Here is a 57,147-nt window from a genome sequence, read left to right as displayed (position 1 = left end):
CCAAGACTGAATCGACAAAACCACAAAAGGAGTTTTCTCAATGTATATCAGCGAAATTTACACCCTACTAGATAGCCTAAGCCCCTTCAGCCTGCAAGCAAGCTGGGATAACTCTGGGCTAAATATCGGCACAATGGGGCAAAAGGTGGATTCTATCGCGCTGGCTTTAGAGCTAGACTCTACTATGGCGCAACATTTAGAGCCAAACACCTTGCTAATCACCCACCACCCGCTCATATTCTCCCCTCTAAAGTCCCTAGACACCGCCACCTACCCTGCCAATCTCATCGCCACACTTATGCAGAAAAACTGCGCCCTCATCGCTATGCATACAAACTTTGACCTCACGCATTTAAACGCGCATTTTGCTAGAGAGATCCTAGGCTTTGCCACCACAGAGCAAGGCATAGCCCAGCACTGCCAGATCGCGCCCACACCGCTGCTAGAGCTTGCTAAATCGTGCAAAAAGGCTCTATCCCTAGAGCATATCCGCTTCGTGCAAGCAGAGCAGAATATAGAGCATATTTATATCGTGTGTGGCTCTGGGGCAAGCTACGCTAGGGAGATCACCACGCCACATAGCTGCCTAATCTGCGGCGATGTGAAATACCACGATGCGATGATTGGCAAAAGCAATGGACTAAGCTTCATCGATGTGGGGCATTATGAGAGCGAGAGAGAATTTACAAAAATCCTGCAAAGCCTTTTGAAAATTAAGAATCTCAGTGCTACAATACTGCCTAACTTTTCCCCATTTTCTTACCTATAAGGACTTTTATGAATAAACATTTGCAACAGCTCATACAAATCGCGCAGATTGATACAGAATCTGATGCACTTGTGCCTGTAATGCAGGAGAAACGCGCCAATCTCGACAAGCTCCTAGCCCAGAAGCTAGAGCTTATCGCTAGCCAATCTCGCTCCAGTGAAGAAAAGGAAGCCCTAGCCATAGCCATAGAGCGCAACGAAGCCAATATCACAGACAACAACGCCAAGCTAGAAGCTATCTCCCAGCGCATTAAAGATGGCTGCTCTGACAGAGAAGCACGCGGACTTGCCATTGAAGAAGACCTAGCAAAAGAGCAGCTAAAGCACGCAAACAACGAAATAGCGCGTCTAAATAAAGAGCTAGAATCCTACGCGCCAAAAGAGCAAGAGATCGCCCAGCAATTAGTCGAGCTAGAATCACAAATCGCCCAAGAGCAGCAAAAAGTCGATGGAGAGATAGAAGAGATCAAGCAATCCCAGCAAGCTATTTTTGCCAAGAAAGAAAAGTGCATAACTGCTATGGATCAAAATATCATCGCCTTTTATGAAAAGATCCGCAAATGGGCGAAAAACTCTAGTGTCGTGCCTATCAAACGCCACGCCTGTGGCGGCTGCTTCATCAAGCTAAATGACAAGCTTTTAAGCGATATTTCTCATAGTGCTGATATTATCACCTGCCCACATTGTGGCAGGATCCTCTACCTAGAATCCTAAATCGTGCAGACAGCCAAGCCTAAGTGTGCGTATATGGCTATTTGGCTATATCGCGTGCTTTGTGGTGCGGCGTGGATCCTACTTGCTCTGCCGCTACTCTACCTTAGCACCAAGCCCAAATACCGCCGCTCTATCCCTGCGCGATTTTTCCCATTTGTGCGCGTTTTTACCCCAAGATCTAGCGGATTTTGCAAGGATTTTTGTCCGCATATTTGGCTGCACGCCTGCTCCTTTGGCGAGATCAAATCCCTAGAGCCAATCATACAAGCCCTAGCAACCCCCACGCGCAATATCTTGCTCACCACCACCACGCAGACAGGCTTTGACCTAGCCCAAAGTAGCTATACGAGTGAGCCTACAATCCGCGTGGAGTTCCTGCCTTTTGAGATATTCCTGCCCTTTTATGCCCGCCGCCTAAAACAGCTGCAAGCCCTTGTGGTTACCGAAGCGGAGCTATGGCTAGAGCTTTTTCACACTGCTAAGGCACTAGGCGCGCAGACTTTACTCATAAACGCGAGAATCTCCACGCGCTCCTATCCTAAATACCGCCGTTTCCGTGCGTTTTATCGCGTGCTTTTTAGCTATATTGATAGAGTCTTTGCCCAAACTCAAGCTGACACAGATCGCCTAAGCACCTTGGGAGCGCGCAATATCCACATCTTTGGGAATCTCAAGCTGCTAAGCCCCATTCACATAAGCCACACTTACCCTAAGCCCAAAAATCGCCTAGTGATTGTCGCTGCCTCTACGCATAGGGGGGAGGAAGAGCTGGTGCTGCAAGCCTTTAGCGCGTTAAAAAAAGTGGATTCTAGCAAAATGGATTCGGCTTGTGGGCTAGAATCGCCCAAAACGCAAAAAATGGATTCTAGCCTACTAATCCTAGCCCCTCGCCACCCCGAACGCTTTGATGAAGTAAGCACATTGCTAGAATCTAGCGATTTTAGCTTCACGCGATTCTCCCAGAGCGATCTCACACACTGCCCACCAAGCGATATACAAGTCATCTTGCTTGACACCCTAGGCGAGCTAAACAACTGCTATGTCATAGCAGATATAGTGATTTTAGGCGGTGCATTTGTCCCAGCAGGCGGGCATAATCCCCTTGAGCCGGCATTTTTTGGCACTAAGCTTATCAGCGGCGAAGCGATATTTAATCAAGAAGCCCTTTTTGCCTGCATTGATGGCTACACCTTATGCAAGCCAAGCGAGCTGGAATCCACCCTCCTAGCCCACCAAAGCCTACCGCACAGCTCCTACAAGCACGCACAAGCAAGCCTCTCCACGCTTATCCAAGCAATCACCACGCACAAGGACTAGCCAAATGGAAAAAGCCTACAAACTCCTAAGCCTGCAAAAACACATCTCCCACAAAAAAGCAAAATCCCTCATTGATGATGGGCTTGTAAGTGCCAATGGCAGAAAGCTCACCCTAGCACGCGCCCTGCTAGATCCTAAGACAAACTTCCAGATCCAAGACATCGCGCCAATTAGCATAATCGCGCAAAGGGGGGATTTGCTTGTGGTAAATAAGCCAGCATTTTTAGAAAGCTATGCGATACAAGCGCGATTTCAAGGCTATGAGCTACTCCACAGACTCGATAAAGAAACAAGCGGTGTGCTACTGCTAGCTAAGAGCCAGAGTCAAACAGCCCTAGAGATTATCAACGCCTTTAAAGCACGCAAGGTGGAGAAGATCTACTACGCGCTTGTGAGTGGCATTGTCCCAGAGAGTGCGACTATCAACGCCCCAATCCTTACCAAAAAGGGCAAGAGTGCTAAAAGCAAAGTGCATAAAGATGGGCTAGAAGCCCTAACCCACATCGCCCCAGAATCCATTATAGGCAAAAAGACCTTGCTACGCGTGCAGATAGAAACAGGCAGGACACATCAAATCCGCGTGCATTTAGCCCATATAGGACACCCGATCATCGGCGATACACTCTATGGCGGTGCAAATGCTCCTAGGCTTATGCTGCATTCAAGCCGCATTTGTGTGCTTGGAGAGAGCTTTGAAGCCCCGCTGCCCTTTAGCCTTTGCTAGCTTAGAGTCCGCGCTAGAATCCACTATCTCACCCATCGCACCAAAGTGGCGAGATAGCGTGTATCTCCTGCTTTTTGAGCTAGGCACAAATATCCTAAAATACGGGCTATGCGATCTTTATGCCCCCACACTGCATATACACAAAACACCCCCAGCCCCACCGCCACACACCCTGCTAATCACCACGCATATTTGCGATCGCCAGAGATTGCATCTAAGCTTTTGCTACTCCGTTACTATCAAGGCATTTTGCTACCCCAAGGGCAAGCCATCTGCCTACACACGCCCTCTTATATGCCTGCATACATCTAAGCAGCCTAGCCCCCTAGGATCCACCCACCACCACAATCTAGGACACAAGCTCATTAAACGATATGCGGAAATTTTCTGCTACAATGCACCACGATTTACGATCATCTCCGCACAATATCGCACTATATCAATGGTAATCAAAGGACAATATCTTGCAATTTAGCACCGCAAAAAGAAATGATATTTTATATCTGTGCTCTCAAGGGCGCGTGAAGACTTATGAAGATTATCTGGAGTTTGCCAACAAGCTTGATAAGCTTATCGCCACGCATATAAAAGTGGATTCTAGGGATTTTAGCCAATGGCGCATTATGCTGCTTGATGCCTTTCCTTTCAATACCTATGCCCTAGGGCATTTGCTACGCCTAAAGCTCTATAATAACTATGACTTTAGCCTTGGCACAAACAACTACCACTTGCTTGAGCTACTAGAATCTGTGGAGTTTGACAAGATATTTGCCATTAGTGTCGAGCACGATCCGCGCAACTACAAAAACTCATAAGGACTACAATGGAGATGCAATATAGCCTGTGGAATACAATCTATGCGCATTTTGATCCTGTGGCATTTAGCATATTTGGCGCAAGCGTGCATTGGTATGGGATCGCGTATGTATGTGCGCTTATTTTCGCGCTTTTTGTCGCGCACTTTTTTATCCGCATAAATCCCACGCGCTTCCCCATATCAAAGCAGCTTTTAGATAGCTATTTTATCTGGGCAGAAATTGGCGTGATTTTGGGGGCTAGGCTTGGCTATGTGCTTATCTACGATCCCGATAGATTCTGGTATTTAGCCCACCCGATAGAGATTTTTAACCCCTTTGATCCGTATGGGAATTTTATCGGTATCCGCGGTATGAGCTTCCACGGCGGGGTGGTGGGATTCTTGCTAGCATCATATATCTTTGCCAAAATCAAGCATATATCCCTACTACCCTTGCTAGATCTAGTCGCTATAAGTGTGCCACTAGCATATGTGTTTGGGCGTGTGGGGAATTTCTTAAACCAAGAGCTTTTTGGGCGAGTGGTGGGAGAAAATGACATCTTTGGGCAAAAAATTGGGATTATAGTCAATGGTGTGCTACGCTACCCTAGCCAGCTACTAGAAGCTATCCTTGAAGGGTTTGTGGTGTTTATAATCATCGTGCTATGCTCTACATACAAGCCTCTTACTAATGCGCTTATTGGCGTCTATGGGGTGAGCTATGGGCTTATGCGCTTTATCGCGGAGTATTGGAGGGAGCCTGATGCGCAGCTAGGGCTTTTTGGCTCTTTGAGTATGGGGCAGATTCTATGCTTGATAATGATTGCCCTAGGGGCGTTAATCATCTTCTACGCGCTAAAAAACAACTCACTAAAAACCAAAGGAGCGTGCAATGCTAGCAACAATCAATCCTAAACTTCTAGCGTGGCTATGGCTGGTGCTGGCTATCATCACAGAGGTGCTAGGCTCTAGCTTTTTGAAACTCGCCCAAAGTATGAGCTATGGCTTTTTGGTTACAGCATTTTTCATCTGTGTGTCTTACTACTTCATTGGGCTTGCCATTAAGCAAATCAGCGTAAGCGTGGCGTATGCGATGTGGGAAGTGCTGGGGGTTATATGTATTGTTTTGATTGGGATTTGGTATTTTGATGAGAATCTAGCTTTGGTGCAGTATGCGGGGATTGTGTGTGCGGTGGTAGGGATCTTGCTCATCAACTTCGGCGAGGTTAGCGATGAGGATTCGGCTTTGCGCGATAAATCGGGGATTTCTTCGCCGCGCTGCGTCGATAGACAGCCAAGTCTTATCTCCTTGCGCGGCTCGAAAAGCCCCGATTTCTCATCGCAAATCCTAGAATCCCACAGCGGCTTTACAAAACAGGCTGAAAACCTAGAATCCACTTTTGATAAAAACGCAGAATTACAAAAAGTGGATTCTAAGAAAAACGCCCAAAGTTTAAACACGCCGCAGAACAAAAAAGCTGAAGTTGTGTTTGATAATCACGCCGCAGGCGGCAGGATTTTTCTAAAGAAACATCGGCTAACGCCGAGCGGTATCCCTTGTTTTGATGAAAAAGCCAACGCCCAAAACCTAGAATCCACTTTTTGCACCTCACATACAAGCAAGCCCTCCGCCCTATCCTTCGCGCTGCTTAGTGCAGGGCTTATCGGCGTAGTGGCTCTCTCACTTCTAGGCTATGTGTGGCATAGCACGCCTGCTATGCTTGGCTTTGCGTTTGTGTGTATCGCAGCGGTGCTTGATGTGGTGGCAAATCTGCTGCTTAAAGCCTCAAATGGCTTCTCTAAGCTAGGCTATGGGCTAGGCGCGGTGGCAGTGGTGATTGGGGCATTTTATCTGCTTATGCTAGCCCTAGATTCTATGGAGCTTGCAGTGGCGTATTCTAGCTGGGGGGCGATAGGGATTATCGGCACGATCGCTGGGGGGAGAATCTTATTTGGCGAGCGGCTTAATGCCATAGGCTATGTGGGGGTCGTGCTAGTCATCGCAGCCGTTGGACTACTGCACGAGATTATTTAGCGATATGGAAGCCTATATAATCCTAACCACCACAAGCAGCAAAAAGGAGGCAAAGTCTATTGCCAAAGCCCTTTTAGAGCACAACCTCATCGCCTGTGCGCAGTGGAGCAAAATTAAAAGTCTCTATCGCTTCAAAGGACAAATCCACTGCGACAAAGAATATCTCCTACGGCTTAAAACCACCAAGAGTGCGCTAGAAAAAGCGCGATCTATGCTACTCTCACTCCATAGCTATGAGACTCCGCAATTCTTAGCCCTAGCCATTGATGAGATAAGCCACGAGTATGCGGCGTTTATCTATGCAAACACGCGCCAAACACACATAGTTTAAGCCCGCTTGTATTACAATGCCTCCTGTGCAACTAGAATCCACTTTGTAAGGAAAAACAATGTTTGATACTCTAAGTAGCTCTCTGCGCTCCATTGCTTCTAAAATCCGCTTTAATGATGATGAAAAGGCTCTTAACCGCGCCCTAGATGAGCTGAAAAAAACCCTACTCAAAAATGATGTCCATCATAAGGTTACCAAATCCCTGCTAGATCACATCGCCCAGCACACGAAAGAAAAGGGCATAGGCAAGCAAAATTTCTTAGACGCGCTGCAAGCTGCATTGCTAGAGATTCTCACCACAAGCGGGCATTATGGCTTTGTATATGCGCCAAAGCCCCCTACAATCGTGCTTATGTGCGGTCTGCAAGGAAGCGGGAAAACAACCACTTCCGCCAAGCTTGCCAACTATCTCAAAACGCGCAATAAAAAGGTGCTGCTTGTGGCGTGCGATTTAGCGCGTCTTGCGGCAGTAAAGCAGCTCCAAGTGCTAGGAGAGCAAATCGAGGTAGAAGTCTTTAGCCCAGATTCTATGCCACAAGCAGAATCTAGCCCCCTAGCAGTAGCACAAGCTGCCAAAAAACGCGCAGAGCAAGGGGGCTTTGATGTGATGATTGTGGATTCTGCGGGGCGGCTGGCGATTGATGATGCGCTAATGAGCGAGCTACAAAGCTTGCGCGATTATTTAAAGCCTAATGAGATCTTTTATGTCGCTGACTCTCTTAGCGGGCAAGATGGCATTAGAAGTGCGCAGGGCTTCCACGATCGCATAGGGCTTAGCGGCGTGATACTTACAAAATTTGATAGCGATACAAAAGGCGGTATCGCGCTTAATATCGCTTATCAGCTGCAAATCCCGCTGCGCTTCATCGGTAATGGCGAGAAAATCCCTGATCTTGATATTTTTATCCCAGATCGCATTGTCTCAAGGCTTATGGGAGCTGGGGACATCATCTCCCTTGCAGAAAAGACAGCTACAATCATCGATGAAAAAGAAGCAAAAAATATCAGCAAAAAGCTCAAAAAAGGGCAATTTGGCTTTGAAGACTTTCTAGCGCAAATCGAAAATGTCAAAAAGCTTGGCTCAATGAGCTCGCTTGTATCGATGATACCCGGACTCTCCCAAGTGGCTGGACAGCTAAAAAATGTAGATTTAGATAATTCCAAGGAGCTAAAAAATATCCGCGCGATGGTCAATTCTATGACAAAAAAAGAGCGCGAGAATCCAGATTTACTCAATGGCTCAAGGCGCAAGCGAATCGCACAGGGCGCAGGGCTTGAAGTCGCTGATATTAACCGCATTGTGAAGCAATTTGATATGGCATCTAAAATGGCAAAAAAATTTAGCCAAAAGGGCAGTATGCAGGATTTGATGGGGCTAATGGGACAGATGAAAGGCAAAGGTGGCATAAGATAAGTCATCTCCCTAGTCTTTAAGGGTAAAAATATATTTTTATGTGTATAATCCGCGTTCTACTAATAATTAAGCAATTAAGGAGCAAGTATGGCAACTGTTATCCGCCTAACTCGTATGGGTCGAAAGAAAAAGCCATTTTATCGCGTGGTAGTTACAGACTCTCGTAAGAGACGCGATGGCGGCTGGATAGAATCTATCGGCTACTACAATCCGCTAACCCAGCCTGCAACAATCAAAATCGATACTGATAGGCTTGCATATTGGAAAGGCGTGGGAGCTAAGATGAGTGAGCGTGTCGAAAAGCTCGCAGCCGGAAAATAAACCCAATAAACTCTGCTAAGGTTTTGGCTCAATGGTTGAGAAGTTTTTAGAAACCTATGTGAAAAAAATAGTCGCTTCCCCAGACAAAGTCTCCATACGCTCAAGTCAAGGAGATGGCGTGCGACTTTTAGATGTGTTTGTCTCAGTCGATGATATGGGACGCGTCATAGGCAAAGATGGCAGGATGATTGTCTCTTTAAAAACTTTTGTCTCTGGCTGCAAGGCAAAAGATGGAATGACCTACAAAATCACTGTTCATCCTTGTGAATAATTCTCCACAAACAGCCGCAAATCACGGCTCTAAACAATCCCCAAACACACAAGATACCACCCCAAGTGAAAAAGTGGATTCTAGGCTAGAATCCACTTTTTTGGATTATGCTGATTATGTCATAGAAGTAGGTAAAATCGGCAGAGCTGTGGGGCTTAAAGGCGCGCTAGTCTTTCACCTAACAAGCGATTTTGAAGAATTTTTGCAAGCAGGCACAAGGCTTTTTGCCGATAGAATGCAACGCTTCCTTACCATACAATCCATCACAAAAAGGCGCAGCGATTTACTGCTGACATTCACACATATAGATTCTAGGGAGAAGGCACAAGAGCTTGTTAATATGCGCCTATTCACAAGCAAGCAAGAGACACGCGCAAAATGCCCGCTTACAAAAGATGAGTTTTTTTATTTTGATATTATTGGTTTAGAGGTCATAGAAAATGATGAAGTGCTAGGCAAGGTCATCGAGATAGAGCGCATAGGCAGCACAGACTATCTCCTAATCGCCCAAACCACCCCAGCAAGCCCCGATCAACCCCAGCCACAAAAATCCACCAAAGCCAAAAAGCCAAAGATCTTTTATCTCCCATATATTGATGCGTATGTGCTACATATCTCCCTTGCGACTCCTACGCAAAATGGCGGCATCTTCACGCAAAATGCCAAATCACTCTGCGAGTAGCGATATGACCTTTAGCTTTATCACGCTTTTTCCCACGCTTATTGAGAGCTACTTCCAAGAATCTATCCTAAAAATCGCTAGAGAAAAGGGCTTGATCGCCATTGACACAATCCAGCTACGCGATTTTGCGCGTGATTCTTACAAAAGTGTCGATGCCCCTCAAATTGGCGGCGGGGCAGGACAGGTGCTTTTGCCTTGTGTGCTAGAAAGGGCGATCCAACACACCATAGCCAAACCCTCACAGCCCCCAGAATCTAAAAAAGCTCATATTATCTTCCTTACACCTTGCGCCAAGCAATTTACCCAGCACGATGCAATGCGCCTAGCCCAAAAAGAGCATATTGTCTTTGTGTGTGGGCGATACGAGGGATTTGATGAGCGTGCCATTGAAGCTTATGCTGATGAGGTGTTTAGTGTGGGGGATTTTATTGTAACAGGTGGGGAGCTAGCGGCACTTTGCCTATGTGATAGCATCGCACGCCAGATCCCCGAAGTGCTGGGCAATAGCGAATCCCTGCAGGGTGAAAGCTTTGAAGGCTTTTTGCTTGAAGCACCTGTCTTTGCGCGGACAAATGATGGCGTTAAGGATTTTACCCCAATTTCAGAGTATTCAAAGGGAAATCACAATAAAATAGCCGTTTTGAAAAACCATTTAGCTCTATGCAAGACGCGCTATTTTCGACCAGATTTATTTGAGCGATGGAAAACTACACAAAGGGTGTGCGATGAAAAACCGATACATAGAAAGCTTTGAAAAAGCCCAAATCAAAGACAAACAAGCGCCTACTTTTAAGGCTGGCGATACCATTAAGCTAGGGATTCGCATTGTAGAAGGAGATAAAACTAGAATCCAAAATTTTGAAGGTGTGTGTATTTGCATTCGTGGTAATGGCGTGGATAAAACTTTCACCGTGCGCAAAATAGGTGCAAATAACATCGGTGTAGAGAAGACTTTCCCTCTATATAGCGAGAGTCTTGAGAGCATTAGTGTGCTTCGTGTAGGGCGTGTGAGACGAGCTAGACTCTATTATCTCCGCGACCGCAAAGGAAAAGCTGCTAGAATCAAAGAAGATAGAAGCTAGCTTTTACGCGCGAGCCACTCGCGAGCTTGCTACTATGTGCTAAACCTTAAAATACACATAACTTCCGCGTGTTTGCTAAGTAATCCAATCCTACAAAAAGGGCTGTGTCTTGTCTTTTGCTCTTTGCTCCTTACGCGATAATCCACACTTGCTACATCAAGCGCAAAGATTTTTACTCCAAGCATGGGCAGATGAAAAATCATCGAAGTTCTACGAAGAAGTCTTGCAATGTAGCGTAGATACAAAGGGCTTTATCCCGCACTTCCTTTTTGCCTTACTAGAGAAAAAAATTGTAGGCTGTGTGGGCGTGGCATTACAGGATTTTGTCTCTTGCGCAGATCTATATCCATTTTTGATCGCACTCTATGTCGCAGAATCTCATCGCAAAAAAGGCATAGCACAACGCCTTATCCGCCGCGCTAAAAATGACTGCCAAGCTCAAGGCTTTACTAGCTTATATCTCTGCACTGATTTGCGTGGATTCTATGAGCGATTTGGATTTACACTCTACACGCAGGCACACGACATCTTTGGCTACAATAACCGCATATACCGCTGCAGACTAGACAAAGTCCTAGATAGCTAGCTTATGATTATTGGGTATTTTAGGAATTAATCTCTATGAATTTTTTTGCCGCTTTGATTTGGAGCATTTGGATTCTAATGTGGTTTTTCTCTTCTTCAAGTAAATCAAGCACTTGAGCGATAAGCTCCCTTGCTTGTAACATTGTCTCTATATCATCAAAGCTTTCAGGAAGTGTTTGTATAAGCGCAAACGCCCTTTGCGCATCTTTTTGAAGAATGGCTACTTTTAAACTATCAAGCCAGCTCATTTTGGTGAATCTCTCTCCACGCTTCAAGCAAGCCTCTTGCGACATTGATGACAATGTCAATCTTCTCTGTATTATCCTCCACATTTGCCTGCGTGAGTAGCTTGATTTGATGAGTATAAAGCCCTGTGAGATATGTAGCCACCTCTCCACCTCTCTCATAATCCAATACATTAAGCAACTCTGTGAAAATATCTGTTACGCGATTGATGTAGTAGATCTTTTTCTCAATATCCCCTAGCTCCATATGTCGCTTTGCCTGTCCGCAAAAGCGCAATATCCCTTCATAAAGCATCTCAATCAGCTTGGCTGGGGATTCTACGGAGACTTCATTGTGTTGGTAGAGATTGTAGGCGTTGCTTCTCATAAATATCCTTTCCTAAGTAAAGCTACTTCTTCAAGCTACTTTTTGGCGACAGATTGATCAATCATCATCTGCACTGAACCAAAGGCATTTTTCGTCTTTGCGATTTGGCTATCGTAAGCCGCAAATCGACTCGCCATTGTCTCATAGCGCGTATCAAGCAATTCTGTGGCACTTTTCTTGTCTTTTTGCAAAGCCTTGGCATCTCGCTCTAGTGATGAGCCAAATGCTTCAAGCCTTGAATTACTACCATCGGCTAAAGTGGCTAAAAATTTATCAATTTTTGCAAAAACACCATCGATATGTGTCTCTCTCCCAGAAACCTCTTGCTTATCCTTGCCGTAAAAAAACTCCTCTGCAGCCTTAGGATCAGCACTTATAGCACTTGTGAGCATAGACTCATCTAAGAACATCACGCCTTTATCATTGAGCGTGATACCATAATTCACAAGGCTTGCAAGCTTGCCATCCACAAGCTCCGAATAACTAATCAACGAATTAAGTGAAGATCGTATTGTGCGTATATCACTCACGCCATTAAACACTCCTGCAATACTTGTATCCTCATCATAGCGCGTGGTTTCATTAAGCTTTGGGACTAGCTCATTGTAAGCTTTCACAAATTCTTTCACTTGCTCGATGATATTAGCATCATCTCTGCCTATGCTAATGATCGCTGGCTTACCCGGCTCGGTGGTGGATTGCAAGCTCATTGACACACCACCCACCACATCGTTAATCTCATTGGTTGGGCGTGAAATTTGCGCTCCATTGTAGGAGATAAGAGAATCTTGCCCTCGTTGGATATTTTTGATTTTAAACAAACTATCCTGCAGTTTCGCATAGCTTTGGATTGTCCCAGATTTTAAGCCAATGCTCTCTATCGCCTGCTTGCCCGCTTCATCTTGCGCACTAATTTTAATCTCCCCGACCTCAGAGCTTAGCGTAAGCTTGCCCGATCCATCGGTGCTTGCGTGCATACCAGCGATATTTTCTATGGCTTGGGCGATGATTTGAGCGTTTTGCTCGCTAGTATTTTTATCTTTAGTCATCTTGGCAAGATCAAGTGGCACACTCCCAATCATCACCACCCCACTAAGCTTACCCTCTTTCACCATCTGTCCAGATTCTATCAATGGTTCCTGCTTGGCTTGCCCACTACCAAAGCCCAGAGAGCTAGCCTGCGCACCAGTAGCACTAATGCCATATCCGCGCAAATCATTGATCACAAGCCCCTTGCCATCTTTATCAAGCCCTACATTGATCTCTGTATCAAGCAAATCTTTTAGCTCGCTATTAGATTCTATGGCTTCTCTTATAGCTTCTTTAAGAGCCAAGGCACTATCCCCAGAGCCATCGGTCTTTAGCTTGATACTCAAGCTTTGCTCATTGCCATTTTTGTCTGTCAGCTGCAAAGTGAGATCATCATCGCCTAAATCCATCGCACTTGATGGGATATTTGCTGATAGCACCGTGCCAAAGTAGATTCTACTTTGATCTCCCATTCCTTTGGAGTTTAGCATAAGCTGATAGGGCTTTGAGCCACCTGTCTTCATAATAATGCCCGTTACCTCGCCATTTGTCTCATCAGTAACAAGCTGAGCGACATCTCCTACACTCATACCGCCTTTAATATCAATCTTATAAGTTCTCCCCTGTGTGTAAAAGCTAAGACTTACATCATTTTCACTAAACACACTATCGCGACTCTCAAACTTCCCCCCCACTTCATTGATGTCGCCCTGAGCTAGCTGATGCACATCAACTTTAATATCTTGCATTGGCACACCGCTTGCGACAGTTGCTTTGATCGCATCGCTATTGACATTAGTTGTGCGCCCCAAGTATGAAGAATAATCCGCTAGAATCTTAGTGGGTGTGCGGATCGCTGATACCAAAGTCTTGATCTCGGCAAGAGCGGTTTGCTTCTCGACATTTTGCTCCATCTTCCGCTCTATAGGGCGGATCATTGATTTTTCATCTGCTTCTCGTAGCTTATCGATGACATCATAACTCAACACGCCACTACCGACCCCTAATGAGTTGATCCTACCTACTGCCATACCCAATCTCCCGCAATCAGCCCTTTGATCCTAGTTGGATTCTACACTTCCTTATCAAAGATAAGCCCGACTACTTCGTGCATTTTCTTTGTCAGCTCAATGGCTTCTTTGCTAGGGATTTCGCGAATCACCTTACCACCATTACTTGGATCTTTCACAGTTACAACAAGTCCGCCAATATCATCGTTATAGCTGAAGTTAATGTCAGCACCAATATGCTCCATTTTCTTGTTGATTTCTTTTGCTGTATGTATAAGCTCGCCACGAGTATGCATCTCATCACGCTGGACTTGAGCAGAATTCGCCGCCCTTGTATTTGAAGCCTGTATAGAATCTTGCTTGTAGGCTCGTCCTGCGCTATTTACCATACCATAAAGCGTATTTTTGATAGAAGAAAACTGATTTGTATGCACCTCTGCCATAGCAACCTCCTTGTGATTTTAGCTTAGGTAACACTACTATCGACTATTTTGTAAAATGTTTTAATAATTTTTATTTACTTTTTGCGATAACTTCTATAGGGTCGATATGTTTGTCTTTTTGTGTGATTTCAAGTCCTAGCCGTTGCGAAACTCGCCCAATCGTATAGCCCTTTTTGACAACAAATCCGGGCTTTACGGTTGGGGCGATTTTATCAAGCTGAGAATAGATCGTATAAGTCTCATTGCTATGCTCAACAATCACGACCTTCTTAAGCACGGGGGCTTCTTTGGCATAGACCACCTTGCCATCAAGGATGTTATATACAACAGCATTTGGCACTTTTGACAGCAGTGTAATAGACTCATTAAACACTTTGAGATTATACACAGGATCAAAATACGGACCAAAGTTTTGCTCAATCGTATAATACTCCAAAGGCGCGATAGTCTTTGCCCCAGTGTATTTGATAACAGAGACATTCTTATAGCTATTTGCTACTTGCACGATATTGAGATTATCTTTCTTGGGCTCTGGTGCAGAGATGCTAGTGGCAGCAGATTCAGCACGCGCTCTAGCTTCTCTCTCCTCTTTTTCTCTTTGTGCCTTTTGTGCTGCAAGCACAGCTTGTCTTTGTCTCTCCAGCTCTTTTTGTCTGTCAGCTTTAATGATATTGAGATTTTGCAAGATAGAATCCAGCCCTTCGCGCTCTTTGGTGATTTGCACGAGTTTTTGATTATAGTCGTTTAGCTCGGCTTGTAGCTTATCATTGAGTAGATTTTGCTCATTGATCATTTTCTGCAGCTGCTCTTTTTTATTTTGTTGCGTGCCTATTAAAGTAGTAATTGCATTGATATTATTTGTGATAAGCCCAATTTGATCGGTAATCTTTTTTTGCTTTTCGCTTAGAGATAGGATTTTACTTTGACTTTGTTTTGTCAAAAGCTCAAAAGCCTCTTCAAGCATAACATCATCAGGAGAAAGCACACTTTGCTTGTCTAAAACAAGCAAAAATGATAAATCCTTGATAATAATGTTGGCGATATAAGCTTGTATGGCACTTTTTTCACCCTCTAGTGATTGCAAAGTCGTGCGCAAGGATTCTAGTCTCTTTGCTTGGGCTTGGCTTTGATTTTGGTTTTGATTGATGCTTTTTTGCAAAAATACAATTTGCTCGCGTAAATTTGCAATTTGCTTCTTGCGCGCATTGATGGTATTCCCAAGCGAACTTAGGCGCGATGAGATTTTGCGCTCTTCTTGCGCCTTTGCTTCTAGCTTTTGCTTGTTGGTGTGAATGTCTTTTTCTATATCTTCAAGCTTTTTAGGCGTAGCACTAAGACACAATGGCACGACAATACACACACCACAAAGCATAGATACAAGACGCATTCTATACCTTTCTTTGCAAGCTAATTGCCACAAACACGCAAAACAAACAAGCACCAATTGAAGCCCCTAGCAAAATCCCCAAATCATACACAAACCTAAATACTTCCGCCCCCACCTCTAAAGCATTTAACATATCTTTAGCCATCTCCGTTGTAGAAAAATACAAAAACCCAACACTCACCAAAATAGTCGCAATCACTGCATCATTGATCGCACCTTTTAGCAAAAAGCTATTGCGCATCCACACGCTCGCCCCTAAATAATGCATAATCTGCATTCGTTTGCTATGCTCAAAATGCCAAATCCGTATTTGATCAATCATCAAAAGCACGCTAAGCACTGCCAAAATAAGCGCGAAAGTCTGTATGCTAAACTTGATCAAAAATAGCAAACGATAGGCTTGATTGTGTGTTTTGGCAAAGGATTCTGTCTTGATGATATTTGGGATTTTGTTTAAAGTGGATTCTATGTCGTGCAAACGCCGCTGGCTAGGAAAAGAATCAAGCTTTAGCGTATAGTAGAGTGAAAGCTCTTTTTTGATGTTTTCAAAATCTTCATTATTCATATTGGCGCGGATTTTTTCTAAGATGAAGCTAGGATCAAGCGGCTCAAGAGACAAGGCTTCTGGGATATTTTGCTGGATAATCTCAAGGGAAAGCTTCTTTTTACTAGCAATCACAATGGAATAATTCTGCAAAAGCTTATCTTCTTTACTCACAATAGCGCGATTGATAAGCAAAAAGCTCTCAAGGCTAAACAGCAATGCAAGCAGCGGTAGAAGTAAAAAAAAGTGTTGTTTAATGTTGCTCATAAATACTATTCCTTTCTCGATCGATAAATAAATGCCTATAAGAGATATTTGTGCGCACAGGGACGCGATGAGTAACGACAACAATCGTAATATCAAGCTGCTCATTGGCACTTTTTAGCAAGCTCCAAATCATATCACTAGAAAAATCATCAAGATTGCCCGTAGGCTCATCAGCTAGAATCAAAGCTGGGCGATGCGCGATAGCACGCGCCATAGCCACGCGCTGCTGCTCCCCACCACTAAGCTCTAGTGGGTATTTTGTCGCCTTGTGCAAAAGCCCTATATGTGAAAGTAGCTTTTCTGTCTGCGCCTCGCACGCATCTTTTTTATAGCCATTGATCACCATAGGAAGTGTGATATTTTTCTCGACATTCCATTCTTCTATGAGTTTATAGTCTTGAAAGACAATGCCGATTTTTTGACGCAAGCGAGTGATATTGCTATCTCTGTGCTTAGTGAGATTTATATCACATACGCTAAGAGTCCCACTCATCGGGGTCAATGCCCCATAAAGCGAGCTAAGAAGAGTGCTTTTCCCGCTACCGCTTGGTCCTGATATGAAGACAAAATCCTTATTATTGATAGTAAAGCTCGCATCGATGATGACAGGCTCTTCTCTCTGGTAGCCTAGTGTAAGATTGTTTGCTGTGATGATACTCATATACTCTCCAATATTGTAGTAAATAGCTCGTGTGCCTGCATATTTGCGGGGTTTTGAAGTGGTGGCTCTGGGAGATACTGCCCCGCATAGCCATCTACACTATTTGATTCAAACACAATCAAACGCGTGCAAGGATACTGAAAGTCCCCAAAATGCACCAAAAACGCCACTCTATCGCGCGTAGCTGAAACATACACATCTTGCACACACAAAAACCCTTGCTCAAAACAACGCTTCTCCCACAGATAAGCAAATATCTCTCTATGCTTTTGATTAGGCTGCAAAACATCTTGTGTAGATACTTTTGCCAAAGTGGATTTTACCAATTTTTTATCAAACCCAAACGCACATTTTTGCCAGCTCTCCCTAGAATCCACTTTTGAAGGTTTTGCCTTTGGCGTAATGGTAATGGTGAAAATATCCTTATCCTGTGCTAGCCACCTTGCTTCATATTTGCTTGTTATGCTTTGTTTAGTGTTGATTGTATAAGTCGCTCTAGCATAAGCATTATCTTTGGCTAAACTTAGCACATCATCAAAATATTCCCTATCATCTGTGCGAAATTCTAGATAGCCATCATCTCCTAGCACGCGTAGCACTTCTTGCAAGGGCTTGGCATTTAGCACGCGGCGATTTTTCGCGCTATTCCAAGGCACGGGAAAATGGATAAATATCTCACTCACACTCCCGCTGCTAGCACAGCACAGAAATTGCCTTGCATCAAGGCGTGATACATAGAGATTCTCTAATCCTAGAATCTCAATTTGGCGTAGCACCTGCTCGATGGAGGGCGTATGGATCTCTAGCCCTATCACTAAAGCATCTTTATGCTCTTTGGCTAAATGCAAAATATGCCTACCACTGCCAAAGCCAATTTCCAAAATTACGCGCTTATGTGGTGCTGTGGATTGTGTGGATTCTACTATGGCTAGCACTTCTGTATCGCCTAGTAAAAATGGGCTATCAACCTGCTGCTTTAAGGCAGTGAGCGCGAGATTGTCTTGCACGATTTCATAATGCTTGCTTAGTATCTGCAAGGACATTTTTAATATGCCACTTGGGACAGGACGCAGGCTTTTTACGCCCTTTAGTAGCACATCATTTGCGCGTGTGATTTCATAGACAAAACACAATCTTGACTTATTTTGATACACATAGGGCATAGCCATAAGGGCAAGATTGCTAGATTTTAGGCTATGGAGCTTATAGGCATAAGGCATAGAATCCACCTGTGCGCTATCTAAGCTTTGGGGTTTTGGGACTTTAGCGATGAAGTGTGGCATTATTGGAGAAGCAGCTCGACTTCTTTGCTTGGGAGTGATTCATTCCCCTCTTCATCAACAGAGACGACTTTATAGACATACCGCTTGCCTTTTTGCATTTCTTTATCTGTGAAGCTATTTTTTATCGTGTTGCCAAAGCGCAATGGACTCCCCAAACGCCCTTCATAGCGATATACCGCATAGGCTTTTACACGCGCATTGTTGATAATCTCCCATTCTATCAAAGCGTGGCTATTTTGGATTTGTCCTTTAGTGATGATTGGCGTAGGCGGTGGGGGGAGGGTCGCGCCCTTTGTCGCGCCATTTGGCAAATCGCTTGCGACATCATTATCATCAATCGCACGCACTTTGTAAAATAGCTCCACGCCATCTTTGCCAATCTTATGGGTATAGTAAGTCTTATTGACCTGCACAAGTGGCTTATAAGTGCCATCAATAGTGCTAGAAGTATAAATCTCATAGCGGGCAATATCAGGGACAGCCTCCCAGCTTAGCTGGATATTTTTGGCTAGATTTTGGCTCGCTTGCATTGCAGTAATTGTCTTTGGCTTTTGCCTTGTAAAGCCTTGCGTCTCTGCGCTTGGACGAGATTTGATCCCATTAAGATCTTGCGCGATAATGCGATAAATGTAGTCTTGCGCATCAGCTAAATTCTCATCAAAATACTCTACAAGCAAGCGATTTTTGATCGTAGCGATATTGAGAAATGCGCCATTTGGATTCTTGCGCTGGATAATGTAGCGTGTAATGCTAGGGTTTGGGTGGGGACTCCAAATGAGCTTGATTTTTTTGGCATAGTCTTTTGAAGCAAAGACCTTTTCAACAGGATCGATAAATGATGTTTTCACAGAGATTGCTTGAGATTTTTGCGAGATAGCATTATCAGCCCCAAGGGTGGCGATTTGGAAAGAGTAGGAAGTCTCTGGCAAGAGAGAATCCACAACATAATGCGTGGCATAGGGGTTTTTGATCGTGGCGATTTTTTTGCTCGTGTTGGCGTTATTTTGGAAGATGACAAAGCCCTTTATCGCATTGGGGTTTGGCACGCGGTCCCACTCTAGCGCGATAGAGCTTACATCGGCTATGGTGCGCACTTGAGCGATTATTGGGAGATTTGGATCAAGCTTATCTTGCGCACTTAAAAATCCTAAGGAAGTGCTTTTGCCCCCACAACTACTTAGCCCTATAAGCACTATCCCAGTGATTAAAAGCCTGCACAATCTCATCTTGCCTAATTGCCTCATCAAATTCCTTTACCCCAAAAATCTCTTGCGCGCATTGTAGCATATCTCCGAAGATCCCAGCACGGAAAACCATCTGCTTATGCGTAGCTGGGTGCGTGAGATAGAGCAAATATGCGTGCAGCATTACGCGGCACTCTAGCGCGCCGCTATAACCATACAGCCTATCCCCCACAATGTGGCGATTGATACTCTCTAAATGTGCGCGGATTTGGTGCGTGCGCCCGGTATAGAGCTTAATGGCAAGCAGTGAAGTCTCTTGCGTGTTGATAAGTGGGATAAAGACACTTTGCGAAAATCTAGCTGCAGTGCTATGCTGCCCCATAGCATCGATATTTGCCATTTTTAGGCGATTATTTGGGTGGCGAGCGAGATTGCAAGCAATCATTCGCGGCTCTTTAAGTGGCTTATCAATGAGTGCTACATAATACCGCCCCATAGCCCGATCTTTGAGCTGCTGGCTTAAATATGCGTGTGCGGCATTTGTCTTAGCAATGGCGATCGCCCCGCTTGTCTGCTTATCTAGCCTATGCACAATCCCAGCGCGATGTGCTCCGCTTAGGGTGGAGAGCATTACTCCTTGTGCTTGTAGCCAATCTACTAGAGTCGCTTCTCTCACACTTGGCGCACTATGGACTACGAGATGTGGGGGCTTGTTTAAAATCAACAGCTCTTCATCTTCATAGATTCTAGTGATTGCCATCTCTGGGACTTGTGTAGTGGGCTTTGCCTGCGTGCTGGGGGGCAGCGCGATCGATATGCTCGTATCTGCGGTGAGCCTTAGCCCACATTTTTGACACAATGTGCCATTAAGCGTGATTGCTCCTTGCTTAATCAATGCTTGGGCTTGATTGCGCGAAGTTTCTATCCCCAAAGCCACGCACTCATCAAGCCGCGTGCTAGAATCCACTTCAAGTGTCCGTGTGCTTGCCCCACAAATAACGCGTATCTTCACACAGCCTCTATACTTGCACACACATAAAATCCGCTCGCGTAGCTATGCGGTCTTTAGGCACAAAGTGGCAGATACATTTGGATTGTGGGATCAATGATACAAGCTCATCATACACACTATCATCGACAAACACGCCCTGCGCCTTTGCTAGCACGGCGGATTTTATGTCTTTTAGTGTCTTAATCATATAAAAGCCCATACAATTTAGCCTAAAGGCAAATTCTAGTAGCTCCTTATGCCCCTTACTATCGCGATCAAGCACAATCCCATCTGCACCATATACCACTGCTTGTAGGATTTGATAGGGGGCAATGAAGCTATCTTTTAGCACAATAAGTGCGTTTGTATAATGGCGCAAATACCCTATACACTCTAAGCCCTCCCCGCTGGGATTAGCTTCACTATCTCTAGCGAGATCTAGCACGATGATATTTGCTCTTTGTGTTTGCAAAGTAGCTATAATGGATTCTAGCTCATCAAACACAAAGCCTTTCACAAGCACGCCACGCGGAGAATCTAGCGTGGGAAATATCTCCTTAAACCGCGGTGGATAGGGATTATAAGAGAGCGATCGCCCAAGTAAATCAAAGGGCAAAAGCTCTTGCTCAAAGTGGATTCTAGCAGCAAGCGCGGAGGTGGATTCTAGGACTTTGGGCGAAGAAAATCGCTGGAAAAGTCGCATAAGCGCATTCATTGCTTGACTCTTTTTTGACTCATATCTTGCTTGCCACACACACCTTCTATCTGGTAGCTATGGGCGCGCAAGTCTGGGTTGTTTGTGATCTGGTCTTTTGGGATTTGAGAAAATGCCTTTATCGCACGCTCACAATCTCCAAGCTTATAATACCCCCACGCTAGAGAATCCACATACGCAATCGCATAAGGCTCGATCGCCAAAGCCTTTTGCACATACTCCATACCGCGCTTAATATCAATCTCATAATCAATAAGCAAATACCCATAAAAATTGTAGAAAAACGCATCTTGCGGGGTTTCTGGCTGGCTTTCTTGCCGCCCCTTAGCCTGAAGTAGGGCAATGGCTTCACCAAGCTTTTTGGCAATAGATTCTGCTTGCTTGTGCGTAGGCTGCTCTTGCGCGCTAAACTCATATACCGCCTCTAAAGCTAGAAATTTAGGATTCTGGCTTTGCTCATACGCTTGCCTAGCTTCTTTTTGCGCCCTTGCATAATCCCCTTGCATCACATATAAATCCAAAAGCAGCCCCTTATCAAAAGGAAAAGACTTAGCTATGCCTTGGGCTTCTTGAAATTGCTTGAGTGCGATAAGCACGCGCATAAAATTCATAGCCGCGGGGATTGTAGGGTTTTTGACATAGAGTTTTTCAAAGACATCTTTGGCAAAATCCAGCCCCCGCAAATCCGTATATATGCCAATTGCCTCCTCGCAGAATCTCTCTTCACACCCATAATGCAATAAATGTTGCGATAAGACGCCAAGGGCTTTTTGCTCCTGCTTTTGTGCGACAAATGCCAAAAGGAGCTTTTTTAGCATATCTATATGATGTGTGGTGTCATAGATTTGTTGAAATATGGGCTGGGCGTTTTGGGGCATAGAGCGGAGCATATACATATTGCCTAGCACTTCGCCCACTTCATTGCTAGGCTCTTGCTTGTAAATTTTCTCTAGCACCTTGATAGCCTGATCTATTTGCCCATTTTGCGCATACACATCAGCGAGAATTTTGTTGATAATAAGATCTTCATCATTGCCACTAAGCTTGATATATAGCTCTGCAAGCAGCAAAGCACTTTTAGTATCACGCTTCCCCATAGCTGCTTGGGCTGCAAGCTTGGCATAATAAGGCTCTTTGGTCTCTTCAAACAGCGAGATAAACTCATCAAATGAAGTGGCAAAATCACCGCGATACAAGCTATCAGCCCCATTGAGCAGTGCTGCATCCTCCTTGCTATCAGCGCACAAAAGAGACAATATCACAACAAAGCTGCATAGATATGCTCTCACCCTCATCTCCTGCGATCTTCTGGCTTGCCTTGCGTGCGCACAACGCCCGGGCAAAGCGCGCATAGCTCTGCAAACTGCTCCTTTGCCCCCTCCCAAAAGGGAAACGATCTGCACTGGGCTGGACGCTTCTCATAGATCCCACACTGCTTTTTTGCGGTGTCAAAAAACACGCACGCAAAGCCATCTTCATAAGGCTTTTCAATAAGTGAAAAGCGGTAGCCGACCTTTTTGACATACTGTAAGACAAAGTCCTCAAACCCCACCCCCAAAAATGTGGCGATGGATTCTGCTTCTTTGAGCGTGAGAAAGATATAGCCGCTCTCCCCCACACAGCACCGCCCTCCGCAGCTACCGCACGCCGAGCTATCAAAGCTAAACTCAAAGCCCTCTTTACTCTCTATACTCATAGCCTCGCCTATGGAGTGATATTGTGAGATCTAAGCTTGCTAAGCACGCGCTCAAGCAACGCCTGCTCGCTAAGCCCCACCGAGTGCTCGACACTCTTTGTATCGCCGTGTGGGACAAAAGTGGATTCTAGCTCAAGACTATAAAGTGGCAGCAGCATCTCCCACGCGCTTGCCTGCTCCAATATCGCACTGCCCACGCCGCCATCTCTATAACTATCACTAAAGACAAAGGCGATTTTATGCGTGCGCAAAGTGGATTCTAGCTCTTTGGGCAGTGGCTTACAAAAGCGCAGATCAATAAGACTAGGAGCAAAGCCCAAATCACACAAAGCACGATAGACTTTATCCGCCCTACCCACGCCATTGCCATAGCCGATAAGCGCGATTTGCCTGCCCTGTCGCAAAACTTCTAGCTCACCTAGCACAAATTCGCTTGCTTTATAGCTGCCCTCTTCTAGGCAGAAGGCATTGCGCGGATAGCGGTAAGCACAAGGTGCGCTAGAGAAGCGATAGGCAAACTCTATGGCAAGTCTAAGCGTGGCATTATCGCGCGGGGCAAAAAGCACAAAGCCCGGGATCATACGCAAATACGCAATATCAAAAAGCCCTTGATGTGTCTCGCCATCTTCGCCCACAATGCCCGCTCTATCGATACTAAAGCGCACAGGCAGCCCCATAATCCCCACATCGTGGATAATTTGATCAAAGGCTCGCTGCAAAAATGTCGAGTAAATACTCACAAAGGGGATAAAGCCCTCCTTTGCCATAGCTGCCATAGAGGTTACACTATGCTGCTCGGCAATGCCTGTATCCCAGAATCTATCTGGATATATGTCAATCAGCTCGCCTAGTCCTGTGCCACCAGGCATCGCTGCTGTAACGCCCACGACTCTTTCATCATCTCTAGCAAGCTCGCCTAGCACGCGTGCATACACTTGCGTGGGCGTGGGGACTTGCGCGGATTTTTTCAAGGCTTGCCCGGTTGCAAGATCAAACGCCCCTACGCCGTGCCACTTCTCATAAGGACCTTCAGCGATCTCATAGCCCTTGCCCTTAATGGTCTGTGTATGCACGACTATTGGGCGTCCCAAATCCTGCGCCCTTTTGAAGCAAAAGATTAAATCACTAAGATTATGCCCATCAATTGGACCGATATAGTCAATCCCCATTTCTTCAAACAAAATCCCGGGTGTGATGAGCTTTAGGGATTCTTCAAAGCGTTTAGCGAGATAAGTCGCAGAATCTGGCATTTTCTCTAGCCATTTTTTTGTAAAGTTGCGGAAAGATTGATACATCGGGTGGGAGATGATTTGCGATAAATGCCGAGAAATCGCGCCTATGGGCTTGGCGATACTCATTTCATTGTCATTCAAAATAATAAGCATAGGGTATTTTCTATCGCCTAGCTCATTTAACGCCTCATACACAAGCCCAGCACTCATACTGCCATCGCCAATCAGCACGATGGGCATTGCTTTTTCACTGCGCAAAGCCATAGCTTTTGCCGCGCCTACACCTAGTGAGATAGAAGTCGAGCTATGTCCAGCGACAAAATAATCCGCGCTTGACTCACTTGGCTTGCAGAATCCACTCACCCCACCAAACTTCCGCAAGCTTGCAAACTCATCATATCGCCCTGTAAGCAGCTTATGTGCGTAGGCTTGGTGGGATACATCAAAGATAAAGGGGGATTTTGTGTAATCAAAGACATAGTGCATAGCCACAATTAGCTCTACTGCACCAAGTGTGGAGCTTAAATGCCCGCCATTTTGGCTTACGACTTCAAGGATTCTAGCGCGAATATCAGCGCAGAGATTCTCTAGCTCTGCTAGCTCCATTTGCTTAAGTGGCTTAGGTAGGAAAACTGCCATAACAACGCCTTAATCTTTCAAATTATCCAAAACACTTTGCTTCAAAGTTTTATAGCGATTTGCGATACTCCCATCAATGATCCCGCCGCCATTTGCGATGATCACGCCACCTTTGGTGATAGCATTATCCGCTTCTATCTTTAGCTTTGCGTAGTCCTTTAGCTCTTTTGTCAAAGTATGGTAGTCTAGGGGATTTACGCGCATTTGCACATCAGTAGCATCAGCGATTGATCCTAGCAGCTCCTTTGCCAAGGCTAATGCCACAGCCGCGCTATCTTTCTCCACTTCTTTAGCGATCACCTCTCTTGCAATATCCACAGCAATGGCACTTAGCTCCTTTTCTAGCTCGCGTAAATGTGTCTCAGAATTTTGCATAGCTTTGCCAAGATTGATAGCAGATTCTACAAGTGCGGTGCGCTCCTTTTGCACATCGGCTTCTAGGGCTTGGCGCGTTTTCTCCTCGCCCTCTTTTAGCCCATCTTTGTAGGCATCATTGCGTGCGGTATTGACCCTCTCCTCCATTTCAAGCTGCTGCTTTTCAAATTGGATTTGTAGCTTTGCTAGAGAGCTGGAGAGCTCATCGGTCTTTTGCAGCAGCTTTTCTATCAGCTCTTTTTCTATGCTCTCATCTCCTATGCTCTGTGCTGGGGGCAAGCTGGGGACTTGAGCGGATTCTGGCTGGGGAGTTTTGGGCTTAGAATCCACTTCATCTGCTACAATCGGGCGGAATTCATACTTGCTGATTCTGTGCTTTTCTATATGATTTTTGGTGATGAGATTATCTTCTTCAAAACTACTCAACGACATCCTCCTCTTCGCCTACTTGGATAAGCCCTTGCTCAGATAGCGTCTGCACTGCTTCTACGATCTTGCGCTGTGCGGCTTCGACATCGCGCATACGCACCGCACCCAAAAACTGCATTTCTTCTATGAATTGCTCGCTAGCCCTAGTGCTCATTTGATCAAGGAATTTTTGCTTCAAGTTATCATTTGCCGCTTTCAACGCCATTGTGAGATCCTTTTTATCCGCGACTTTGAGAATCTCTCTAATAGCGTTTTTATCAAGATTGACAATATCTTCAAAGGTAAACATCATCTCTTTGATCTCATTTGCTAGCTGCTCGTCAATTTGCTCGATATAGGAGAGCGTGGATTTTGCAGCCTTTTGCCCAAGGCGGTTGAACATCTCGGCAACCGCTCTTGGTCCGCCCACCTCGACTTTGTAGCTTGTTAAGGATTCTAGCTTGTTTTCTAGCACGGTGGAGACGCGTTTGACGACATTTGGTGAAATATCGCCGAGATTTGCCATACGGATAGCGATTTCTGCGCGCATATTATCATCGCTAAAATGCCCTAAAGTCTCTGCCGCGCTGCTTGCATCCATATGTGCTAGGATAAGGGCTATTGTCTGTGGATGCTCATTGACGATAAAGTCTGCAAGCTGCTGGGGGCGGATTTTACTAAGATAGGCAAAGTTTTTGGCAGATTGCATAGTTTTGGCAAGCTTGTCCAACACTCTCTTTGCCTCTTCTGGTCCAAGAGCTTTGTTGAGCAATTCTCTAGCATAGTCAAGCCCTCCGCTATTGATGTATTGATTAGACTGAAAAATCGCATAAAACTCTTCTAGCACCGCCCCACCGATAGCTTTATCCGTGCCTTTTAGCTGCATAATTTGCTTAGAAATCTCTGTAATCCCATCAATATCAAGATTTTTAAAAATCTCGCTAGTAAGCTCCTCGCCTACTTGGATCAGCAAGATAGCAATTTTCTCCGACATTGAGAGTTCATCATATTGTGCGCGTTGGCGTTGGTTTAATTGTAAGCTCATAATGCCTCCTAGCTAGATTTCTCCACACCGATCTCATCGTGGATAAGCTTTTGGAAAAGCGAAGCAATTTCTTCTGGTTTTTCCTGAATGACAGCCTTGATCTTTTCAAGTAGCACTTCGTATTTCACCTCATCTTCGCTAAATCCAGCACCGCTAATGCCAAGCTGCTCTTCCACGCGTTTGCGTAGCTCACCAAAGCGTGAGCTAGCCTCATCGTCATCGTCATCGATCTCAAAGAGCGATTCGATCTTGTCATCTTCTGCATCTTGGACTTCAAGCATTCGCTCAGCAAATGGCGCGATGACTTTCTTATAAAAGATGAAGATAATAATGGCGATGATGACATATTTTAGCAATGGGACATATTGCATCATAAAGCTTGTGGCTTTTTCTACAAATGTCTTTGGTGCTTTGGGTGCCTCGCCTTTGGAGAAATCCCAATCCGAGACCGTTACAGAATCCCCTCTTGTCTCATCAAAACCTATGGCATTTTTGACAAGATTTTCAAGCTTGGTGATTTCTTCTGGAGTAAATGGCACATACTCCATCACCTCTTGCCCATCATCTTTGGTTACAAGCCTGTGCTCGCCATTGACAAGCACAGAAGCAGTTAGGCGCAAGGGCTTACCGCTTGCGAACTTTGTCTTAATCGTTTCATTGCCAATTTCATTATTGACAATAGATTCTGTCTCGTGCTCTTTAATCATTTGATTACTAGAATCCAGATTTTGCACCGGACCGACATTACTCTCCACGCCCGGTATCCCGCCGATAGTCCTATCTGGAGGTCCTTGCTTTTCTTTCTCATAATCTTTGGTCGATCGTGGGACAACTTGAGAGGGATCGAAAGTTTGCTTCACAGATTCTTGCTGGCTCCAATCATATTGGAGATTAACAATAGCTACGACTTTGTTTGCTCCACCCGCGCGAGGGGAAAGCAAGCGCACAATATCATCTGCCTTTTTCTGCTCCTCTTTATGGACAAATGCGTAGCGTTGCTTTAACACCTCATTGATCCCTGCTAGCTCATTATCCTCTCCCAAAGGCATACCATTGCCATCGACAATCTTGACATTTTCAGGCGTGAGCTTTGGGATAGCGGCAGAAACGAGATTTTTAATCCCTGTGATTTGGAATGATGAAAGCGCGCTGCCGGGCTGTAACTGCACCATAACAGCGGCTGTTGGCGGAATGCTTGTTGAGACAAAAAGGCTTTCTTTGGGATTGGCGATTTGCACATTTGCCTTAAAAATCGGCTCTAGTGCTTCAATAGTGCGTGTAAGCTCGCCTTCAGTCGCGCGTAAAAACTTCACTTGCTGCGTGAAATCTGTCTCGGCAATATTGTTCGTATCAAATACTTCAAATCCTACTTTAGAAGTTTTGGGGATACCTTGGGCTGCTAGAGCGATACGCTCTTCTGCTACACGCTCGCTAGGGATTTCTATGACATTGCTGCGAGGGATTTTATAGGGGATTTGATTGTCTTTAAGATATTGCAAAATCAGCGCGTTATCGGCTTCATTCATGCCTTCAAACAGCACGCCATAAGAGCTTTGCACTTGTTTATTTGAAAACACAAGCAAAAATACAAAAAACCCTATAAGCACGACAATGGTCGCTGTGATGACAACCTTTTGCCTACCGGTGAGATTGTTATAAATTTTTGTTATGCGTTCAAAGAGCGTTTTAGTATCCACTAAATATCCTTGCAAAAAATTTCCATTGATCTAGCCATAGCCACTATACCAACTCTTGAAGAGCTAGCAGCACTCTTGAATTTTGCTCTTGCGTGCCGATAGTTATGCGAATAGCGTTGATACCATAGGAAGCGAGATTGCGGACGATAATCCCTTGCCGCAAAAGTGTATCGCAAATCACAGAAGAATTATAAGGATTTTCCAAAACAAAGGTGATGAAATTGGTATAAGATGGGATATACTCTATCCCTTTAGATTCTGCAAATTCTTCATATCGGCGCATTTGTGCAAAATTTTCTTTCAATGTGTGCTGCATAAACTCTATATCTTCAAGTGCCACACACGCAGCCGCTAGACTTAGTGTCGTGATATTAAAAGGTGCGCGGAGCTTAAAGAGTGCTTGGACAATCTCCTCTCTAGCGATCCCATAGCCCACGCGCATACCACCTAGCCCATATACCTTAGAAAATGTGCCAAGATAGATTACATTTGCAAAGTGTTGTATAAGATCGCGCGGATCAATATGCTTACTAGAATCCTTATATGAAGCAAACTCCTGATACGCCCCATCAATGACCACAAGTGTCTCACCGCAGCTCTCTTGCTCTATGTGCGCTAGAAGCTCATACACTTCTTTTGCCCCCACGCATTCTCCTAAAGGATTATTTGGCACACATAGAAATACAATATCAGGCTTATGCTGCCTAAATAGCTCGTAAAACTCTGTGAGATTATGCTCTTTGCTAGGCGTTTTGATCACTTGCGCACCGATGTGTTTGGCATAGATTTCATACATCGCAAAAGTGATGCCCGCCATAAGAATCTTGCTTGATTTTGTGGCTTTAGCGTGGAGACAGAGCTCGATGATTTGATCACTCCCAGCCCCGATGATGCACTGCCCATATCCAATACCATAATGTCTCTGCAAGCGCGAAATAAGAGCACACATAGAATCATCTGGATATAGCGCAGCTTTATGGGCATTAGCCTTGATACACTCCACAACACTAGGCGAAGTGCCGTAAGGATTCTCATTGCTCGCCAGCTTGATAACTTCCTTTTCATCTAAGCCAAATGTGCGCACAACCTCTTCAATAGGCTTGCCAGCTTGATAAGTGGCAATATGTGCTAACTCTTCATTAAATCGCATAGCAACTCCGCTTTTCAATACACATCAATCACACCTAATCGTAATGCGTGCCTTTAAATACAATGGGGCAGATTTTTCTAAAGGCAATGTAATATCCGCAGATATAGGTGAAGTCTCACCGGAGAAAATATCTCTATCCAACAATCCACCACCATCAAGCACACGCTTAATAACGCTATTTGAGCTATAAGCACTTCTCTCATTGCTATCAAGCAATAAGCAGTGCTGCGTAGTCTGCGCTGCGTAGAATGCAGCACTCTTGTGTGCTTTATCCAGCAAAAGCTTGCGCAAATCTTGCTTAGCATTTTCAACTTGCGCAAAATCTACGATAGGCTGCAAGCTTGAAATCTCAATCCGTAAGCCACCATTCTTCAAAGCAAGATAATCAATCTCTTTTAGCAATGTCTTATACTCTGCAATATCTTGCTCTGTGATAATGCACTCAATCGCCCTAGGCGCACTGCCCAATCCACTAGAATCCACTTCCACTCTCTTAGGCAGAGACTGCACAGAACACGCGCCACTTTTATATAATGGCGACTTAGCGATATAATCTGTGATCTCCCCAAAAATACGCGAAAATCTACCAGCAAGCTCCTCTATATTACTAGAGCTTGCCTTAGGTGCATTAAGGACAATCCAACTCTCATACCGCTCATAAGGGATCTGCACCACATCGGCAACATCTAGTGTATAGTGGCGCGAGCGTTCCCCTATGTGAAGCAGCTCTTTTATATCACCGATAAAATGCGAGAATAATGCGCCCCCAACAAAGACAACAAGACTCAAAAGACAAATCAGCAAATATTTCAACCAGCGCATTTTTCTCTCCACAATGTTTTCAAACATTATAGCATTATTAACATCTTTTTAATACGCTAAAACATTGCAAAATTTGGATTTACACCCTATCTTGCGCATACTTTAAGCCCAAAGCACATCACAAAATCCTAACAAAAATAGATTTTTATTTGGTATAATCACTCCTTGCTTGGGCTGACACATCAATCTACTCAATCTACAACTCCGCCTTGGAGATTTAAAGATTATGTCTTGGCTCTAGCACTGATAAACAACACATAAAACAGAACAACAAAGGAAGTCCAAATGGCAAAGAAAACTATCCCTGCCAAAGAGCTAAGAAGAGTGTTTCAAACTCTCCCAAACATCGATGAAAAGCAGCTAAAAACTCTGCGCCCCTATGTATCCAAAGACACATACAAGAAGCTACGAAAGCTTTCTGGCTTTATCAATCAAGACATTATTAACGATTTGAAAAAAGAAACACAATCCCTTATGCAAATGGCAGCAGATCTCACAAGTGATATAAGCTTCAGCGATCTTGTTGAACAATAACCCATCAATGCCACTTCTTATTGCATCGCCCCATAGAGTTTAAGGGTGGGTCGCTATGATCAAAAGACTCCCAAATATCCTAACAATCACTCGCATATTCCTTGCGGTGTTTTTGCTTTTTTTTCTCTTGCATAGCGATCTTATCTTGCCTAGCTGGGTGGATCCTAGCTGGGTCAATTACTTTTCTTGCCTGATTTTTTGCCTTGCGTCTTTGACAGATTTTTTTGATGGCTATATCGCTAGGCATTGCAAAGTAGAATCCACTTTTGGCGAGGTCTTTGACCCTTTGGCAGATAAAATGCTTATCCTTAGCGCGTTTATCGCCTTGCTGCTCCTAGGGCGTGCAAATGCGTGGGCAGTGTTTATTATCCTTAGTCGCGAGTTTTTCATCACAGGATTGCGCGTGGTGGTAGCAAGCTCCGGCAAATCCATAGCCGCTAGCTACCTTGGCAAATACAAAACAGGCTTTCAAATCGCGGCTATTGCCTTTTTGCTCGCAGATTTTTTCCCGGGGGGTGATGTGCTATTGTGGCTAGCGACTTTTATGACCTTTTATTCCGGGGTTGATTACACGATCAAATACTACAAAAGCGCGAGTTAATGGGTATCCTTAGCGCGTTTTTAGCCCTTTGTTTTTTGGTATTTTTCCACGAGCTTGGGCATTTTTGCGCGGCGAGACTTTTTGGCGTAAAAGTAGAAGTCTTTAGCATAGGCTTTGGCAAAAAGCTCTTACACAAAACTATCGGCGGCACGCAATACGCCCTATCGTTAATCCCCTTAGGTGGCTATGTCAAGCTAAAAGGACAAGATGATCTTAACCCCACTAGCCGAGAAATCGCGCCTGATAGCTACACTACAAAGCCCCCTTTGGTCAAAATCACAATCCTATCAGCCGGCGTGGTGTTTAATCTCCTGCTAGCATTTTTGCTCTATGTCGCCATAGGACTCTCTGGTGTAAAGATCCTTTTGCCAATCATCGGCGATGTGCAAAATAATAGCCCAGCACAAAAAGCCGGACTTCTCCCAAATGACCGCATTGTAAAAGTGGATTCTAGCCCTATTGCTTCGTGGGAGCAGTTAAGCGCGATGATCGCGCAAGCCACGCCTAGCCACAGCTCCTTTACCCCACTTACGCTTACCATACAAAGAGAGGGCAAGCTAGAATCCATTTTCATCACACCAGAATCTAGCAGCTACCGCAATGTCTTTGGCGATACGCTTTATCGCCCTATGATTGGCATAGTGGCTAAGGGTGAAGTGGGTGTAGAGCATTTGGGGCTAGTTGCTAGCGTGCAATTTGCCGCACAAGAAGTAGCAAAGGCTAGCGTGCTTATTTTTGAATCGCTAAAGCGGCTTATTGTAGGGCTTATCCCGCTTGGCGAGCTAAGCGGGGTGATAGGGATTGTTGATGTGATGGCAGAAGTTGCCCCAAGTGGATTCTATGCCTTTGCTATGCTTATGGCACTAATCTCCGTCAATCTTGCCATCATCAATCTCCTGCCTATCCCAGCCCTTGATGGCGGGCAGATTGTCTTTGTATGCTATGAAGCCTTGATGAAAAGGCAGATGAGCGATAAAGTGCTTTATGCGCTGACACTTCTTGGGTGGGCGGTGCTTTTAGGGCTTTTGGCACTTGGGGTATATAATGATATTGTGCGCATTGCTACAAGGACTATGCAGTGAATACGCTAGCGACACCACTAGAGCCACTAAGTGTAAGCGCGCTTACCGCACAGATCAAATCCCTACTTGAAGCCACTTTCTTAGAAGTCTATCTCCAAGGCGAGATTAGCAACTTTACCTTGCACAAAGCCAGCGGGCATTTGTATTTTAGCCTTAAAGATGCAAGCAGCTCGATCCGCTGCGTGATGTTTAAAGGCAATGCAAAATCCCTAGCCTTTACCCCAGAAAATGGCTTGCAAGTCATCATTAAAGGCGCGCTTAGTCTCTACGCTCCACGCGGAGAATACCAAGTCATCTGCCACTCCCTCACACAAAGCGGCAAAGGCTCTTTAAGTGCGCAGTATGAAGCCTTGAAAAAATCCTTAGAATCTAAAGGCTACTTCGCACAAAGCCGCAAAAAGCCCCTGCCTCCCTTCCCTAAAAAAATCGCCCTACTCACCTCGCTCTCTGGCGCAGCCTTGCAAGATATGAAGCGCGTAGCTAGCACACGCTGGAATCTCACCAAGCTTGTGTGCTTTGACACACTCACCCAAGGCGAGCAAGCCGGAGCGCATATCGCGCACAATATCGCCTATGCCGATAGCTTTTTTGGCACAGACAATGCCTTTGATATTATCGTCATCGGCAGAGGTGGGGGCAGTATGGAGGATTTATGGGGGTTTAATGAAGAAATTGTCGCAAATGCGATCTTTTACGCACGCACGCCCATTGTCTCTGCTGTGGGACACGAGATAGATTTTGTCATTAGCGATTTTGTCGCAGATCTTCGCGCAGCCACGCCATCGGCGTGTATGGAGATAATCTTGCCAGATAAAAGGGAGTGGCTTTTGCGACTTGATGAAATCCGCGCACAATATGACACAAGCGCACAGCACTCCCTAGCCAAAGCCCAAAAGCTCTGTGATCATCTCCTAGAGCTATACCAGCAAAAAAGCTATGCAAACACCCTATCCTTTGCCAGCGAGCAGCTAGGGCAGCTGCGCACAGGGCTTAATGCCACTATGGCACAAATCCTGCAAGCAAAGGGCGCGATATATGCCACACAAGCCTTGCAATATGAGCAGCTTCCCCTTTTGCGCGAGAGAGAATACGCCCTGCTCACTTTGGCAAAAGAGCTGCAAGCCCTTGATCCCAAACGCCTTGTGCGCGAGAATTTTGCCCAGATTTTGCGCAATGGCAAGCCGGTGCAGGTGGGGGAGTTGCGCGGAGATGATGAGATAGAGCTGTGTGATGGGGTGAATTTGGCGCGAGCTAGAGTCCTCTCTCTATGAGAATTTGGCTTTGCTTGGTGAGGGGATTCGGCTTGCGGGCTAGAATCGCGGATTGCTTCGCCTAGCTCACGCGATAGACGCTCTAGTCCTATCTCCTTGCGCGGCTTAAAAAACCCCGATTCTATCTCCACAATCCTAGAATCCCACAGCGGCACTGAAGCACAAATCACAAAAACCGCCCAACCCCTAGAATCCACTTTTGAAAGCCCCCACCGCAATTCCTAGAATCCTTGAAGAAGAAAAACGCGCTTTGTGTGAAATCCGCCGCAAATAAAAAAGTGGATTCTAGCAATAAAGCCTTTTTATCGTCATTGCGAGCGGCGTGAGCCGCGTGGCAAAGCAAGGCGAAGCCGCAGCTTCTTTAGTAATCCATATCCTCGCAAGTGGATTCTAGGATTTTACTCAAAACACCCAAAGTGTGAGCGACTCACAGGCGGCAGGATTGTGCGACAAAAACGCAGGGGCTGAAAATGTGCTCGATAACCACGCCGCAGGTGGTAGGATTTTGATGAAAAAGCTAAAATTCTAAAAGTGGATTCTAGGAAAAACACTGAAAGTGTAAAAACGCCAAAGGCGGAAGGATTTGAGATGAGGCAACAAGCGACAGCGGTGCAAGGCTGGGGCACGCAAGCAGGTTTCTTTAGTAAAAAGCCAACGCCAAAAGGTCAAAAATGAAAAACACCATCTTACTTGCCTACAAACCCCCCTTCATCTCTAGCAATCACTTTTTGACACAGATCAAAAGGCGTTACAACATCACTAAAGCGGGCTTTTCTGGGACGCTTGATCCATTTGCGCAAGGCTCATTGCTGATTGCCACAGGGGCTTATACCAAGCTGCTGCCCTTTATCAAAACAGAGCCTAAGGTCTATGAAGCCACTCTATGGCTAGGTGCGAGCTCCAAAAGCCTTGATATAGAAAACATCGAAAAAGTGGATTCTACCCCACCACTAGAATCCACTTTTGTGCGCGAAGTGGTGGAGAGCTTTGTGGGCGAGATTGCCTACACGCCCCCAGCCTTTAGCGCGAAGAAAATAAAAGGCAAGCGCGCATATCAGCTAGCGCGATCTGGGCAGGAGGCAGCCCTTATGCCCACCACAATGCGTGTCTATGCCCTAGATTTTCTCTGCTATGCCCATCCTTTTATCTCTTTCCGCGCGTGCGTGAGCAAAGGCTCATATATCCGCTCACTAGGCAGTCTAATCGCCCACAAGCTAGGCAGCTATGGCACACTTAGCGCACTCAAGCGCGTAAGCGAGGGTGATTTAGCCGCCCAAAAAGGCAAGATCATAGAGCTAGATCCTTTGGCGATTTTGCCCTACCCTATCTTGCCTATTGATCCTTGCTATAAGGAGCATTTCTACCACGGCAAAAAACTCACGCAAAATGACTTAGATTCTAGTGTGCAAGCTAGGGTGGATTTGGATAAAAATCCGCTCTATATAGTGAAATTTGATGAATTTTTTTCTATAATACAGCTTCACCAAGACGGCAGTGTCTCATATCTTCTCAATAGGATTGATTATGCTCATACTCTCTAGAAAACAAGATGAAAGTATCGTCATAGGCGATAATGTCATCATCAAGGTCGTATCCATTGATCGAGGGAGTGTGAAGCTAGGCTTTGAAGCCCCGCCCAAGACCTTAATCCTACGCGCCGAGCTTAAAGAAGCTATCGCTAGCGAAAACAAAAAAGCCATAGGCGACTCCTCCAATGAAGCCTTGCTTGATCTAGGCAAGCATATCAAACGCTAATGTTCTATAAATCCTACCCCAAAATCAATCTCTATCTCCATATCCTAGGCAAAACAGCGAGCAGCTACCATCTCCTGCGCTCGCGTTTTGTGCGTGTGGTGGGGGATTTGTATGATGAGATCACTATCTCCCAAGCTCCAAAAGATAGCGTGCTAGGCAACTTTCCTTGCGCGGTAGAAGACTCTAGTGTGTATCGCGCATTGCGTGCGTTGCGTAGCATTGATGGCGTGCGCTTCCCGCCGGTGCGCATAGAAGTGTGTAAGCATATCCCAAGCGGTGCTGGGCTAGGTGGAGGCAGCTCTAATGCAGGAGTCGTGCTAGCCGCGCTTATCTCGCGCTATGGCAGGGAGTTTAAAGGCGAAGCAAAGCAAATGCACACATATTTTACAAGCCCCAAATCTCCCAAATCCCCCCTGCCCACTGCGCTTGGCGATCTTGCCAAAAGTATCGGCGCAGATGTGGCGTTTTTTGTCTCGCAAGTGGATTGCGCGGAAGTTTCTGGGATTGGCGAGTGTATTGAGCCTTGTGATACTGCGCTAAGTGATATTGCACGCTTTCATATCTATACGCCTAAAATCGCTTGTGATACCGCGCAAGTCTATCGCCACTACGCCGCCACAAGCACGCCAAATCCCCACGCAAGAGATTTATCCACCCTAAGCAATGCCGCCATCCTTGCTAGCGGCGATATGGCTAGCTTAAATGATCTCTTTGCGCCTGCTTGCTCTCTCTATAAAGAGCTAGAATCTGTGGCAAAGGAGCTGGGGGGTGGGTGGTATTTCTCTGGGAGTGGTAGTAGCTTTTTCCGCATAGATTCTACTACGGCTAACCCCCTAGAATCCACTTTTTCCTGTGGGGATTCGGCTTTGAGTAGGCATTCCGCAGATTTTGGGGATTTGGAGGCAACCGCAGACCTCAAGTCTAGCTCTGCCCCCAAATCCCTAAAAAACTCCAAAAGCCCCACCGCAAATCCTAGAATCCTTGAAGAAGAAATTCAAGCCGAGTGTGAAAAATCCACCGCAAATAAAAATCAGCCGCAAAGTAAAAAAGTGGATTCTAGTAATACCGCTCATTTTGCTGCCGCAAAAACTATGGATTGCCACGCCACTGCTACGCAGTGTCTCGCAATGACAGAAAACAACGCCGTTAGTGAAAAAGTGGATTCTAGGATTTTTGACAAAAACGCTGAAGTTCTAAAAGTGGATTCTAGGAAACAAGCTCACAAAGTAGAAACCTCGCAAAACACAAGGGCTGAAAGTGTGTTTGATAACAAGCCACAGGGCACACTATGAAACTCATCGCACAAAACAAAAAAGCCCTATTTGACTACGAAGTGCTAGAAAAACTTGAGTGCGGTATAGTCCTACTAGGCTCTGAGGTGAAGTCTTTGCGCCTTAGTCGCTGCAATCTTAAAGACAGCTTTGCGCGATTTGTCAAGGGCGAGCTATTTGTCTTTGGTATGCATATCTCCTTCCTCCAAAGCACCAACCCCCACTTCCGCCCCGATGAAAAGCGCGCTAGAAAGCTTCTGCTCCATAGATCCCAGCTGGATAAGTGGTTTGGCAGAATCTCACAAGATGGGCTTACGATCGTGCCGCTCTCTATTTACTTTAATGCACACAATAAAGTCAAGCTTCAGCTAGCCCTAGCGCGCGGCAAGCAGCTCCACGATAAGCGCGAAAGTATTAAGAAAAAGATTCTTGACAGAGAAGCACGCGCAAGTCTTAAAAACTATGGCAAAAGCTTGTAGATCCACCTTTACGCTCCGCAAAGGACGCCACAACTCCACAAAAGGACATAAATGAAAGAGCTTGTTGATTATTCTGTTTTAGGATTTTTGGGATCGCTCTGTGTTTTGGTGATCGCTATTGGGATTGAGCGGGCGTGGTTTTATGCCACTGTGCGTGTTGATGACTACCTTGATAAGCGGCTTTTAGAGCTAGATTTACACAAGCGGCTCACGCTTATTGCGACCATTGGCTCAAATGCGCCGTATGTGGGGCTGCTTGGCACAGTAGCTGGGATAATGATCACTTTCCTTGATATTGGCAATAGTGCGCAAATTGATACCCAAAGCATAATGACAGGGCTAGCCCTAGCCCTAAAGGCTACGGCTATGGGGCTTATCGTGGCGATCCCTAGCATTGTGCTGTATAATCTCTTGGTGCGTAAGGCAGAGGTGGTGCTAACAAAATGGGATATTTATCACAATCCCACCGCAACGAGCAAAGCCTCTATGCGCCTTGATACATAATGCTACAACCTAGCGAGATCTAAATCATAAAGGACAAAAATGCTTACGATGTTTTTTTCATACTTTGATTGGTGGCAGATTCTAGGCTTTGTAGCTCTTGGGCTAGTCTCTGGCGTGGCGGCGGGGTTTTTTGGCATAGGGGGTGGGATCATCATCGTGCCTTGTATGCTGCTTGTAGGCTTTCCTATCCAGCACGCTATTGGGATCTCCATTGTGCAAATGGTCTTTGCTAGTGTCTTTGGCTCACTACTAAACTACAAAAAAGGCTTGCTTGATCTTAGAGAGGGTATCTTCATAGGGATTGGAGGGATATTTGGGGCAAGCCTTAGCGGCGTGGTGCTACACTTTTTTAGCGAGCTATTTCTTAGCCTAGCTTTTTTGCTCCTTACAATCATCTCTCTCTATCGGTTTGCTACTAAATCCAAGGTCGCCCCTAGTGCAAATCTCATCACAAATCCTTACAAAAAGCGCGCGATCCTTGTCCTAGCTGGCGCATTTACAGGGATTTTTGCTATTTCTTTAGGTATTGGCGGAGGGCTGCTTATCGCGCCTATACTAGGCTACTATCTAGGCTATGATTCTAAGAAAGTCGTGCCTTTGTCGCTCTTTTTTGTGGTGTTTTCATCAGTGGCTGGGAGCATATCTTTGCACCAAATGGATATTGTCGATAGTAGGCTCTTTAGCGCGGCTGTGCTTATTGGACTTGCTTCCATCATAGGCGTGAGCCTTGGGATAAAACTCATTGCAAAAGCAAGTGCAAACACCCATAGAGTAGCACTCTTGTGGATTTACTGCTTTGCTATCATTGCCACAAGCATAAAAATCTTTGAAAAAGCTCTGTTATAATGCCCCCACTCTCACACAAAGGCACAATATGCTTGTAGAAATCTCTAACCTAAGCAAACGCTACGACTCCACCCTAGCCCTAAACAATCTCTCCCTAACCCTCCAAAGCGGCAGAATCATCGGGCTGCTTGGTCCAAATGGCAGTGGGAAAACAACGCTTATCAAAGTGCTTTTAGGACTTTTGCGACAATATGAGGGGAGTGTGAAGATTCTAGGTGAGCCTATTGGCGATACCACCAAAGCCCATATCTCCTATCTCCCAGATAAACCACATATACCACTACATTGGAAGATTGATTATGCGTGTAGATTTTTTGCGGACTTTTTTGAAGATTTTGATATACACAAAGCCCATAGTCTTATGGAGCAATTACAGCTTGATCGATCTAGAAAGATCAAAACCCTATCCAAAGGCAATAAAGAAAAGCTCTCCCTAGCCCTTATGCTCGCGCGCCAAGCTAGGCTCTATATCTTTGATGAGCCAATCGCCGGGGTCGATCCTGTGGCAAGGGATTTTGTCTTTAAGCTCATCTTAGACAACTACAATCCAAGTGCCAGCATACTCATCGCCACGCATTTGATCTATGATGTAGAAAAAATCCTTGATGAAGCCATATTTCTAGCAAATGGCAGCGTGCTAGCCCACGATAGTATCGCCACCCTAACTGCCAATACCACAAACCTAGAATCCGCTTTTAAACACGCATTTGCAAAATCTATGCAGCTAGATTCCAGCCCCTCTAGCCTAGAATCCACTTTTGTATCGCACGCGCTAGAATCCACTTCCGCACGAGTCGCCGACTCCGCACAAGACTCCGCCCTAGAATCCACTTCTACCCTAGAATCCACTTTTGCCCACAAATCCACAAAGGACGCACGATGAGACGACTTCTCCGCTATGAATTACAAGAGCATTACCTACCGCTTGTGGTGCTTGGTGCTGTGTTTGCTGCCTGTGTGTTTGGGTGTGTGGGATTTAGCAAGCTTGATGTCGCCACAATCACAAACCCCACTTTGCACGATCTGCTTGGTATAACATTTGGGCTTTGTATCATTGGGGCTTTTAGCGCGATGTTTTTGCTTGTGGTGGCTCATATATTTCTTATGATTTCTACTTTTGGGAAAAGTCTCTTTGGGGAGTATGGATATTTGCTCTTTTGCCTACCTTTGGGGATTGATACGATCCTTTTGGCAAAAGTGCTTAGCTGCTTTATCTTAATCGGTGCTTCAGTGTGCTTTTATGGTTTTGTGGGTGTGCAAGCCTTGATTTTAATCTCAAATGTCGAAATCTTAGAGATATTTGGAGGGCTTGGCACGCTTGCGCGAGAGCTTCTTACAAGCTTTGATGAGCGCAGTGTGTTTATCATACTTCTTAGCATTACTTATATCCTAGGCGAGATACTCACTTGGCTTATGTATATCTTGCTGACATTAGCACTGCTTAATGTATGGCGTATCACAAGTTATCGCTTGGTGTTAGGATTGCTGCTATTTTTGGGGATTTGCCTGTGTGGGGGTGTCATTAGCACGCTGCTTGGGCTGCTTTTTGGCGTATTTTTTCATATCAATATCGACTCTCTTTCCATAATCACACAGAGCAAAGTCGGCATAGATGGCTGGCTGCTTTATACACAAAAGCTTATCACATACTTGCTACTAAGTGGTATAAGCTACTTGCTAGCAAGGCACTGCATTATTAAGAAAATGGAGTTAGAGTAGCAGCTACAAGAAACAGAAAATGCAAAAAATATGAAAAGTGTGAAAAGTGGATTCTAGGAGTGGTGTCAAGGGGGGGACTTGAACCCCCGACCTCCGGCTTATGAGACCAGCGCTCTAAACCAGCTGAGCTACCCTGACACAAAGGCGCGATTATACGCCAAAAGCCCTAAAAAGTCAAGCACATACGATAGCCCACTTGCCCAAAATCAGCCTATGACCACACCCGCTAAAGCACATAGCTTGCTAGGTGATTTAGATACAATACATACTTCCAATCTGCAAAGGAGATAGTATGCATAATCGCAAGAATCCAGACTTTGAAGGCTTTATCGCTGAAGCAAAGGAAATATTTAAGGATAGAATCTACACAGATTATCTCCGCCGCTTTGCTTATGGGATTGATGCTTCTTGCTATGCGTATGTGCCACGCGTTGTGATTAGAGCCATAAATGAGAGTGAGATTATCACGCTTTTTACACTTAGTCAAAAGCACAACACCCCGCTTACCTTTAGAGCAGCAGGGACTAGTCTAAGTGGGCAGGCGTGTAGTGACTCTGTGCTTGTCTTAGCAAATGCGTTTTGGCAGGATATTGAGATCGTGGGGAATGCGGAGAGCATAAAATGCGGCTGTGGGGTGATTGGGGTAGAAGCAAATGAAGCCTTAAAGCCCTATGGCAAAAAGATAGGACCAGACCCCGCTACTATCAATAATGCAATGATTGGTGGAATCTTTTCAAACAACTCTAGCGGTATGTGCTGTGGGGTGAAGCAAAATAGCTATAACACCATAAAATCCGCGCGATTTATCCTATTTGATGGCACGATCCTTGATACAAGTAAGAATGCTAAGCCTAGTGAAAGCATAGAATCCTTTTTACAAAAGCACAAAGATAAGGCAGATGCACTTCTAGCCCTAAGGGAAGAGATTCTGCAAGATAAAGAATTATGTGAGCTTATCAAGCGAAAGTTTGCTATCAAAAATACAACCGGTTATAGTATCAATGCCCTGCTAGATTTTAGCGAGATAAAAGATATTGTAAATCATCTTTTTATCGGTGCGGAAGGGACTTTGGGCTTTGTCTCTCAAGTAGAGTATGAATGCGTAGAAGACTATGCTTACAAAGCGTGTGCCCTGCTTTTCTACAAAGATTTAGCTCTTGGGGCAAAGGCGGTGGAGATTCTAGCGCATAATGAAAGCCTTGTGAGTGCAGCAGAGATTATGGACTATGCGTGTTTGGATTCTGCTAAAAGCTTGGAAAACGCACCGCTTGAGCTAGGGCAAATAGAAAGCGGGGCGTGTGCGATTTTGGTGCAGTTAGAATCTAGCACACAAAAAGAGCTAGATTCTAAAATCGCTTATATAAGTAAAGAGCTAGAATCTGTGCCAAGCCTTTTTGGCGTGCATTTTAGCAGTGATGAAAAGCTTATGGCATCGTGGTGGAAAATCCGCAAAGCCCTTTTGCCCTTAGCGGCTGGGACTCGCCCAAGTGGGAGCATTGTCATCACTGAAGATATTTGCTTCCCTATCCACACTTTCGCACAAGGCATAGAATCCATTACCAAGCTTTTTGATAGGTTTAACTTTCAAGGCATTATCTTTGGACACGCATTGAGTGGGAATGTGCATTTTATCATCACGCCAAATCTCAATGATGAAAAGGAGAGTCAAGCGTTTGCGGAATTTATGGAAGCGATGGTAGATTCTGTTATCTCCTTGCAGGGTAGCACAAAGGCGGAGCACGGCACAGGGCGTATGATAGCGCCATTTGTGGAAAAAGAGTGGGGAGCTAAAGCGTATGCTATAAATCGCAGGATAAAAGAGATTTTTGACCCACACGCCCTTATCAATCCTGATGTCATCATCAGCGATAATCCCCAAATCCACACGCAAAATCTCAAGCAAAGCAGCGAGGTAGAGGACTTTATCAATCAATGTATGGAATGTGGATTTTGCGAAAAGGTTTGCCCTAGCAGAGAGCTAACTTTGACACCAAGGCAGAGAATAGCGGTGCGAAAAGAAATCGCAAGGCTGGAAGCCTTATTAGCAGAATCTACCAAAAGCACGCAAAAGCCAACGCAAGAAATATTAGAAGAGTTGAAGCGAGGTTATCAATATTTTGGCATCGAAACCTGTGCCACCTGCTCTATGTGCTCTCTCTCCTGTCCGCTAGAAATTGATAGTGCTAAAATCGCACAAAAGCTAAGCCCTAGCACAAAGGGCGCAGTCTCTCGCTTCATAGCAACTCAAACTGCCAAGCACTTTAGCTCCACACTTAGCCTTGCTAAAGGGGGCTTACATATTGCAAACTTTGGCTTTGCAATCTTTGGCAAAAATACGCTCAGTGCTTTAAGCAAAAAGATAAAATTCCTGCCCTATATCCCACGCTCATTACCTAGGGCAAATGCCTACAGACTAGAATCTAAAAACTTTAGCCACTCTCATCACGCTTGTCGTAATGAAGCTTTAGGCGCACGCGTGGCTTTGCCGCAGCGGGCAAGACCCACGCCTTTGCGTGAGCAAAGCAATGCGTGGGATAATGGCGCACAATCTAGCCAAGTATCTGTCATATACTTTAGCACCTGTATCAACCGCTCCTTTGCTCCACAATCAAGCTTGAAAGATACAAGAGCTTTGCAAGAAGTCTTTGAATCCTTGTGTAAAAAGGCTGGTGTGAGCGTAGTATATCCGCAAAATCTTAGTAATCTTTGCTGCGGCAAGGCGTATAAAGACTATCCGCAAAGTGCGGAGCTTAAACGCAAAGAAGTGTATAGGGCATTAGATTCTAGTGTGAAAGAGCTGCAAAGCAAGGGTGTAGAGCAAATCCACATCGTATGTGATCATAGCGCGTGTAGCTATGAGCTAAAAAGCGGATTACAAGAGCTAGATTCTACGCTCACTATTTTAGATATGCCAGAGTTTATAGAATCTACTCTTTTGCCAAGGCTTACTATCACGCCTTTAGATGAAGATATTGCGCTTTATGCGATGTGTGCGACAAGAAAAGGCAAATGGGATAAGTCTCTAGAATCCATTGCCAAAACTTGCACGAATGGCGAAGTCATTATACATTCTAAAACGCAGTGTTGCGGCTTTGCAGGGAATAAGGGCTTTATTTGCAGTGAGCTAAATGCTTCAGCATTGCGGGAGCTAAGTGAGTTTTATAAAGATAGAAAATTACGCCTTGGCTTTTCAAGCTCTAGCACTTGTGAAATAGGGCTAAATGACAAAACAAACATCACTTGGCAGAATCTACTCTATCTTGTGGATTCTGTGAGCGCAAGCGGAGATAAGTAAGCACTCATAGATTCTACACGCAGATTCTATGAAGCTTGTAGAATCTATACGACTTTGAACTCTTCTGGGTGATCAAGCGCATAGAGGAAACGCTCCTTGTCTATACGCTTATCCCAAATGCTCACCATCACACAAGCAATCACATTGCCACATAGATTCCCAACCGCACGCATCTCACTTAGGAATTTATCAATCCCAAGTATCGCTGCCACACTCACTGCTGGGATAAGCTGGCTACCATCGGCTGTCGTTAGTGCCGCAAGCGTGCCCGCTAGGACGATAAAGCCACTGCCTGTAACACCAACCGCACCCTTTGATGAAATCATCAAAATAAGTATAAGCGTCATCGTCTGCACAAAGCTAATGTGAATATCAAAGGCTTGAGAGAGAAATATCACCGCTAGACTTAGATAAATATTTGTCGCATCAAGATTGAAGCTATAGCCTGTTGGCATAATCAGCCCTACACTTGCTTTCTGCACCCCAGCACGCTCAAGCTTACGCATAAGCGGGGCTAGAGCCGTCTCGCTACTAGAGGTGGCAAATACCACAAGCACTTCTGCATAAATAAAGCGCATAAGCTTAAAGATATTGATCCCACCGATTTTGCAAATGATCCCAAGCACCACAAAAATAAACGCCAAAATCGATAATGCCATAGTCAGCAGCAGCATAATCATTCCGCCAATGGAGCTAAACCCAAAATGCGCGATAAGATATGCCATAGCCCCAAAGGTCGCTAGCGGGCTATACCAGATCAAAATCGTTAGCACTTTGAAAAATGTCTCTTGCATACTCTCAAAATATTTCAAGCATTTTTCTTTAAAGCTAGGTGCTGCAAAAGAGAGCAAGATAGCCACGATCAATGCCATTACTAGCACCTGCAATGTCTTCCCCTCGACAAATGGCGTGATAGGGTCGTGTGGAATCGCGCTTAATAGAATGTGATAGATTTCTTCACCTACACTCTGGGCTTGATTGCTCGCACCTTGAGCGATATAGCCCTCTACACTCTGGGCATCAAGGCTGGCTACATCAAGGTGCATTCCGTGTCCTGGCTTTAGCACCTCGCCAAACACCACGCCAATCACAAGCGCAAATGTGCTAACAACTTCAAAATAAATAAGTGTCTTTAGCCCAAGCCCACCTAGTGTCTTCAAGTCTTCAAGGCGGATGATCCCTGTAATAATGGTCAAAAATATAATAGGACCCATAAGAAGCTTTAGCCCTTTGATAAACGGGTCAAAGGTGTAGGATTTAGACTCTATACAGAAGTGATAGAAAAATGTTACCACAGCATTTGGGTGGCTATGGTGTAAATTCCCGATGATCCCAAATACCACGCCAAGCACAAGCCCAAGCAACACCCAAAACACAAGACTCTTTAAAAACCTATGATGTATAGGAGAGTGGCGATGTTTTCTCATAATACACCTTGTAGCAATAAGATTAGTAGGCTAAATTATACACTAGAAAAAAGATTAGAATATAGAGAAATAAAAGAAAGAAGCAGGGCTTGCGCCCTGTAAGAATCTATGCAAGCTTACCTTTAATATCAGCAACCCACGCTTTGATTCTCTCAGCTGTTTTGTCATCTTGATTATCTTCATCAAGAGCCAAGCCCACAAACTTGCCATCAACAACAGATTGAGAATCAGAGAATTCATATCCATCTGTTGCAGTTTGCCCTACGATTGTAGCACTATCTTTTGCTTTGTTGTAGATATGAGAGATCCCATCACAGAATGTATCAGAGTAAGTATCTTGATCACCAAGCCCTACAAGCCCTACAACTTTTCCGGCAAAATCACCGCCACTTAGAGAATCTAAGAAGTCTTCCCAATCAGTTTGCAAATCACCACTACCATAAGTAGGTGTAACAAGGATAAGATTCTTAAATGATGCAAGCTGATCTTTGCTCGCACTTGCTACATCGATAAGCTCTGCATTGCCAAGCTCTGCTGCGACTTGCTCTGCTGCGTTTTTTGAATTACCGCCATCGCTACCATAAAAAATTCCAACCTTTTCCATTACTATGTCCTTTCTTAAGAAATTGAAAGCTAAATATGCCAAATTTGTTTAAACAGCGCAATAAGAATCCACACTAGATTCTAGGCTTGCTTGTAAAAATCTTTTGCGTATCTAGCGTGAGAGTGAGCATTTGAGATAGCGCGAATTGCCTATCAAAGTGATAAAATGCAAACCCCACATTAAGCCGCAAAAAATCATTTCTATACTCATAGTAGGCATTGATACGATTCAATGATCGCGCGTGATAAAAGGGCAGTCCATTATACACGCTCTCCCCATACTCCGCGAAATACTGCATTTGTGGCTTGCCAAAATAGTAGCTCTCTTCTAGCCCAAAGCCCTTATACTGCAATCTTGCCCGAAGCTCTCCTCCACTGCCATTGTAGAAATCCCCAAGTCCGCTAGCCTGTCTCTTGCGCTCTAAGCTCCCCAAAGCTGCTAGAGCTATCTCGGCTTTTTGCAAGCTCTCTTTTTGCACGATCTTAGCAAAATCCACCCCCAAAGCCACTTCATACAAAATCTTGTCTAAAAGCTGCGTATTAGGCAGGAGTGGATTGGCTGGATTTTTACTCCCATCAGCACTAAGTAGCTCTTCATTTTTGATGTGATAGAGTGCCACATTTGCACGCAAGCTCACAGCACTAAAGGCTACAATGGACGCGTGTGCTAGGGCGTAAAACTCATCATACCGCTTGCTTAAATCCCCTCCATACCAATCAAACACAAACTCCCCATTTAACGCCAGCACCACGCCTTTTGTGTGTGCACTTAGGGCTAGCCCATTGATATTTGGCGAGAAAAACAAAAAATCCGGACGAAAAAAGCTAAGCGGATAAGTGCCGATCAAATTTTTACGCGGGAAAATCCCCATAAATGCGCTAAAATCCTGATCTCTGTAAGCATAATACGCGCTAATATGTGCCTTTGTAGGGAAAGTAGCTGCGCCCATATTTTGCAGCACAAAGCCCCCAAACATCACTGCGTGCTTGGCATTGATCCCAACTCCTATCTCTGGGCTAAGTCGCAGAGCATAGAGTGTGCGCGTAGCCCAAAGCACATTCTCGCCCTCTAAGTTATCAAGATAGGAGTCAAAGCCCAAGGAAGCACGCAGATCAAACATCGATCGCGTGGGGCTTTTGTGCGTAATGATAATGAGCTGCTCTGGAGCTATTTGCCCCTTAGACTCTAAGGCTACGCTATCTATGGGATCATCTTTAGGCACATTCACACCAAAGCACACGCTAATAGCACACAACAGCCCCAAACATACTCGCATACAATCTCCTATATCTTTGTGAGTATTGTAGCGCATTTGCCAGCTATGATAAATGTGGATTCTAGATTCTAATTTCACAAATTGATATGCTTAACAAGGAGATATATCAAGCATATTGTGGATTTGCTATAATGCAATAGGCTGGTTTGGTGGTGGCTGCTCTCTAGCCTTAGAGAGAGGAAAGTCCGAGCTACAAAGACAGGATTCCATTTAACAAATGGCTAGGGCGACCTAAGGGAAAGTGCAACAGAAAAGAACCGCCAAAAGTGGATTCTAGTCCCTAGAATCCACTTTTGGTAAGGGTGAAAAGGTGGGGTAAGAGCCCACCGGATTCTAAGTAATTAGACTCGCTATGCAAACCCAATCCGTAGCAAAAAGAGCGTGGTAAATGTCTTAATCTTTGCTCTTTGCTTGAGGTATATTGTGAAATATATCCCAGATAAATAGCCACCCTTGACAGAACTCGGCTTATACTAAGCCAGCCTTACGCAAACATTACCTTTACGCGCTACACTTCGCTAAATCACATCTAGGTATCATCTATGCAACAATTTCATTTAGACAATCTTGACTGCCCAAATTGCGCGGCTAAACTAGAATCCACTTTGCGCAAGAGCCAAGGCATAGCACACGCACAGATCAACTTCACCACAAGCACGCTACTAACTGATTGTGCCAATATGCAAAAGCTCCAAGACATCATCGCGCAAGTAGAGCCACAAGTGCGCATATCGCGCCAAGAAGACAGGCAGCCTAAGCGCAAAATTTGGACCAAAGAGCTAGCATTACTACTAGGGCTAATCATCATATTCCTTAGCTCTCTTGCCCTAGAATATCTCCTGCAAACACGCGCTGAATCACTTAGCAGCGCACTATCGCTGCTGCATATCGCGCTCTATGTGATCGCAGGCAAAGAAGTATTCAAGCGCGCCTATGCCAATGCCAAGCGCAAGGAGTTTTTTGATGAAAATGTGCTGATGATCGTGGCATCAATCGCGGCATTTATCATCGGCGCGAGTGAAGAGGCAGTCGGGATTATGCTATTTTTTTCCGTAGGGGAGTATTTGCAAAATGCAAGCTTGCGCAAGGGTATGGATTCTATCAATGCCCTAGCCAATCTCACCCCACCACAAGCCCATAAAATCCACAATGGAAAAACTATTGACATCGCAGCTAAAGATCTTGTAGTGGGCGATGAAATCATCGTGCTAGCTGGAGAAGTCGTGCCGGTGGATTGCGTGCTACTTGATGAGATAGCTAGCTTTGATACAAGTGCCATTAGCGGAGAGTCTCTACCGCTTACAATCACACAAAATACACAGATCCTAGCAGGATCTATCACGCTAAGTAGCCCAGCGACAATGCGTGCGATCCGCCCTTATGCGACAAGCCAAATCGCCAAAATCACCGAGCTTATCGAAAATGCCACGGCAAAAAAGGCAAAGACAGAGAGCTTTATCACCTCTTTTGCGAGATATTACACACCTATTGTGTTTTTTGCCGCTTTGTGCATTGCTCTTGTGCCACCACTTTTTGCAAGCGGTGGATATAGTGCAAATCTTTATGATTGGGTGTATCGCGCGATTGTAGTGCTTATGGTAAGCTGCCCTTGCGCGCTTGTGATCTCTGTGCCGCTTGGGTATTTTGGGGGGATTGTGGCAAGCTCTAAGGTAGGTGTCTTGCTAAAAGGCTCAAGCTACCTAGAAGCCCTAAGTCAGCTTAGTATGCTAGGCTTTGACAAGACAGGCACGCTTACAGAAGGTAGCTTTAAGGTAGTGGATATTGTCCCAGAAAATGGCGTAAGCAAAGAGCGGATTCTAGGCTTTGCTGCTTGTGCGCAAGACCTATCCACTCACCCCATAGCCCAATCTATCAAGCAAGCCTATATGGATTTAGCCCACACGCATCATATCAGCGAGTTTGAAGAATTCTCCGGGCTTGGCGTGCGTGCTGTATGCGATCATAGGGAGATTATCGCTGGTAATGACAAAATCTTGCATAAATTTTCTATCCCACATAACCATTGCGATATTGATGGCACAATCGTGCATATCAGCGTAGATAAGGACTATCTAGGCTATATCATCATCGCCGATACGCTTAAGGTAGAATCTAAACGCGTGATAGATGAGCTAAAGCAGCTGCACATCACGCCTATTATGCTAAGTGGCGATGGCGAGTATCCTTGCAAAATCGTAGGAGAGCAGCTTGGTATCGCTTATCACAGCCAGCTGCTTCCACAAGATAAAGCAGCGTATTTTGAAAAGCTAAAAGCAGAGCAAAAAGGCAAGGTCGGCTTTGTGGGCGATGGGATCAATGATGCCCCCACACTAGCCCTTGCTGATGTGGGGATCGCTATGGGTGGGGGGAGCGATCTCTCACGGCAAAAGGCTGATATGATCGTGCTAAATAACTCGCTAGATTCTCTCTTGCAAGCTATCAAAATCGCCAAAAAGACAAAAATAATCATTTATGAAAATATCATAATGGCACTTGGGATAAAGGGATTATTTATCATTTTAGGGATTTTGGGGGTGGCAAGTATCTGGGAAGCGGTCTTTGGCGATGTGGGAGTAGCCCTACTTGCCCTAGCAAATGCTATGCGCACAATGAAAGGCTCACACATAAAAAGATCCCAAAGCACCATAGAATCCAAATCCCACTAGAGTGAGATCTAGCGGAAATCTAGTGAAGAATCAAAGCTTTTAGGCAGTTATCTTGCGCTAGTCTTTTTCTAATCTTTTTTGGCTCGAGTTATGGCTGGCTGCTCATAATCCACATTTTCATCTCCACTAGCGCGCAAAAGCTCACCCATATCGATCAAAGAATCTTGCTTTGGCTTAGGGGCTGGCTGCTTGATCTCTTGTTGCGCTTGATTTGGAGTAATGATATTTTTCTCAAATCCTGTGGCAATGACTGTTACACGCATAAAATCCATTGGATTGCTTTCGCTAGTATTTGTCCCCCAAATAATATCCCCATCATCAGTGTCAGCAACTTCACTGATATAATTCAATGCTTCTGTTATTTGCACCATAGGATAATCAGGATGCATTTCAAAATTTAGCACCACGCCCTTAGCCCCACTGATAGAGAGATTGTCAAAAAGTGGAGATTCCACAGCATTGCGCAAGGCATCGATACAAGCATTTTCTCCAGATCCTTCACCTATACCCATAAGTGCCAAGCCCTTATGCTGCATAGCCTTAGTCAAATCGGCAAAATCCACATTTATATCACCGGCACCATACTCTAAAATCACACTTGATATACCCCTAGCCGCACGAGCCAACACATCATCAATATGGCGAAAACTCTCCCGTAGTCCAGTGTTTTTACCAATAATAGACAAAACTTTATCATTTGGGACAATGATGATAGAATCAGTGATTTTATTAAGCTCCTCAAATCCTCTTTGCGCAGTTTTTACACGCCTGCCACCTTCCATAGTAAATGGTTTAGTCGCAACAGCAACAGTCAATGCACCCAAATCCTTAGCGATCTGCGCCACCACAGGAGCCGCCCCCGTGCCTGTCCCACCACCAAGACCAACACATACAATCACCATATCCGCGCCACTAAGATACTGCTTAATCTCATCAGCACTCTCTAGTGCGGCTTTCTTGCCTACTTCATCATCTGCCCCAGCACCCAAGCCACTTGTGAGTCGCTCGCCTAGCTGGATTTTATTTGGCACGGGACTCACACTAAGATGCTGATAGTCAGTATTTGCCACAATAAGCGTAAGAGCTTGGTGCTGATTGTTGGCGTGAAGATGCGCTACCATATTTGAGCCACCACCACCAACACCAATCACAACAATCCTAGCTCCCTTTACCTGTCGTATTTCTTGAACTTCTATGTGAGTATCTTGCATCGCATTTCCTTTCTAAAATAATTTCTCTGCAGTTTTTGTGAAAATCTGCTTTAGTTTGTCAAGAGGAGACTCGCTCTTATGATCCACCCTTAATGCACTCATCTGGTTTCTTACTCCTTGTGTGAGATCTTCCTTGAGATTTGACAAATCTGTATCTAAAATATTTTGATAATCTCGATTTGGCGTATGTGGGAGCGAGTGCGAAAATGATGGCAAAGCTTCTTGGCTTTTTGTCTCTTTATGGCAGATTTTCTGCATAGAGTCTCGTTCATAGTTTGCGCATTTTCCTGCCCCATACCATACAAGCCCAAGCACCGTTGAATACGAAGGATCTCGCAGCTCATCATACAGCCCGGGCATCTCGATAGTTTTTGAAATCCTTACAGGCATATTATGAAAAAACATTTTCGCAATATCGCGGATACCCTGCATATTCATCATTCCACCTGTTAGAACAATCCCTGCACCAAGCCTATCTTTAAGCCCACTTTGATCAATATAGCGGGCAAGCACATTAAAAGTCTCCAAAACACGCGCCCTAATCACATCTTGCACTTTAGGTAATTTCACAAAATGCACGCCATTATCCCCAAATGATGGCACTTCTATAAGCTTTTCATCCATCTGACTAGAATCATCATCGCCCCCCATACTCAAATCCCCATAGCGGATCTTCACTTCTTCAGCAGCAGAAGGGTTGGTATTAAGCGTTAGGGACAGATCTTTTGTAATATGATGCGATCCAACACCAAAAAAAGTGTTATATCGCATAGCATTGCCATCGTGGATCATAATCTCACAAGTGCTTCCGCCAATATCAATACACGCCACGCCTAGATTCTTCTCATCATCACTAAGCACCGCAATCGAAGAAGCATACGAAGCAAGCACGATATTTTGTATCTCCACACCAGCAAGCTGGATCGTCCTACGCAGATTCTCTAAGCTTGAGCGTTGGGCTGTAACAATATGTGTAAATACCTCTAATCTACGCCCCACCATACCCATAGGGTCTTCTATATGATCCTGATCATCAAGTCGAAACTTATAGGGAAGCACATGGATCACATCAAAATCCTCAGGGACCGATGCATTATAAACAGCATTATTCAACGCCTGACCTATCTCCCTAATGGTAATTTCATCTCCTTGGACATTATATACTCCAGAGCTCGCCTTGCTTTTAGTATATGCCCCAGATATAGAAACAATCGCTTTGTTTATAGACTCCGCCCCCTTAGCCTCTCTCTTTGCCTCTGCGACTGCAGCTTTAATAGCCTTGCTCGCACTATCGATATTGGTAACCACGCCCTTTGTAAGCCCTTGCGATTGATACCTGCCCACACCGATGATATGCGGCACACCATCAACCACATTAGCAATCACGACACAGATTTTGCTAGAGCCTATATCGATACCCAAAATCGTTTGATCCAAACTTTCCTCCTAACCCTAAATAAACTTCTTTATCTTGTAGCGTTGCTCTAAGAAATCAAACACAACCCTTGTCATTAACTCCATTTTCACCTGATTGACTAAAGCATCTATATAGCTATCTTTAGAATCCATAGGCGACACCGACTGCGAAACAATCCTAAACAAAAATGCGTTTTCGCCCATTATAGCATAATTTGTGCTTTTGTGGCTATCAAAGATATGCTGCAACAAGCCCATAGATGTGTAAAAATCAAGCCCACCTAGCGTATATCTCTGTGTAGAAATCTCTGCTTGCGTAGGAAATCGCGCGATAATCTTCTGCCCATTAAAAGTCTCAAGCCGAGCAGTCGCTAGCTTATGAAGCTGCTTTAACCTCTCGCTTTTAATGTATTCTTCTTGGATTTGTATGCGCACCTCATCAAAGCCGCGAGACTTTGGAGCATTTTTCTCCACAATCTTTAAAGTGATAAAATCATCGCCAAAAGGCATAGGCTTAAGTGTCGTGCCTTTTGCGCTAGATTCTAGTGCCTGAAGAATCTCTTGGCTATACTCGGTAGAATCTTGCGTGATCACCTGCACTTTGGCGTGTGTCTGCTCTGATTTTTGAAGTTTAGAATACTCTTTAAGTGCCTCTACACGAGCCTTTTGCTGCTGAAAGGCTAAAACCACTTGATCTTTTATGGATTCTGGGATCTCCTTGCTCTCTTGAGTAATGTAATTTTGCTCATAGAATTTTTGTAGCTCATCATCTTGATATGTTTGATCCTTTGTCGGCACGACAATCATCTGGACTTGATAGCTTGCTGGAGTTTGGTAGCTATCCTTATGTTCTTCCCAATAGCTTTTAAGCTGGTCTTGTGTCGGCGTAATGGCTATGCTAGCCCCCTTGATCACACTAAGCTCTACAACATCTTGCAGTGCAAAACCAAGGCTCAAAGACTCTCGCTCAAGGGGCGTTATAGGCAGCGGAGCTTGCGTGATAATTTGCGGAAATATGAGTGATAAGATCTTTTGTGTGAGAAGCTGCTGCTGCACTTGCTCTTCAAAATACTGCTTGCTTATCCCATTAGAAGCGATAAACTGATCATACTTCTTGAGATCAAACACCCCATCTGTGCGCAAAGCTTCATACTCTCTCCCCGTGCTAATCTCTCTAGCGATCTCTTCATCACTTACACGCAAGCCCAGATCTAACGCGTAGTTGCGGATAAGCGCATTAGAGATAAGACCTCTTAACACTTGCTCATCAAGCCCCATTTCCTTAGCTTGCGCTTCGTCTAGCGTGCCGCCTTGCTGATAATTGCGCCGATCAAATTCGTTTTGATATGCTTGGGCAAACTCTGCTTTGCTAATGCTTATCTGCCCCACTTTAGCGACAGAATTCCCAGATAAAGAATAATCATATACCCCCCAAGCAAAGCCACCGGCACCAATAAACGCTATCGCACTAATCCAAATTGTAACCACAAGCCATTTTTTATGCTTTTGCATCCATTCAATCATCAAAAAATCCTACACACAAATATCCAAATCTCCAATAAACGCGCGATTGTAGCATAGATTAGCATTATCCACAATACACAATCCACCTAGGCGCGCCATAGCACACCTAAACACAACGCATAGGCAAGTTAGATCTACTGCAAGCGATAGATGATATTTTTGCCATTGTGATAAGACAGGATACTCACCATTCCAGAATCCACCATCAAAGCACGAGCATTGCTAATCTCACTAGGGAAGCCCAACACCCGCACTACCTCTTCGCTTACGGGATTTATCTCTACAATGACATTGTAATTTTTACTAAGGGCAAAGATATTGCCATTATGCATTGCCAGTGCAGTAACATACAGCTCGCCTAGGTTGCGATTGTCCTTTAGCTGTGCTTTTGGTGTAAATTCACCAGATAGGATTCTATCGCTAAGGGCATATTTACTGATGACAAAGCTCTTTTTGTCAAGATTATTAGGCAGTGTAGCCATATAGAAATACCTAGAGTCTGTCGTAATGCTTCCGGTGTGGTGGAACTTAGAGCGCACAGTATCAATCCTACCTCGCCCAAGCCCCTCGCCCTGCCCTTCAAATCTATCGCCACCGCGCACAAAATCCGCAAACTGCAAGGCTTCATCTGCTTTATCATTTTTCCCAAATCGCAAATAAGTTTTATTTGATCCCATAAGGATATATTTGCCGTTGAGATAGGGGATCACGCCGATGATTGGATCAATAGTAGCAGAGAAAAATGGGTCGATTTCAAAGCTATCTGTAATGCGATACGCACTATCCATAAACATCACCTCAAATTTAGAGCTACCGACAAACTCGCCATTGATATATGCAAGTGAGTTTAAAGGCTGCGTAATGGGCAGCTCTTGCATAGATTGTATATGTAGCACTTTATCAATGTGAGCAAATGGCGAGTTTGCACTCTCATTATCAAATGTAATGCCAAGCTTTTTTTCATTAGGTGCAAACGCATAATCAGGTGCCTTGACATCACGCTTACCCAAAAAAGAAAAATCTTTATAAATCTTTGTTGTGCCTTCACTTGACCAAATGATATATTTTGGATTTAGTGAGAAGCGCACAGGATCGCTCTGCCCGCTAAATGGTGGCACTCCCGTGGCAACAAATGCTTGAAAGACATTAGAAGCAATCACCACCGCACTAATGACAAACGCCCCCATAGCAAAGCCTCCAAGCCTGCGGACTTTCTGCTCTCCCATCTCTTGCTCAAATGCCCCAAACCTAGGTGCGAGATAGAACATCACTCCAAGCAGCACAACCACCGCCCAGAACACCACTTCTGCCCAGAAATATGTATGCACCCCAAATACCTGCAAGCTAAAGCCTTGATCCAAATCCCTATGCGCGTGATTGCCATAATGAGCAAAGCTTTGATACAAGCCAAATGCCGCCATAATGAGCAGCCAAGCGATGTATTTGCCCTTGATACCATAGCGCACGATAAAAAAGGCTATCACACCGATAAAAATCATCGACTCTCTCTGCGCCCAGCACAGCGTGCAAGGACTATCACCAAGCATATACCCAAAGACAAAATTTGCAATCCCCACAGGTAGCAGGATAATCAAAAACCCCGCCCAGCACATAAGTGTGTAAAAATTTTTTGCTTTTACAATTTCTTTTTCTTCCATAACACCCTCCTAAAGATTCATAATTGTCAAAAATGCGCCGGATTTATGCCCAATAAACATAAACGCCATAATTGCCCACGAAGCGATCACAAGCCTAAAAGCAAGCTGCTCTTTTTGCGGCTTTTTGATGAGCAACACCACTGCGACAAGCACCAAGAGTAACTCCAAAAACTCCATACCACATCCTTTACAAAAAGATAAAGCACAATTATAGTCAATCTCTATTCCATTATAAAACTATTTTTACAAAACTATTGTTTTAGCATAGTGACAAAGGGTGTAACATCATAGTGCGCGATTTTGCTCTCCATTGTTTGCAAATAAGCAGAGAGATTAGCTTGATTGATGATATGCGTAGAATTGCGCAAGGCTTGGATAAAGATTCTATTCATATCGATATTATAATGCTCTGGGTCCATATAGTTGGCAATTTGCGCACTATAAGGCAAATCATCAAAACCATAAATACTAACATTGGGCAAATGCTCTGTTGCTTGCACAAGATAGGTGATAGACTCTTGCCATTTAGCAAGCTTATCGCCTCCGTGTATCCGCCAATGCAGAAGTGAGTAAGGCGGAATAATGAGAGAAAAATGCGTATCTGGGTGATCTTTGATAAAGGATAGCAGATAAACTTGCAGATAGATTCTAGTCTCTTTGGCATCAGTGCTAGAGGTATTATCAATCTTTACAAAAGGCGCAAAATCAAAGCTCCTTAGACTCTCCATCATCGATTGCACCCTATCATTTTCGTGTGCTATCCAATTATCAAACCCGCCAAAGAGATCTGTCACCCCACTTTCATCGACCAACGCCCACGGCAGAAGCATATTAAGATCCTTTACCCCTGTGCAGATTTTCGCGCTAGAGAAGCTAAGCGCACAGAGAAGAAACTTATTATTCATATAGATCTTTATATCATTGTATGGATTTTCATCATAGAGATAGTCAAAGGAGTCTGTCTTGCTAGGACTTGGTGATATGAGAGAAAAATCATCTAAAGAATACACAATATGCTTTGGCTGCTTATGTTCTAGCAAATAGCGCAAAATCACCGCCCTTGTATCAAAGGAGCTTCCCGCCATAGAAATATTGACCCACTTGCCACCGAGATTTTGCTCAACTTCACTTGCTAGATTGTTTTGCAGCATACAAGAGCCTAGGATATAGTGGCTAAAGTCATAATGTGTGATGATGCCTTTGTTTTGCACTCGTGTATCATCTGTGAAGGCTATATCGCGGAAATATGGTTTGTGATAGAGCTGCAAAGGATCATACACATACAGCAAGCACAAAAGAGCCGCCGCACACACGATCATCTGGACAAACACTAAAGCAGCAAAGACTCTATGCGACATACAAACTCCTAGAAATTAAAGTATAAAAACGCACTATACGCATTGCCACCTATGTAAAACAAAGAAATAGTGAGCAAAAGTGCGCAAATCGTGGTGTTGTAGAATCTCATCGTAAGATTTGTGGTGATGGCATAACTATTGCGTAAAAATAATGTAACAACAAAGCCAGCGACAAGGAAAATAGCCATAAAAATAGAGCTTTCAAATTTCACGACATTTTCAATCCACAGCACGCTAAAATCCACCCCCCAATCGCGCAAAACCCCAAGTCTAGATTCTAGGCTTTTGGGTAGCACCACCTCTCCGCCAAACATTCCTTTAAGCAGGTTGATTGCTCCTTGCACATTTTCAGCTCTAAAAAACACCCAAGCGATATTGACACAATTAAAAGTAAGCAGCCAGCACAGAAGGATATAGGCT

General features: G+C 44.7%; 60 protein-coding genes, 1 tRNA gene, 1 other RNA gene and 2 pseudogenes. 33 read left to right on the top strand and 31 right to left on the bottom strand.

What is annotated here, in order from left to right; translation table 11 throughout:
- Nucleotides 1–40: 40 nt before the first annotated feature.
- The 17 genes and pseudogenes from NYG90_RS07945 (at nt 41) to NYG90_RS07865 (ending at nt 11,041) form a co-directional block, all read left to right on the top strand.
- A complete protein-coding gene (locus NYG90_RS07945) occupies nt 41–769 on the top strand; it encodes a Nif3-like dinuclear metal center hexameric protein (protein WP_285257493.1) in 729 nt (242 codons plus the stop codon).
- 8 nt (nt 770–777) lie between these two features.
- Nucleotides 778–1,482, top strand: a complete 705-nt coding sequence (locus NYG90_RS07940) for a zinc ribbon domain-containing protein (RefSeq protein ID WP_115011389.1) — start codon at nt 778–780, stop codon at nt 1,480–1,482.
- A gap of 33 nt (nt 1,483–1,515) precedes the next feature.
- Nucleotides 1,516–2,799 carry a lipid IV(A) 3-deoxy-D-manno-octulosonic acid transferase gene (waaA, locus tag NYG90_RS07935; protein ID WP_285257492.1) on the top strand — a complete coding sequence of 428 codons (1,284 nt, stop codon included), beginning with the start codon at nt 1,516–1,518 and terminating at the stop codon, nt 2,797–2,799.
- 4 nt (nt 2,800–2,803) lie between these two features.
- Nucleotides 2,804–3,523, top strand: coding sequence for an RluA family pseudouridine synthase (locus NYG90_RS07930; RefSeq protein WP_285257491.1), 720 nt, complete (start codon nt 2,804–2,806; stop codon nt 3,521–3,523).
- Nucleotides 3,492–3,998 (top strand): hypothetical protein, encoded by a 507-nt coding sequence (locus NYG90_RS07925; RefSeq protein ID WP_285264918.1) that lies wholly within the window; start codon nt 3,492–3,494, stop codon nt 3,996–3,998. The genes NYG90_RS07930 and NYG90_RS07925 overlap by 32 nt, the downstream gene beginning before the upstream one ends.
- Complete coding sequence (locus tag NYG90_RS07920; protein ID WP_285257489.1) at nt 3,988–4,338, top strand: hypothetical protein; 351 nt, start codon at nt 3,988–3,990, stop codon at nt 4,336–4,338. Before NYG90_RS07925 ends, NYG90_RS07920 begins: the two co-directional genes overlap by 11 nt.
- A 14-nt stretch (nt 4,339–4,352) precedes the next feature.
- Nucleotides 4,353–5,234, top strand: a complete 882-nt coding sequence (lgt, locus tag NYG90_RS07915) for a prolipoprotein diacylglyceryl transferase (protein WP_115012310.1) — start codon at nt 4,353–4,355, stop codon at nt 5,232–5,234.
- Nucleotides 5,212–5,493 (top strand): annotated as a pseudogene (locus tag NYG90_RS07910) (DMT family transporter); the annotation flags it as partial. The gene lgt and the pseudogene NYG90_RS07910, both read left to right, overlap by 23 nt.
- A 543-nt stretch (nt 5,494–6,036) precedes the next feature.
- Nucleotides 6,037–6,354, top strand: a complete 318-nt coding sequence (locus NYG90_RS07905; protein ID WP_115012309.1) for an SMR family transporter — start codon at nt 6,037–6,039, stop codon at nt 6,352–6,354.
- A gap of 4 nt (nt 6,355–6,358) precedes the next feature.
- Nucleotides 6,359–6,685 (top strand): divalent-cation tolerance protein CutA, encoded by a 327-nt coding sequence (gene cutA / locus NYG90_RS07900; protein ID WP_285257488.1) that lies wholly within the window; start codon nt 6,359–6,361, stop codon nt 6,683–6,685.
- Nucleotides 6,686–6,743: 58 nt separating this feature from the next.
- Nucleotides 6,744–8,099, top strand: a complete 1,356-nt coding sequence (gene ffh / locus NYG90_RS07895) for a signal recognition particle protein (protein WP_285257487.1) — start codon at nt 6,744–6,746, stop codon at nt 8,097–8,099.
- An 87-nt stretch (nt 8,100–8,186) separates the two neighbouring features.
- Nucleotides 8,187–8,420, top strand: coding sequence for a 30S ribosomal protein S16 (gene rpsP / locus NYG90_RS07890; RefSeq protein WP_115011382.1), 234 nt, complete (start codon nt 8,187–8,189; stop codon nt 8,418–8,420).
- A gap of 31 nt (nt 8,421–8,451) precedes the next feature.
- Nucleotides 8,452–8,691: a KH domain-containing protein gene (locus tag NYG90_RS07885; RefSeq protein ID WP_115011381.1), complete on the top strand. Its 240-nt coding sequence runs from the start codon at nt 8,452–8,454 to the stop codon at nt 8,689–8,691.
- Nucleotides 8,684–9,373, top strand: a complete 690-nt coding sequence (gene rimM, locus NYG90_RS07880) for a ribosome maturation factor RimM (protein WP_285257486.1) — start codon at nt 8,684–8,686, stop codon at nt 9,371–9,373. The genes NYG90_RS07885 and rimM overlap by 8 nt, the downstream gene beginning before the upstream one ends.
- Before the next feature lie 4 nt (nt 9,374–9,377).
- Nucleotides 9,378–10,127, top strand: a complete 750-nt coding sequence (gene trmD / locus NYG90_RS07875; protein WP_285257535.1) for a tRNA (guanosine(37)-N1)-methyltransferase TrmD — start codon at nt 9,378–9,380, stop codon at nt 10,125–10,127.
- Entirely contained in the window at nt 10,099–10,455 is a 357-nt protein-coding gene (rplS, locus tag NYG90_RS07870; RefSeq protein ID WP_285257485.1) for a 50S ribosomal protein L19, read from the top strand. Before trmD ends, rplS begins: the two co-directional genes overlap by 29 nt.
- Nucleotides 10,456–10,564: 109 nt before the next feature.
- The gene (locus NYG90_RS07865) at nt 10,565–11,041 is read left to right on the top strand and encodes a GNAT family N-acetyltransferase (protein WP_285257484.1); all 477 of its coding nucleotides are present in this window, start codon (nt 10,565–10,567) and stop codon (nt 11,039–11,041) included.
- A gap of 19 nt (nt 11,042–11,060) precedes the next feature.
- Here the strand turns inward: NYG90_RS07865 and NYG90_RS07860 are convergent, their stop codons facing one another.
- From NYG90_RS07860 to NYG90_RS07770, 19 genes are all read right to left on the bottom strand, one after another.
- Nucleotides 11,061–11,288 (bottom strand): hypothetical protein, encoded by a 228-nt coding sequence (locus NYG90_RS07860; protein WP_115011377.1) that lies wholly within the window; start codon nt 11,286–11,288, stop codon nt 11,061–11,063.
- Nucleotides 11,275–11,652 (bottom strand): flagellar export chaperone FliS, encoded by a 378-nt coding sequence (gene fliS, locus NYG90_RS07855; protein ID WP_115011376.1) that lies wholly within the window; start codon nt 11,650–11,652, stop codon nt 11,275–11,277. Before fliS ends, NYG90_RS07860 begins: the two co-directional genes overlap by 14 nt.
- A gap of 35 nt (nt 11,653–11,687) precedes the next feature.
- Nucleotides 11,688–13,712 (bottom strand): flagellar filament capping protein FliD, encoded by a 2,025-nt coding sequence (gene fliD / locus NYG90_RS07850; RefSeq protein WP_285257483.1) that lies wholly within the window; start codon nt 13,710–13,712, stop codon nt 11,688–11,690.
- A gap of 41 nt (nt 13,713–13,753) precedes the next feature.
- Nucleotides 13,754–14,080 (bottom strand): flagellar protein FlaG, encoded by a 327-nt coding sequence (locus NYG90_RS07845; protein WP_285257534.1) that lies wholly within the window; start codon nt 14,078–14,080, stop codon nt 13,754–13,756.
- Nucleotides 14,081–14,204: 124 nt separating this feature from the next.
- Complete coding sequence (locus NYG90_RS07840; RefSeq protein WP_285257482.1) at nt 14,205–15,521, bottom strand: murein hydrolase activator EnvC family protein; 1,317 nt, start codon at nt 15,519–15,521, stop codon at nt 14,205–14,207.
- Nucleotide 15,522: 1 nt separating this feature from the next.
- Nucleotides 15,523–16,332 (bottom strand): FtsX-like permease family protein, encoded by an 810-nt coding sequence (locus NYG90_RS07835; RefSeq protein WP_285257481.1) that lies wholly within the window; start codon nt 16,330–16,332, stop codon nt 15,523–15,525.
- Nucleotides 16,319–16,993 (bottom strand): cell division ATP-binding protein FtsE, encoded by a 675-nt coding sequence (locus NYG90_RS07830; protein WP_285257480.1) that lies wholly within the window; start codon nt 16,991–16,993, stop codon nt 16,319–16,321. The genes NYG90_RS07835 and NYG90_RS07830 overlap by 14 nt, the downstream gene beginning before the upstream one ends.
- Nucleotides 16,990–18,276 (bottom strand): tRNA (guanosine(46)-N7)-methyltransferase TrmB, encoded by a 1,287-nt coding sequence (gene trmB / locus NYG90_RS07825; protein WP_285257479.1) that lies wholly within the window; start codon nt 18,274–18,276, stop codon nt 16,990–16,992. The genes NYG90_RS07830 and trmB overlap by 4 nt, the downstream gene beginning before the upstream one ends.
- On the bottom strand, nt 18,276–19,520 hold the full coding sequence (locus tag NYG90_RS07820) for a fibronectin type III domain-containing protein (RefSeq protein WP_285257478.1): 1,245 nt from the start codon (nt 19,518–19,520) through the stop codon (nt 18,276–18,278). The genes trmB and NYG90_RS07820 overlap by 1 nt, the downstream gene beginning before the upstream one ends.
- A complete protein-coding gene (locus NYG90_RS07815) occupies nt 19,450–20,472 on the bottom strand; it encodes an RluA family pseudouridine synthase (protein WP_181814189.1) in 1,023 nt (340 codons plus the stop codon). The genes NYG90_RS07820 and NYG90_RS07815 overlap by 71 nt, the downstream gene beginning before the upstream one ends.
- 7 nt (nt 20,473–20,479) lie before the next feature.
- Nucleotides 20,480–21,166 carry a beta/alpha barrel domain-containing protein gene (locus tag NYG90_RS07810; protein WP_285264917.1) on the bottom strand — a complete coding sequence of 229 codons (687 nt, stop codon included), beginning with the start codon at nt 21,164–21,166 and terminating at the stop codon, nt 20,480–20,482.
- Nucleotides 21,163–22,518, bottom strand: coding sequence for a tetratricopeptide repeat protein (locus NYG90_RS07805; RefSeq protein ID WP_285264916.1), 1,356 nt, complete (start codon nt 22,516–22,518; stop codon nt 21,163–21,165). Before NYG90_RS07805 ends, NYG90_RS07810 begins: the two co-directional genes overlap by 4 nt.
- On the bottom strand, nt 22,458–22,862 hold the full coding sequence (locus NYG90_RS07800) for a YkgJ family cysteine cluster protein (RefSeq protein ID WP_285257475.1): 405 nt from the start codon (nt 22,860–22,862) through the stop codon (nt 22,458–22,460). Before NYG90_RS07800 ends, NYG90_RS07805 begins: the two co-directional genes overlap by 61 nt.
- Nucleotides 22,863–22,870: 8 nt before the next feature.
- Entirely contained in the window at nt 22,871–24,733 is a 1,863-nt protein-coding gene (gene dxs / locus NYG90_RS07795) for a 1-deoxy-D-xylulose-5-phosphate synthase (protein ID WP_285257474.1), read from the bottom strand.
- A 9-nt stretch (nt 24,734–24,742) separates the two neighbouring features.
- Nucleotides 24,743–25,540 carry a flagellar assembly protein FliH gene (gene fliH, locus NYG90_RS07790; protein WP_115011365.1) on the bottom strand — a complete coding sequence of 266 codons (798 nt, stop codon included), beginning with the start codon at nt 25,538–25,540 and terminating at the stop codon, nt 24,743–24,745.
- Nucleotides 25,527–26,561, bottom strand: coding sequence for a flagellar motor switch protein FliG (fliG, locus tag NYG90_RS07785; protein WP_115011364.1), 1,035 nt, complete (start codon nt 26,559–26,561; stop codon nt 25,527–25,529). The genes fliH and fliG overlap by 14 nt, the downstream gene beginning before the upstream one ends.
- Nucleotides 26,562–26,569: 8 nt before the next feature.
- Complete coding sequence (gene fliF, locus NYG90_RS07780) at nt 26,570–28,258, bottom strand: flagellar basal-body MS-ring/collar protein FliF (protein WP_285257473.1); 1,689 nt, start codon at nt 28,256–28,258, stop codon at nt 26,570–26,572.
- Between the two features lie 43 nt (nt 28,259–28,301).
- Nucleotides 28,302–29,408: a histidinol-phosphate transaminase gene (hisC, locus tag NYG90_RS07775; RefSeq protein ID WP_285257472.1), complete on the bottom strand. Its 1,107-nt coding sequence runs from the start codon at nt 29,406–29,408 to the stop codon at nt 28,302–28,304.
- Nucleotides 29,409–29,432: 24 nt separating this feature from the next.
- Nucleotides 29,433–30,230 (bottom strand): hypothetical protein, encoded by a 798-nt coding sequence (locus tag NYG90_RS07770; RefSeq protein ID WP_285257471.1) that lies wholly within the window; start codon nt 30,228–30,230, stop codon nt 29,433–29,435.
- Nucleotides 30,231–30,515: 285 nt separating this feature from the next.
- Between NYG90_RS07770 and NYG90_RS07765 the strand changes: the two genes are divergently transcribed.
- The 4 genes from NYG90_RS07765 to xseA are packed head-to-tail and all read left to right on the top strand — an operon-like array spanning nt 30,516 to nt 33,718.
- Complete coding sequence (locus NYG90_RS07765; protein WP_115011360.1) at nt 30,516–30,764, top strand: hypothetical protein; 249 nt, start codon at nt 30,516–30,518, stop codon at nt 30,762–30,764.
- 58 nt (nt 30,765–30,822) lie between these two features.
- Complete coding sequence (gene pgsA / locus NYG90_RS07760) at nt 30,823–31,365, top strand: CDP-diacylglycerol--glycerol-3-phosphate 3-phosphatidyltransferase (protein WP_115012305.1); 543 nt, start codon at nt 30,823–30,825, stop codon at nt 31,363–31,365.
- Nucleotides 31,365–32,447: an RIP metalloprotease RseP gene (rseP, locus tag NYG90_RS07755; protein WP_285257470.1), complete on the top strand. Its 1,083-nt coding sequence runs from the start codon at nt 31,365–31,367 to the stop codon at nt 32,445–32,447. The genes pgsA and rseP overlap by 1 nt, the downstream gene beginning before the upstream one ends.
- Complete coding sequence (gene xseA / locus NYG90_RS07750) at nt 32,444–33,718, top strand: exodeoxyribonuclease VII large subunit (protein WP_285257469.1); 1,275 nt, start codon at nt 32,444–32,446, stop codon at nt 33,716–33,718. Before rseP ends, xseA begins: the two co-directional genes overlap by 4 nt.
- 166 nt (nt 33,719–33,884) lie before the next feature.
- Here the strand turns inward: xseA and NYG90_RS07745 are convergent, their stop codons facing one another.
- Entirely contained in the window at nt 33,885–34,061 is a 177-nt protein-coding gene (locus NYG90_RS07745) for a hypothetical protein (protein WP_285257468.1), read from the bottom strand.
- 188 nt (nt 34,062–34,249) lie between these two features.
- Here NYG90_RS07745 and NYG90_RS07740 point away from each other — a divergent pair, with 188 nt between their 5' ends.
- Genes NYG90_RS07740 through NYG90_RS07700 form a run of 9 tightly spaced genes read left to right on the top strand, consistent with a single transcriptional unit; the run spans nt 34,250 to nt 40,292 of the window.
- Nucleotides 34,250–34,393, top strand: a complete 144-nt coding sequence (locus tag NYG90_RS07740) for a hypothetical protein (protein WP_285257467.1) — start codon at nt 34,250–34,252, stop codon at nt 34,391–34,393.
- Nucleotides 34,390–35,259, top strand: coding sequence for a pseudouridine synthase family protein (locus NYG90_RS07735; RefSeq protein WP_285257466.1), 870 nt, complete (start codon nt 34,390–34,392; stop codon nt 35,257–35,259). Before NYG90_RS07740 ends, NYG90_RS07735 begins: the two co-directional genes overlap by 4 nt.
- A complete protein-coding gene (locus NYG90_RS07730) occupies nt 35,243–35,473 on the top strand; it encodes a carbon storage regulator (RefSeq protein WP_115011356.1) in 231 nt (76 codons plus the stop codon). Before NYG90_RS07735 ends, NYG90_RS07730 begins: the two co-directional genes overlap by 17 nt.
- Nucleotides 35,473–36,765 (top strand): GHMP family kinase ATP-binding protein, encoded by a 1,293-nt coding sequence (locus NYG90_RS07725; RefSeq protein WP_285264915.1) that lies wholly within the window; start codon nt 35,473–35,475, stop codon nt 36,763–36,765. The genes NYG90_RS07730 and NYG90_RS07725 overlap by 1 nt, the downstream gene beginning before the upstream one ends.
- Nucleotides 36,762–37,223 (top strand): SsrA-binding protein SmpB, encoded by a 462-nt coding sequence (gene smpB, locus NYG90_RS07720; protein WP_285257464.1) that lies wholly within the window; start codon nt 36,762–36,764, stop codon nt 37,221–37,223. Before NYG90_RS07725 ends, smpB begins: the two co-directional genes overlap by 4 nt.
- Nucleotides 37,224–37,274: 51 nt before the next feature.
- A complete protein-coding gene (gene exbB, locus NYG90_RS07715) occupies nt 37,275–37,727 on the top strand; it encodes a TonB-system energizer ExbB (RefSeq protein WP_115011353.1) in 453 nt (150 codons plus the stop codon).
- Nucleotides 37,728–37,775: 48 nt separating this feature from the next.
- Complete coding sequence (locus NYG90_RS07710; protein ID WP_115012304.1) at nt 37,776–38,573, top strand: sulfite exporter TauE/SafE family protein; 798 nt, start codon at nt 37,776–37,778, stop codon at nt 38,571–38,573.
- On the top strand, nt 38,554–39,456 hold the full coding sequence (locus NYG90_RS07705) for an ABC transporter ATP-binding protein (RefSeq protein WP_285257463.1): 903 nt from the start codon (nt 38,554–38,556) through the stop codon (nt 39,454–39,456). Before NYG90_RS07710 ends, NYG90_RS07705 begins: the two co-directional genes overlap by 20 nt.
- Nucleotides 39,453–40,292, top strand: coding sequence for a hypothetical protein (locus NYG90_RS07700; RefSeq protein ID WP_285257462.1), 840 nt, complete (start codon nt 39,453–39,455; stop codon nt 40,290–40,292). Before NYG90_RS07705 ends, NYG90_RS07700 begins: the two co-directional genes overlap by 4 nt.
- 60 nt (nt 40,293–40,352) lie before the next feature.
- On the opposite strand, the gene NYG90_RS07695 is transcribed toward NYG90_RS07700, so the two are convergent.
- Nucleotides 40,353–40,430: transfer RNA gene (locus NYG90_RS07695), tRNA-Met, on the bottom strand.
- Between the two features lie 154 nt (nt 40,431–40,584).
- Between NYG90_RS07695 and NYG90_RS07690 the strand changes: the two genes are divergently transcribed.
- Nucleotides 40,585–43,587 carry an FAD-binding and (Fe-S)-binding domain-containing protein gene (locus tag NYG90_RS07690; RefSeq protein WP_285257461.1) on the top strand — a complete coding sequence of 1,001 codons (3,003 nt, stop codon included), beginning with the start codon at nt 40,585–40,587 and terminating at the stop codon, nt 43,585–43,587.
- Between the two features lie 44 nt (nt 43,588–43,631).
- Here the strand turns inward: NYG90_RS07690 and NYG90_RS07685 are convergent, their stop codons facing one another.
- The 3 genes from NYG90_RS07685 to NYG90_RS07675 form a co-directional block, all read right to left on the bottom strand.
- Complete coding sequence (locus NYG90_RS07685; RefSeq protein WP_115011350.1) at nt 43,632–45,014, bottom strand: cation:dicarboxylate symporter family transporter; 1,383 nt, start codon at nt 45,012–45,014, stop codon at nt 43,632–43,634.
- Between the two features lie 106 nt (nt 45,015–45,120).
- Complete coding sequence (locus tag NYG90_RS07680) at nt 45,121–45,618, bottom strand: flavodoxin (protein ID WP_115011349.1); 498 nt, start codon at nt 45,616–45,618, stop codon at nt 45,121–45,123.
- A 73-nt stretch (nt 45,619–45,691) separates the two neighbouring features.
- A complete protein-coding gene (locus NYG90_RS07675) occupies nt 45,692–46,894 on the bottom strand; it encodes a hypothetical protein (RefSeq protein ID WP_285264914.1) in 1,203 nt (400 codons plus the stop codon).
- 140 nt (nt 46,895–47,034) lie between these two features.
- Here NYG90_RS07675 and rnpB point away from each other — a divergent pair.
- Together rnpB and NYG90_RS07665 are read left to right on the top strand one after the other, a co-directional pair.
- An RNA gene (rnpB, locus tag NYG90_RS07670) (RNase P RNA component class A) lies at nt 47,035–47,381 on the top strand.
- 55 nt (nt 47,382–47,436) lie between these two features.
- On the top strand, nt 47,437–49,560 hold the full coding sequence (locus NYG90_RS07665) for a heavy metal translocating P-type ATPase (RefSeq protein ID WP_285257459.1): 2,124 nt from the start codon (nt 47,437–47,439) through the stop codon (nt 49,558–49,560).
- 68 nt (nt 49,561–49,628) lie between these two features.
- Here the strand turns inward: NYG90_RS07665 and ftsZ are convergent, their stop codons facing one another.
- The 7 genes and pseudogenes from ftsZ to NYG90_RS07630 form a co-directional block, all read right to left on the bottom strand.
- A complete protein-coding gene (ftsZ, locus tag NYG90_RS07660) occupies nt 49,629–50,771 on the bottom strand; it encodes a cell division protein FtsZ (RefSeq protein WP_115011346.1) in 1,143 nt (380 codons plus the stop codon).
- 12 nt (nt 50,772–50,783) lie between these two features.
- Nucleotides 50,784–52,208, bottom strand: coding sequence for a cell division protein FtsA (gene ftsA, locus NYG90_RS07655; protein WP_285257458.1), 1,425 nt, complete (start codon nt 52,206–52,208; stop codon nt 50,784–50,786).
- Between the two features lie 15 nt (nt 52,209–52,223).
- Nucleotides 52,224–53,711, bottom strand: a complete 1,488-nt coding sequence (locus NYG90_RS07650) for a peptidylprolyl isomerase (protein WP_285257457.1) — start codon at nt 53,709–53,711, stop codon at nt 52,224–52,226.
- Nucleotides 53,712–53,845: 134 nt separating this feature from the next.
- Nucleotides 53,846–55,369 carry a disulfide bond formation protein DsbI gene (gene dsbI, locus NYG90_RS07645; RefSeq protein WP_285257456.1) on the bottom strand — a complete coding sequence of 508 codons (1,524 nt, stop codon included), beginning with the start codon at nt 55,367–55,369 and terminating at the stop codon, nt 53,846–53,848.
- Between the two features lie 9 nt (nt 55,370–55,378).
- On the bottom strand, nt 55,379–55,546 hold the full coding sequence (dba, locus tag NYG90_RS07640) for a disulfide bond formation protein Dba (RefSeq protein WP_285257455.1): 168 nt from the start codon (nt 55,544–55,546) through the stop codon (nt 55,379–55,381).
- A gap of 74 nt (nt 55,547–55,620) precedes the next feature.
- Nucleotides 55,621–56,727, bottom strand: a complete 1,107-nt coding sequence (locus NYG90_RS07635) for a hypothetical protein (RefSeq protein WP_285257454.1) — start codon at nt 56,725–56,727, stop codon at nt 55,621–55,623.
- An 8-nt stretch (nt 56,728–56,735) separates the two neighbouring features.
- A pseudogene (locus NYG90_RS07630) lies at nt 56,736–57,147 on the bottom strand (MBOAT family O-acyltransferase); the annotation flags it as partial.

Origin of the sequence: Helicobacter zhangjianzhongii (assembly GCF_030249855.1) — a bacterium.
Classification (GTDB): domain Bacteria; phylum Campylobacterota; class Campylobacteria; order Campylobacterales; family Helicobacteraceae; genus Helicobacter_B; species Helicobacter_B zhangjianzhongii.
The sequence above is the reverse complement of the archived record's forward strand: the minus strand, read 5'-3'. Positions and strand labels throughout refer to the sequence as shown.

Excerpts from the sequence above, each read along its gene's own strand:
- NYG90_RS07945 (WP_285257493.1), top strand. The coding sequence starts at position 41 with ATGTATATCAGCGAAATTTACACCCTACTAGATAGCCTAAGCCCCTTC.
- NYG90_RS07940 (WP_115011389.1), top strand. The coding sequence starts at position 778 with ATGAATAAACATTTGCAACAGCTCATACAAATCGCGCAGATTGATACA.
- waaA (WP_285257492.1), top strand. The coding sequence starts at position 1,516 with ATGGCTATTTGGCTATATCGCGTGCTTTGTGGTGCGGCGTGGATCCTA.
- NYG90_RS07930 (WP_285257491.1), top strand. The coding sequence starts at position 2,804 with ATGGAAAAAGCCTACAAACTCCTAAGCCTGCAAAAACACATCTCCCAC.
- lgt (WP_115012310.1), top strand. The coding sequence starts at position 4,353 with ATGCAATATAGCCTGTGGAATACAATCTATGCGCATTTTGATCCTGTG.
- NYG90_RS07905 (WP_115012309.1), top strand. The coding sequence starts at position 6,037 with ATGCTTGGCTTTGCGTTTGTGTGTATCGCAGCGGTGCTTGATGTGGTG.
- cutA (WP_285257488.1), top strand. The coding sequence starts at position 6,359 with ATGGAAGCCTATATAATCCTAACCACCACAAGCAGCAAAAAGGAGGCA.
- ffh (WP_285257487.1), top strand. The coding sequence starts at position 6,744 with ATGTTTGATACTCTAAGTAGCTCTCTGCGCTCCATTGCTTCTAAAATC.
- rpsP (WP_115011382.1), top strand. The coding sequence starts at position 8,187 with ATGGCAACTGTTATCCGCCTAACTCGTATGGGTCGAAAGAAAAAGCCA.
- NYG90_RS07885 (WP_115011381.1), top strand. The coding sequence starts at position 8,452 with ATGGTTGAGAAGTTTTTAGAAACCTATGTGAAAAAAATAGTCGCTTCC.
- trmD (WP_285257535.1), top strand. The coding sequence starts at position 9,378 with ATGACCTTTAGCTTTATCACGCTTTTTCCCACGCTTATTGAGAGCTAC.
- rplS (WP_285257485.1), top strand. The coding sequence starts at position 10,099 with ATGAAAAACCGATACATAGAAAGCTTTGAAAAAGCCCAAATCAAAGAC.
- NYG90_RS07860 (WP_115011377.1), bottom strand. The coding sequence starts at position 11,288 with ATGAGCTGGCTTGATAGTTTAAAAGTAGCCATTCTTCAAAAAGATGCG.
- fliS (WP_115011376.1), bottom strand. The coding sequence starts at position 11,652 with ATGAGAAGCAACGCCTACAATCTCTACCAACACAATGAAGTCTCCGTA.
- fliD (WP_285257483.1), bottom strand. The coding sequence starts at position 13,712 with ATGGCAGTAGGTAGGATCAACTCATTAGGGGTCGGTAGTGGCGTGTTG.
- NYG90_RS07845 (WP_285257534.1), bottom strand. The coding sequence starts at position 14,080 with ATGGTAAATAGCGCAGGACGAGCCTACAAGCAAGATTCTATACAGGCT.
- NYG90_RS07840 (WP_285257482.1), bottom strand. The coding sequence starts at position 15,521 with ATGCGTCTTGTATCTATGCTTTGTGGTGTGTGTATTGTCGTGCCATTG.
- NYG90_RS07835 (WP_285257481.1), bottom strand. The coding sequence starts at position 16,332 with ATGAGCAACATTAAACAACACTTTTTTTTACTTCTACCGCTGCTTGCA.
- NYG90_RS07830 (WP_285257480.1), bottom strand. The coding sequence starts at position 16,993 with ATGAGTATCATCACAGCAAACAATCTTACACTAGGCTACCAGAGAGAA.
- trmB (WP_285257479.1), bottom strand. The coding sequence starts at position 18,276 with ATGCCACACTTCATCGCTAAAGTCCCAAAACCCCAAAGCTTAGATAGC.
- NYG90_RS07820 (WP_285257478.1), bottom strand. The coding sequence starts at position 19,520 with ATGAGGCAATTAGGCAAGATGAGATTGTGCAGGCTTTTAATCACTGGG.
- NYG90_RS07810 (WP_285264917.1), bottom strand. The coding sequence starts at position 21,166 with ATGAATGCGCTTATGCGACTTTTCCAGCGATTTTCTTCGCCCAAAGTC.
- NYG90_RS07805 (WP_285264916.1), bottom strand. The coding sequence starts at position 22,518 with ATGCGCGCTTTGCCCGGGCGTTGTGCGCACGCAAGGCAAGCCAGAAGA.
- NYG90_RS07800 (WP_285257475.1), bottom strand. The coding sequence starts at position 22,862 with ATGAGTATAGAGAGTAAAGAGGGCTTTGAGTTTAGCTTTGATAGCTCG.
- dxs (WP_285257474.1), bottom strand. The coding sequence starts at position 24,733 with ATGGCAGTTTTCCTACCTAAGCCACTTAAGCAAATGGAGCTAGCAGAG.
- fliH (WP_115011365.1), bottom strand. The coding sequence starts at position 25,540 with ATGTCGTTGAGTAGTTTTGAAGAAGATAATCTCATCACCAAAAATCAT.
- fliG (WP_115011364.1), bottom strand. The coding sequence starts at position 26,561 with ATGAGCTTACAATTAAACCAACGCCAACGCGCACAATATGATGAACTC.
- hisC (WP_285257472.1), bottom strand. The coding sequence starts at position 29,408 with ATGCGATTTAATGAAGAGTTAGCACATATTGCCACTTATCAAGCTGGC.
- NYG90_RS07770 (WP_285257471.1), bottom strand. The coding sequence starts at position 30,230 with ATGCGCTGGTTGAAATATTTGCTGATTTGTCTTTTGAGTCTTGTTGTC.
- NYG90_RS07765 (WP_115011360.1), top strand. The coding sequence starts at position 30,516 with ATGGCAAAGAAAACTATCCCTGCCAAAGAGCTAAGAAGAGTGTTTCAA.
- rseP (WP_285257470.1), top strand. The coding sequence starts at position 31,365 with ATGGGTATCCTTAGCGCGTTTTTAGCCCTTTGTTTTTTGGTATTTTTC.
- NYG90_RS07735 (WP_285257466.1), top strand. The coding sequence starts at position 34,390 with ATGAAAAACACCATCTTACTTGCCTACAAACCCCCCTTCATCTCTAGC.
- NYG90_RS07730 (WP_115011356.1), top strand. The coding sequence starts at position 35,243 with ATGCTCATACTCTCTAGAAAACAAGATGAAAGTATCGTCATAGGCGAT.
- NYG90_RS07725 (WP_285264915.1), top strand. The coding sequence starts at position 35,473 with ATGTTCTATAAATCCTACCCCAAAATCAATCTCTATCTCCATATCCTA.
- smpB (WP_285257464.1), top strand. The coding sequence starts at position 36,762 with ATGAAACTCATCGCACAAAACAAAAAAGCCCTATTTGACTACGAAGTG.
- exbB (WP_115011353.1), top strand. The coding sequence starts at position 37,275 with ATGAAAGAGCTTGTTGATTATTCTGTTTTAGGATTTTTGGGATCGCTC.
- NYG90_RS07710 (WP_115012304.1), top strand. The coding sequence starts at position 37,776 with ATGTTTTTTTCATACTTTGATTGGTGGCAGATTCTAGGCTTTGTAGCT.
- NYG90_RS07700 (WP_285257462.1), top strand. The coding sequence starts at position 39,453 with ATGAGACGACTTCTCCGCTATGAATTACAAGAGCATTACCTACCGCTT.
- NYG90_RS07690 (WP_285257461.1), top strand. The coding sequence starts at position 40,585 with ATGCATAATCGCAAGAATCCAGACTTTGAAGGCTTTATCGCTGAAGCA.
- NYG90_RS07685 (WP_115011350.1), bottom strand. The coding sequence starts at position 45,014 with ATGAGAAAACATCGCCACTCTCCTATACATCATAGGTTTTTAAAGAGT.
- NYG90_RS07680 (WP_115011349.1), bottom strand. The coding sequence starts at position 45,618 with ATGGAAAAGGTTGGAATTTTTTATGGTAGCGATGGCGGTAATTCAAAA.
- NYG90_RS07675 (WP_285264914.1), bottom strand. The coding sequence starts at position 46,894 with ATGCGAGTATGTTTGGGGCTGTTGTGTGCTATTAGCGTGTGCTTTGGT.
- NYG90_RS07665 (WP_285257459.1), top strand. The coding sequence starts at position 47,437 with ATGCAACAATTTCATTTAGACAATCTTGACTGCCCAAATTGCGCGGCT.
- ftsZ (WP_115011346.1), bottom strand. The coding sequence starts at position 50,771 with ATGCAAGATACTCACATAGAAGTTCAAGAAATACGACAGGTAAAGGGA.
- NYG90_RS07650 (WP_285257457.1), bottom strand. The coding sequence starts at position 53,711 with ATGATTGAATGGATGCAAAAGCATAAAAAATGGCTTGTGGTTACAATT.
- dsbI (WP_285257456.1), bottom strand. The coding sequence starts at position 55,369 with ATGGAAGAAAAAGAAATTGTAAAAGCAAAAAATTTTTACACACTTATG.
- dba (WP_285257455.1), bottom strand. The coding sequence starts at position 55,546 with ATGGAGTTTTTGGAGTTACTCTTGGTGCTTGTCGCAGTGGTGTTGCTC.
- NYG90_RS07635 (WP_285257454.1), bottom strand. The coding sequence starts at position 56,727 with ATGTCGCATAGAGTCTTTGCTGCTTTAGTGTTTGTCCAGATGATCGTG.